At 74.4% G+C, this 57,671-nt stretch carries 39 protein-coding genes and 1 pseudogene (1 of these 40 running past the window's edge); 26 read left to right on the plus strand and 14 right to left on the minus strand.

Annotated elements, in window-relative coordinates; all coding sequences use genetic code 11:
- The 3 genes and pseudogenes from ACGFMM_RS32685 to ACGFMM_RS32695 all read right to left on the minus strand — a co-directional run.
- Positions 1-187, minus strand: a pseudogene (locus ACGFMM_RS32685) (hypothetical protein); the annotation flags it as partial.
- 131 nt (positions 188-318) lie between these two features.
- Positions 319-1,116, minus strand: a complete 798-nt coding sequence (locus tag ACGFMM_RS32690; protein ID WP_393650110.1) for a transglutaminase domain-containing protein — start codon at positions 1,114-1,116, stop codon at positions 319-321.
- Positions 1,117-1,227: 111 nt separating this feature from the next.
- Entirely contained in the window at positions 1,228-1,794 is a 567-nt protein-coding gene (locus tag ACGFMM_RS32695; RefSeq protein WP_393650111.1) for a DUF4188 domain-containing protein, read from the minus strand.
- 126 nt (positions 1,795-1,920) lie between these two features.
- On the opposite strand from ACGFMM_RS32695, the gene ACGFMM_RS32700 reads away from it, so the two are divergent.
- From ACGFMM_RS32700 to ACGFMM_RS32740, 9 genes are all read left to right on the plus strand, one after another.
- Positions 1,921-2,667, plus strand: coding sequence for a MerR family transcriptional regulator (locus ACGFMM_RS32700; protein ID WP_393650112.1), 747 nt, complete (start codon positions 1,921-1,923; stop codon positions 2,665-2,667).
- 68 nt (positions 2,668-2,735) lie between these two features.
- Positions 2,736-3,752 carry an SPFH domain-containing protein gene (locus ACGFMM_RS32705; RefSeq protein WP_393650113.1) on the plus strand — a complete coding sequence of 339 codons (1,017 nt, stop codon included), beginning with the start codon at positions 2,736-2,738 and terminating at the stop codon, positions 3,750-3,752.
- Positions 3,749-4,648 (plus strand): hypothetical protein, encoded by a 900-nt coding sequence (locus ACGFMM_RS32710; protein ID WP_393650114.1) that lies wholly within the window; start codon positions 3,749-3,751, stop codon positions 4,646-4,648. Before ACGFMM_RS32705 ends, ACGFMM_RS32710 begins: the two co-directional genes overlap by 4 nt.
- Positions 4,649-4,741: 93 nt before the next feature.
- Entirely contained in the window at positions 4,742-5,599 is an 858-nt protein-coding gene (locus ACGFMM_RS32715) for a GNAT family N-acetyltransferase (RefSeq protein ID WP_393650115.1), read from the plus strand.
- 463 nt (positions 5,600-6,062) lie between these two features.
- Positions 6,063-7,763 carry a S8 family serine peptidase gene (locus ACGFMM_RS32720; protein ID WP_393650116.1) on the plus strand — a complete coding sequence of 567 codons (1,701 nt, stop codon included), beginning with the start codon at positions 6,063-6,065 and terminating at the stop codon, positions 7,761-7,763.
- A 203-nt stretch (positions 7,764-7,966) separates the two neighbouring features.
- Positions 7,967-10,756 (plus strand): AAA family ATPase, encoded by a 2,790-nt coding sequence (locus ACGFMM_RS32725; protein ID WP_393650117.1) that lies wholly within the window; start codon positions 7,967-7,969, stop codon positions 10,754-10,756.
- Between the two features lie 117 nt (positions 10,757-10,873).
- Positions 10,874-11,731, plus strand: a complete 858-nt coding sequence (locus ACGFMM_RS32730) for a DNA/RNA non-specific endonuclease (protein ID WP_393650118.1) — start codon at positions 10,874-10,876, stop codon at positions 11,729-11,731.
- Between the two features lie 104 nt (positions 11,732-11,835).
- Positions 11,836-16,992 carry a trypsin-like peptidase domain-containing protein gene (locus ACGFMM_RS32735; RefSeq protein WP_393650119.1) on the plus strand — a complete coding sequence of 1,719 codons (5,157 nt, stop codon included), beginning with the start codon at positions 11,836-11,838 and terminating at the stop codon, positions 16,990-16,992.
- Positions 16,993-17,016: 24 nt separating this feature from the next.
- Positions 17,017-18,084: a trypsin-like serine peptidase gene (locus ACGFMM_RS32740; protein ID WP_393650120.1), complete on the plus strand. Its 1,068-nt coding sequence runs from the start codon at positions 17,017-17,019 to the stop codon at positions 18,082-18,084.
- Between the two features lie 12 nt (positions 18,085-18,096).
- Here ACGFMM_RS32740 and ACGFMM_RS32745 read toward each other — a convergent pair whose 3' ends face one another.
- Complete coding sequence (locus ACGFMM_RS32745; protein ID WP_393650121.1) at positions 18,097-20,661, minus strand: SpoIIE family protein phosphatase; 2,565 nt, start codon at positions 20,659-20,661, stop codon at positions 18,097-18,099.
- 107 nt (positions 20,662-20,768) lie between these two features.
- On the opposite strand from ACGFMM_RS32745, the gene ACGFMM_RS32750 reads away from it, so the two are divergent.
- The 13 genes from ACGFMM_RS32750 to ACGFMM_RS32810 all read left to right on the plus strand — a co-directional run bounded on the left by ACGFMM_RS32750 (position 20,769) and on the right by ACGFMM_RS32810 (position 40,265).
- The gene (locus ACGFMM_RS32750) at positions 20,769-21,206 is read left to right on the plus strand and encodes a CU044_2847 family protein (RefSeq protein WP_393650122.1); all 438 of its coding nucleotides are present in this window, start codon (positions 20,769-20,771) and stop codon (positions 21,204-21,206) included.
- A gap of 59 nt (positions 21,207-21,265) precedes the next feature.
- Positions 21,266-23,257, plus strand: coding sequence for a trypsin-like peptidase domain-containing protein (locus ACGFMM_RS32755; protein ID WP_393650123.1), 1,992 nt, complete (start codon positions 21,266-21,268; stop codon positions 23,255-23,257).
- Positions 23,254-24,297: an AAA family ATPase gene (locus tag ACGFMM_RS32760; protein WP_393650124.1), complete on the plus strand. Its 1,044-nt coding sequence runs from the start codon at positions 23,254-23,256 to the stop codon at positions 24,295-24,297. The genes ACGFMM_RS32755 and ACGFMM_RS32760 overlap by 4 nt, the downstream gene beginning before the upstream one ends.
- Complete coding sequence (locus ACGFMM_RS32765; protein ID WP_393650125.1) at positions 24,294-28,784, plus strand: SAV_2336 N-terminal domain-related protein; 4,491 nt, start codon at positions 24,294-24,296, stop codon at positions 28,782-28,784. The genes ACGFMM_RS32760 and ACGFMM_RS32765 overlap by 4 nt, the downstream gene beginning before the upstream one ends.
- Positions 28,785-28,893: 109 nt before the next feature.
- Positions 28,894-29,421, plus strand: coding sequence for a toxin-antitoxin system HicB family antitoxin (locus tag ACGFMM_RS32770; RefSeq protein WP_393650126.1), 528 nt, complete (start codon positions 28,894-28,896; stop codon positions 29,419-29,421).
- A 59-nt stretch (positions 29,422-29,480) separates the two neighbouring features.
- Complete coding sequence (locus tag ACGFMM_RS32775) at positions 29,481-30,317, plus strand: DUF4097 domain-containing protein (protein ID WP_393650127.1); 837 nt, start codon at positions 29,481-29,483, stop codon at positions 30,315-30,317.
- Positions 30,318-30,423: 106 nt separating this feature from the next.
- Complete coding sequence (locus ACGFMM_RS32780; RefSeq protein ID WP_393650128.1) at positions 30,424-31,416, plus strand: ATP-binding cassette domain-containing protein; 993 nt, start codon at positions 30,424-30,426, stop codon at positions 31,414-31,416.
- Positions 31,413-32,210, plus strand: a complete 798-nt coding sequence (locus ACGFMM_RS32785) for an ABC transporter permease (RefSeq protein ID WP_393650129.1) — start codon at positions 31,413-31,415, stop codon at positions 32,208-32,210. Before ACGFMM_RS32780 ends, ACGFMM_RS32785 begins: the two co-directional genes overlap by 4 nt.
- A gap of 89 nt (positions 32,211-32,299) precedes the next feature.
- Positions 32,300-33,499: a cytochrome P450 gene (locus tag ACGFMM_RS32790; protein ID WP_393650130.1), complete on the plus strand. Its 1,200-nt coding sequence runs from the start codon at positions 32,300-32,302 to the stop codon at positions 33,497-33,499.
- Positions 33,500-33,956: 457 nt separating this feature from the next.
- Entirely contained in the window at positions 33,957-34,181 is a 225-nt protein-coding gene (locus ACGFMM_RS32795; RefSeq protein ID WP_393650131.1) for a type A2 lantipeptide, read from the plus strand.
- 72 nt (positions 34,182-34,253) lie between these two features.
- A complete protein-coding gene (locus tag ACGFMM_RS32800; RefSeq protein WP_393650132.1) occupies positions 34,254-35,060 on the plus strand; it encodes an HlyD family efflux transporter periplasmic adaptor subunit in 807 nt (268 codons plus the stop codon).
- A 131-nt stretch (positions 35,061-35,191) separates the two neighbouring features.
- Positions 35,192-37,333, plus strand: coding sequence for an NHLP family bacteriocin export ABC transporter peptidase/permease/ATPase subunit (locus ACGFMM_RS32805; RefSeq protein ID WP_393650182.1), 2,142 nt, complete (start codon positions 35,192-35,194; stop codon positions 37,331-37,333).
- Position 37,334: 1 nt separating this feature from the next.
- Entirely contained in the window at positions 37,335-40,265 is a 2,931-nt protein-coding gene (locus ACGFMM_RS32810; protein WP_393650133.1) for an NHLP bacteriocin export ABC transporter permease/ATPase subunit, read from the plus strand.
- A 26-nt stretch (positions 40,266-40,291) separates the two neighbouring features.
- On the opposite strand, the gene ACGFMM_RS32815 is transcribed toward ACGFMM_RS32810, so the two are convergent.
- Entirely contained in the window at positions 40,292-40,585 is a 294-nt protein-coding gene (locus ACGFMM_RS32815; protein ID WP_393650134.1) for an antibiotic biosynthesis monooxygenase, read from the minus strand.
- Positions 40,586-40,732: 147 nt separating this feature from the next.
- Here ACGFMM_RS32815 and ACGFMM_RS32820 point away from each other — a divergent pair, with 147 nt between their 5' ends.
- Positions 40,733-41,566, plus strand: a complete 834-nt coding sequence (locus ACGFMM_RS32820; protein WP_393650135.1) for a PP2C family protein-serine/threonine phosphatase — start codon at positions 40,733-40,735, stop codon at positions 41,564-41,566.
- An 85-nt stretch (positions 41,567-41,651) separates the two neighbouring features.
- Entirely contained in the window at positions 41,652-42,620 is a 969-nt protein-coding gene (locus ACGFMM_RS32825; RefSeq protein WP_393650183.1) for an MASE1 domain-containing protein, read from the plus strand.
- Here the strand turns inward: ACGFMM_RS32825 and ACGFMM_RS32830 are convergent, their stop codons facing one another.
- The 3 genes from ACGFMM_RS32830 to ACGFMM_RS32840 form a co-directional block, all read right to left on the minus strand.
- Entirely contained in the window at positions 42,621-43,346 is a 726-nt protein-coding gene (locus ACGFMM_RS32830; RefSeq protein WP_393650136.1) for a DUF2470 domain-containing protein, read from the minus strand. It abuts the gene before it with no gap.
- Between the two features lie 41 nt (positions 43,347-43,387).
- A complete protein-coding gene (locus tag ACGFMM_RS32835; RefSeq protein ID WP_393650137.1) occupies positions 43,388-45,214 on the minus strand; it encodes an ABC transporter ATP-binding protein in 1,827 nt (608 codons plus the stop codon).
- An 86-nt stretch (positions 45,215-45,300) separates the two neighbouring features.
- Positions 45,301-47,643, minus strand: a complete 2,343-nt coding sequence (locus tag ACGFMM_RS32840; RefSeq protein ID WP_393650138.1) for an ATP-binding protein — start codon at positions 47,641-47,643, stop codon at positions 45,301-45,303.
- A 91-nt stretch (positions 47,644-47,734) separates the two neighbouring features.
- Between ACGFMM_RS32840 and ACGFMM_RS32845 the strand changes: the two genes are divergently transcribed.
- Complete coding sequence (locus ACGFMM_RS32845) at positions 47,735-50,413, plus strand: SpoIIE family protein phosphatase (protein WP_393650139.1); 2,679 nt, start codon at positions 47,735-47,737, stop codon at positions 50,411-50,413.
- Positions 50,414-50,450: 37 nt separating this feature from the next.
- Here the strand turns inward: ACGFMM_RS32845 and ACGFMM_RS32850 are convergent, their stop codons facing one another.
- Genes ACGFMM_RS32850 through ACGFMM_RS32870 form a run of 5 tightly spaced genes read right to left on the minus strand, consistent with a single transcriptional unit; the run spans position 50,451 to position 55,747 of the window.
- Positions 50,451-51,284, minus strand: a complete 834-nt coding sequence (locus ACGFMM_RS32850; protein WP_393650140.1) for an ABC transporter ATP-binding protein — start codon at positions 51,282-51,284, stop codon at positions 50,451-50,453.
- Positions 51,281-52,288, minus strand: coding sequence for an ABC transporter ATP-binding protein (locus tag ACGFMM_RS32855; protein ID WP_393650141.1), 1,008 nt, complete (start codon positions 52,286-52,288; stop codon positions 51,281-51,283). Before ACGFMM_RS32855 ends, ACGFMM_RS32850 begins: the two co-directional genes overlap by 4 nt.
- A 5-nt stretch (positions 52,289-52,293) precedes the next feature.
- Positions 52,294-53,166: an ABC transporter permease gene (locus ACGFMM_RS32860; RefSeq protein ID WP_393650142.1), complete on the minus strand. Its 873-nt coding sequence runs from the start codon at positions 53,164-53,166 to the stop codon at positions 52,294-52,296.
- The gene (locus ACGFMM_RS32865; RefSeq protein WP_393650143.1) at positions 53,163-54,116 is read right to left on the minus strand and encodes an ABC transporter permease; all 954 of its coding nucleotides are present in this window, start codon (positions 54,114-54,116) and stop codon (positions 53,163-53,165) included. The genes ACGFMM_RS32860 and ACGFMM_RS32865 overlap by 4 nt, the downstream gene beginning before the upstream one ends.
- Positions 54,113-55,747, minus strand: coding sequence for an ABC transporter substrate-binding protein (locus ACGFMM_RS32870; protein ID WP_393650144.1), 1,635 nt, complete (start codon positions 55,745-55,747; stop codon positions 54,113-54,115). The genes ACGFMM_RS32865 and ACGFMM_RS32870 overlap by 4 nt, the downstream gene beginning before the upstream one ends.
- 141 nt (positions 55,748-55,888) lie before the next feature.
- Between ACGFMM_RS32870 and ACGFMM_RS32875 the strand changes: the two genes are divergently transcribed.
- Positions 55,889-56,980 carry a LacI family DNA-binding transcriptional regulator gene (locus ACGFMM_RS32875; RefSeq protein WP_393650145.1) on the plus strand — a complete coding sequence of 364 codons (1,092 nt, stop codon included), beginning with the start codon at positions 55,889-55,891 and terminating at the stop codon, positions 56,978-56,980.
- A 61-nt stretch (positions 56,981-57,041) separates the two neighbouring features.
- Here ACGFMM_RS32875 and ACGFMM_RS32880 read toward each other — a convergent pair whose 3' ends face one another.
- Positions 57,042-57,671, minus strand: the end of a protein-coding gene (locus ACGFMM_RS32880; RefSeq protein ID WP_393650146.1) for an amidohydrolase. It continues 1,005 nt past the right edge of the window; the window shows 630 of its 1,635 coding nt (coding positions 1,006-1,635); its start codon lies beyond the right edge, outside the window — the gene reads right to left on this strand; the stop codon is at positions 57,042-57,044.

The following is a 57,671-nucleotide window of genomic DNA, read 5'->3' on the forward strand; positions in this document are numbered from 1 at the left end:
CGAGCACGTAGAGCATGGCCGCGCCGTACATCACGCGCGAGCCGACGTCGTGCAGCAGCGCGCCGGTGGACGAGGTCAGCAGCGCCCCGGCGGTCGCCGCCTGGAAGAACAGCGAGACGGTCTGCAGGGCCACCGCCACCTTCAGGAAGGTGACGGTGCGGGGCGTCGGCGTCGTCTGTCTGGCCATGGTGGGTCCTCTCGCGGAAGTCCGGAACTCGACTGCGAGAAGTCTGGCCAGGCGGCTCGGGAAGATCGAGTGTCGGAAACGACGCGACCCGCGCACTTTCGGACACCGGGAGTCCTCGGAGGGACCGTTGGTCAGGCACCTGCCGAGCGGCGGCCGAGGATCGGCTCGGCGACCAGGCGGGCGGTCGGGCAGAGCGTCTGCCCGTGCCGGGCGAAGAGCGCGTCGCGGGAGTCGAAGTGGCCGAGGTCGGCGACGACATGGCCGGCCAGGTCACAGGCCGCGTCGGCGCCCCCGCTCGCCGGGCAGGCGGCGACGCCGTCCCAGTCGATGGCGGTACGGGACAGGGCCTCGAACAGCGTCTCGGGGCCCGCGTTGGTGAATCCGCCGCCGGGCCGGGCGCCCAATTCGTCCAGGCCGCCGAAGAGTTCCGACACCGGCAGCCAGGCGTCCGCGACCCGGAACTCGGGCCAGGCGAGGACGACGTGGTCCGGGACGAGCCGGCGCATGCGCGGGAACCGCGGGTACCAGAGCGCGCCGTCGACGAGCAGCCCGCGCACGCGGGTGGCGACGCCGCCCGCCCGGGCCACCGCCTCAAGCACGGCGAGCCGCTGGCTGCACGAGCCGCGGCCGCGCCGCAGCACCTCGGAGACCGGGCGCTCGTCCTGCACGGAGTACACGGGACGCACCGTCGCGGAGATGCGGCGGTGCGCGCGGCGCAGCAGCTCGAGCTGCCGCTCCTCCGGCCAGGGCCGCGCCTCGGCGGCGGGCGCATCGGCGGGCGCGGCGGCCTCGATGCAGCGCACCAGCTCGGCGACGCGCGGGTGTGGCAGGTCGAGGATCGGCGTGGGCTGCGTGCCGCCCGCCACGTCCCCGGCCGACTCCGTCCCGGTGGCCGTCCGGCGGCGCGGCCGGAGTATCGAGCTCGTCATGCCGGCCATTGTCCCTGCCCACCGAAAGGACCCCACAACGGGTCCCCCTGCCCCCCTGCCGGGGACCGGCCCTCGCGGGCCGCTCCCCCGCGGACACCCGCCCGGGGGGCGCTACTCCCCCACCGGCACGGGGTTCCCGTGGCCCGAGTACTCCAGGGACTTCGTGTCGCGGAAGGCGCCCAGGCCGGTGGCGTGCATGTCGCCGTACAGGGCGTGGTAGGCGCCCGCGCGGACCGAGTACATCTCGTGCCAGATCCCGATCGCGCCGTCGCTCTTGGCGTACCGCGCCCAGAACGCCTGCTCGGCGGGGAGGTGGCCCCGGTCGGCGTCGCCGGCGAAGGCGCGGATATCGCCGGTGCGCCGCCAGTACTGGACGATGGTCACCTCGCCCAGGTCCGGGCCCATGAGCAGCCGGTAGCCGAGGAGTCCGCTGTCCGGGTCGTCGGCGAGCTCCTTGAGCATCGCGGGCATCGCCGCCACCACCGGCAGCCAGGACCGGACCTTGCGCAGGCGGTTGATGCGCGCGCCGATCATGAACACCGCCACCGGCTCGCCGCTCTCGGCCATGTGGAGTCCGCGCCGCACGCGGCGGCGCTCGGCCCGTTTCTCCGGGCCGCCGCGGGTCCACGCGGGTGTCGCCGCGAAGCGTACGAACTGCCTGACGCCGGACCATGCCATGGTCTGTCCCCCTTCGGGCGGAGCTGGCCGCTGCCCGCCACACCTCGTAGATAGCTGCACTATCCTTGACGAGGGAGAGTAGAACCGTCCGACAGCCCTGTCGACCCGTGGAACGGAGAATCTTCCTTGCGCCTCTCGGAGTTGAGCCGCCGCAGCGGGGTCTCGGTGGCGACCGTCAAGTACTACCTGCGCGAGGGACTGCTCCCCCCGGGCACCCCCGTCACCGCCCGCCAGGCGGAGTACGGCGAGGAGCACGTGCGACGGCTCCGGCTGATCCGCGCGCTGCTCACGGTCGGCGGCATGACGATCAGCCAGGCGCGCGACGTACTGGCCGTCGCCGAGGACCCGGCCTTCAGCCGGCACGAACAGCTCGGCATCGCCCAGTACATGCTGCCGCCCCAGGTCGCCCCACCGGACGAGGACGACGTCCAGCAGCCGGAATGGGACGCGACGCACCGGGAGCTGCGCGCCCTGCTCGCCGCACTCGACTGGCGGGTGTACGAAGAGGCCCCGGCGATCAACACGCTCACCCGGGCCGTGGTCACGCTCCGCACCCTGGGCTACCCCTTCCCGCTGGAGGACGTGCGCCGGTACGCGGAGGCGCTGCACCCGATGGCGCGGGAGGAGGCCGTCCGGATCGAGGAGCAGTACCCGGTCCTGGAGGAGGCGATCGAGGCGATGGTGGCGTACACGATGCTCAACGAGCCGATCCTGCTCGCCCTGCGGCGACTCGCGCACGAGGACGTCACGGCCCGCCTGTACGGACGCGGCCCGAATCCGGGCCCGGACCCGGACGCCGGCCCCGACCCCGCCCCCGGCCCCGGCCCCGCGGCCGACGACGACCCCACCCCGGATCCGCTTTCGTCATCTTGACGAAAAGACCCCGGGCGCAATATCGTCATGTCGACGACAACTTGACCCGACGAATCCGGGGGGACCCCATGGCCGACATCACCAAGCGGGCCGGCTGGCGGCACCTGCGCTCCGCGCCCACCGCGCACATCCGGCACCACCGGGGCGGGAAGCTGGTGCACGACGGGACCGGGCTCAGCTTCTGGTACCGGTCGTTGTCCGCCGCGCTCTCGGAAGTGCCGGTCAACGACCGGGAGTTGACGATGGCGTTCCACGCCCGTACGGCCGACTTCCAGGACGTGAGCGTGCAGTCGACCGTCACGTACCGGATCAGCGGGCCCGAAGCGGCGGCGACCCGGCTCGACTTCTCGATCGACCCCGACACTGGCGCGTGGCGCGGCGCGCCGCTGGAGCAGATCTCCACACTGCTCACCGAGACCGCGCAGCAGCACGCGCTCGACGTGCTGGCCCGCACCCCGCTGTCCGCCGCGCTGGTCGACGGCGTGGCGGCGGTACGGGACCGGATCGCGGCCGGGCTCACGGAGGAGCCTCGGCTGCCGGCCACCGGCATCGAGGTGGTCGCGGTGCGCGTGGTGGCGATCCGGCCGGAGCCGGAGGTGGAGCGGGCGCTGCGGACGCCGGCCCGAGAGCAGATCCAGCAGGAGGCGGACCGGGCGACGTACGAGCGGCGCGCGGTGGCGGTCGAGCGTGAACGGACCATCGCCGAGAACGAGTTGGCGAGCAAGATCGAGCTGGCCCGGCAGGAGGAGCGGCTCGTCGAGCAGCGCGGTACGAACGCGCGGCGGGAGGCCGAGGAGAGCGCGGCGGCGGACGCGGTACGGGCCGAGGCGGAGGCCGGACGCAAGGTGCGGCTCGCCAAGGCCGAGGCGGAGGCGGCGCGCGAGCTCGGCCAGGCGCGGGCGCAGGCGCAGGCGGCCTGGCTGCGGGTGCACGGCGAGGTGGACGCGGCGACGCTGCATGCCATGGCGGCGACCGCGGCGGCGAAGAACCTGCCCCGGATCGACAGCCTGACGCTGTCGCCCGACGTGCTGACCGGGCTTCTCGCGAAGCTCGGCGGCGGAAGCGGCAACGGGGGCCGGGCGTGAGCCTCGCGCCGCGGGCGGTGATCGTCCACCGGACCACGGAGTACGAGGAGTTGCTGGCCCGGCACGGCACGCACGGGCAGGCCGCGTTCTTCCTGGCCGGCCGGGGGCGGGGCGTCGAGGAGGTGCGGGAGCGGCACGAGCGGACCGTGAAGGCGCTGGCCGCGGTCGCGGCGGCGGTGCCGTTGCAGTGGCGGCAGAGCCGGGTGGAGCGGGCGGATCTGGACAGGTTCCTGTTCGGTCCGGAGGACGTGGTGGTCGTGGTCGGCCAGGACGGTCTGGTGGCGAACGCGGCGAAGTACCTGGACGGCCAGCCGGTGATCGGCATCGACACGGACCCGGGGCGCAACCCCGGGGTGCTGGTCCGGCACCGGGCCGAGGACGCGGCGCGGCTGCTGCCGTCGGCGACCGCGGGGCGGACGGGGGTGGACGAGCTGACGATGGTGGAGGCGGTGACGGACGACGCGCAGCGGCTGCTCGCGCTGAACGAGATCTACGTGGGCCCGCCGGGGCATCAGACGGCGCGGTACCGGCTGGGGCCGGACGACGCGCGGACGGCGCCGGAGGCGCAGGCGTCGTCGGGGGTGCTGGTGGGGACGGGTACGGGCGCGACGGGGTGGCTGCGCTCGCTGTGGCAACAGAGCGGCAGCGGCCTCACCCTTCCGGGGCCGGCGGATCCGCGGCTCGTCTGGTTCGTCCGGGAGGCGTGGCCGTCGCCGGCGACCGGGACCTCGCGGGTCGAGGGGCTCCTGGGCAGGTCGGAGGGGTTGCGGCTGACGGTGGAGTCGGACCGTCTGGTGGCGTTCGGGGACGGGATGGAGACGGACGCGCTGGAGCTGACGTGGGGTCAGTCGGTGCGGGTGGGGGTGGCCGGAACCGCACTGCGGCTGCTGGGGTGAGCGCCGCGACTCGCTAGGATCCGGACACATCCGGCGTACCGCCGCGCGCGCCGAGCAGGCGCACCGCCTTCCCCCCGCCCCGGAGGCCCCACGATGCAGCAGTCCGCCCTGGAGATCACCCGCGCGAGCCTGGCGGACTGGGAGGTGGTGCGGGAGTGGGCGGCGGCGGAGGGCTGGAACCCGGGGCTCGACGACGCGTCGGCGTTCTTCGCGCAGGACCCGGAGGGGTTCTTCCTGGGCCGTCTGGACGGAGACCCGGTCTCGGCGATCTCGGTGGTCAACTACGGCGACGCGTACGCCTTCCTGGGCTTCTATCTGGTCCGCCCGGACCAGCGGGGCAAGGGTCACGGCCTGGCGACCTGGCGCGCCGCGCTGGCGCACGCCGGGGACCGGACGGTGGGGCTCGACGGGGTGCCCGACCAGCAGGACAACTACCGCCGCTCCGGCTTCGCGCTGGCGCACCGCACCGCGCGCTGGGTCGGCGAGGCGCCCGCCCCGGCGGAGCCCGCGCCGGACGTCGTCCCGGCGGCGGTGCTCGGCGCGGCGGCCCTGCGCGCGTACGACAGCGCCTGCTACCCGGCGGAGCGCCCGCGCTTCCTGGAGCGCTGGCTGACCACGCCGGGGCACCGCGCCCTGGCCCGCGTCGTCGACGGCCGCCCGACGGGCTACGGGGTGGTCCGCCCCGCCGAGGACGAGGCCCGCATCGGCCCCCTGTTCGCCGACACTCCGGCCGACGCCGCCGTCCTCCTGGACGCCCTCGCGGCCGAGGCCGCCGCCCTCGGCGCACCCCGCATCGCGATCGACGTCCCGGAGTCCAACGCCCCGGCCACGGCCCTCGCCACGTCCCGCGGCCTCACCCCCACCTTCGAGACCGCCCGCATGTACACGGGCCCCATCCGCCCCATGACCCACGCCCGCATCTACGGCATCACCACCCTCGAACTGGGCTGACCACCCCGCCCCCCTCAGGGCTGCGATCCCCCTTCCCTCCCCCGGGCCCCTCGGGAGGTGACAAGGGTTTTCCCCGTATCGGGTTCATCTGAGATTTCCCTACTGTCTGCCGCACCGGCAGATCCCCACCTCCGACCTGTGCCTGTCAGGTGCATGTAGAGGGCGGAGGTGGGGGTCGTCCGGGGGCGGCCTTGACCCGGGCCGTCTTTGCCGGCGGCGGCGCAGGGCCCCCCAAGCCCAGGGAATCGTGGACCGCGACCCCCACACCCGCACCGCGGTTCCCGCGCCGCCCGCCAAGGCTCCGCAAACGTCGTAGCTGAAAGGGCAACACACCTTGAACGGTTCCAGGCGGAGACTCATATCCGTCGTGGTCGCGAGCGCCGCGGTACTCGGCGCAGCCGCCACTTCCACCGTGGCGCTTGCCGCCGCCCCGGCTCCGAAGCCCGCTCCGGCCTCCCAGGCCATGACCGCGCTTCCCACTGCTCCGGTCGAGAAGGTCATCGTCACCTACAAGACGAAGACCGCCGAGGCCGGCTCCAACGCCGCCGCGAAGAGCGACGCGGCGGCCAAGGGCGCCGCCACCGGCGAGGCGCTCGCCTTCGAGCGCCGGCTCGCCGGCGGCGGTGCCCTCGTCGACCTGGGCGACAGCGCCACGAAGCAGGACGTGAACGAGGTCATGGCCGCCTTCCGGGCCGACCCGTCCGTCGCCTCCGTGGAGCCGGACATCCGCGCCTACGCGATGGCCGTGACCCCGAACGACACCGACTACTCCAAGCAGTGGGACCTCTTCGAGGCCACCGGCGGCATGAACGTTCCGCCGGCCTGGGACAAGACCACCGGCTCGGGCGTCACCGTCGCCGTCATCGACACCGGCTACGCCGCCCACTCGGACCTGGCGTCCAACGTCGTCTCCGGCTACGACTTCATCTCCACCTCCGCCGACGCCCGCGACGGCAACGGCCGTGACGCGGACGCGAAGGACGAGGGCGACTGGAACGCCACCGCCGGCGAGTGCGGCGCGGGCTCCCCGGCGTCCAACTCCTCCTGGCACGGCACCCACGTGGCCGGCACCATCGGTGCGGTCACCCACAACACCAAGGGCATCGCCGGCATCGCGTACAACGCGAAGATCCAGCCGGTCCGCGTCCTCGGCAAGTGCGGCGGTTCCTCCGCGGACATCGCCGACGCCATCACCTGGGCGTCCGGCGGCTCGGTCCCGGGCGTTCCGGCCAACGCCACCCCGGCCCGGGTCATCAACCTGAGCCTCGGCGGCGCCAGCTCCACCTGCCCGAGCGTCTACCAGACCGCGATCAACGGCGCCGTCAGCCGCGGCACCACCGTCGTCGTGGCGGCCGGCAACAGCAACGCCAACACCTCCGGCTTCACCCCGGCCAACTGCGCCAACGTCATCTCCGTGGCGTCCACCAGCCGCGAGGGCAACCGCTCGTACTACTCGAACTACGGCACCGCCGTCGACGTCTCGGCACCCGGCGGCGAGACCCGTCGCGCCACCGACACGCCCGGCACGGTGACCACCCCCGAGAACGGCATCTACTCCACCCTGAACTCGGGCGCGACCACCCAGTCGCTGGAGAACTACAAGCCCTACCAGGGCACTTCGATGGCCGCGCCGCACATCGCCGGTCTCGCCGCGCTGCTCGAGTCGGCCAAGAGCTCGCTCACCCCGGCCGACATCGAGTCCGCGATCAAGGCCAACGCCCGTCCGCTGCCCGGCACCTGCTCGGGCGGCTGCGGCGCCGGCATCGCCGACACCGCGAAGACCGTGGACGCCGTCACCGGCACCACCACCCCGCCGACCGGCACCGTCTTCAGCAACGCGACGAACGTGACGATCTCCGACAACACCACCGTGTCGTCCTCGATCGCCGTCTCCGGTCTGACCGGCAACGCGCCGGCCGCCCTCAAGGTCGCGGTGGACATCAAGCACAGCTACCGCGGCGACCTGGTCATCGACCTGATCGCGCCGGACGGCACCGTCCGCAACCTGAAGGCCTCGTCCTCCTCGGACGGCGCCGACAACGTGCTCACGACCTACACCGTCGACGCCTCCTCCGAGGTCGCCAACGGCAGCTGGAAGCTGCAGGTCCGCGATGTGTACTCGGGTGACACCGGCTACATCGACTCGTGGAGCCTGACCTTCTGATCACCTCCTGACCCACCCCCCACAACCGCAACACCGCTGGTCAGGGGCGCGTCCGTGGTCTACACCATTGGCGCGCCCCCCAGTTGGGAGCGGAGCCCGCTGTCCGAATGACGGACAGCGGGCCTTTACTGTGCCCGTGACCTCCGTATCCTCTGCGCACACACGGGAAACGCACCCGGGTGCGCAAGAGGGGGGTGGGGTACGTGACGACAGCGCCCTTCGGTGCTGCGCCGGTCGGCCGGCAGGAACTGCTCGCCCGGCTCGACCACGTCCTGCACGCCCGTGGCCGCGCCCTGCTCACCGGCCCGGCCGGCGTCGGCAAGACCGAGGTCGCGCTGGCCGCCGCGGCCCGCGCCGAATCCCGCGGCGAGACCGTGATCTGGCTGGCCACGCTGCCGTCCGACCGCGACATCCCCGGCGCCTCCGCCGCCGCGCTCGTCGCCTCCATAGGCCGCCCGGACGTCCTGGACCGGCTTCCCGGCCCGCAGCGCGGCGCCGTCGCCGTCCTGTGCCGCGAGGCTCCCGCCCCCGAGGACGGCTGGGACCCGATCGCGCTCCGCCTCGCCCTCGGCCGGCTGCTGCGCGAGCTGGCCGCCGACGGCCCCGTCCTGCTGGTCCTGGACGGCGTCGAGAGCATCGACCCGGACAGCGCCGACCTGCTCCGCTTCGCGCTGCACCTCGCGCCGCCCGCGCTGCGCGCGATCGCCGTCGAGACCCCCGCCTGCCACGCGCCCGACGCGCCGCAGCTGTGGGTGCCGTCCGAGGCCGACGTGCTGCTCGTGCCGCCGCTGCACGCGGACGAGATCGCCGAGCTGCTGATCCACCACCGGCTGCCGTCCCGGATGGCCGGCCGGATCCACAAGGCCAGCGGCGGCAACCCGCGCCTCGCGCTCGCCGTGGGCCGCTCGCTCGCCGACGCCCGCACCCCCGTGCACCACGCCGAGGCGCTCACCCTCTCCGGCCGGGCCCGCGATCTCGCGCGCCAGCTCCTCGGCGCGGCCCCGCCGCCGGTACGCGAGACCCTGCTGCTCGCCGCGCTGGCCCTGCGGCCCTCGACCGCGCTGATCCGCCGGGCCGGCCGCCCGACGGCCGAGGCCGATCTGATCGCCGCCGAGCGGGCCGCCCTGGTGTCGCTCGGCGAGGACGGCACCGTCGCGTTCACCGCGGGCGTGCTGCCCTCCACCCTGGTCCACGACGCCTGCTGGGCCGCACGCAGCGCCGGGCACGCCGCGCTCGCCGAGGTGGTCGACGACCCCGTCGAGGCGGTACGGCACCGGGCCCTCGCCGCCGACGCCCCGGACGCGGCGCTCGCGGCCGCGATCGGGGTCGCCGCGGACACCGCCCGGCGCCGCGGCAACAGCGCGCTCGCCGCCGAACTCGCCCTGCTGGCCGCCGAGTCGACGCCCGTCGAGCACGGGCCGCGGCGCATCGCCCGCCTGGTCGACGCCGCCGAGGAGGCCGCCCGGGCGGCCCGCGCGGACCTCGCCCTACGGGCCGCCACCGACCTGCTGGCCCGGGACGCCGCGCCGCCGGACCGGGTACGGGCCCGGCTCGCGGTCCTGGACACCGCCGGCCAGGGGCTGACCGGGCTCGACGAGATGTACGTGCACGCCATGGAGGACTCCGACGCCGACCCCGCGCTGCGCTCCGCGGTGCTGCTGCGGCTGGCGGTCAAGTACGTGCTCGCGGACGGCGATCCGGTGCGCTCGCGGACGGCCGCCGTCGAGTCGGCCGCACTCGCCTCGTCGATCGGCGACCCGCGGACCGCCGCCCGCGCCCTGACGGTCCAGGCGCGCATGGACCGGGTGCTCGGCTCGCCCGACGCGGAGACCGTGCTGGCGCAGGCGCGGGCCCTGGAGATGTCCGAGCGGCCGCTCGGGATCCGCAACGCCGCCCAGATTCTGACGATCCGTCACGCCCTGTTCGACGCCCGGCTCTCCGACGCCCGCGACGCGCTCAACGCGCTGCTGCCGCTGGTGCAGCGGCGCGGCCCGGTCGAGGACTGCATCGAGCTGTTCAGCACGCTCGCCGAGATCGAGTCCCGCAACGGCATGTGCGCGGCGTCGCTCGCGCACGCCGGCCAGTCCCTCGCGCTGACCCTGGAGGCCGGGCTGTCCCCCGGCCCCGCGTGGTACGGGCTCGCCCTCGCGGAGACCGCGGGCGGCAGCTTCGCCCGGGCCGCGAGCTACGCCCGGCGCAGTGTGCAGGCCTCGGAGGAGGAGGGCGACCACGTGTTCCTCTCCCGCAGCCTGTACGCCCTGGGCCGGGTGCAGCTGGTGAACGGCGACGTGGCCTCCGCCCTGGAGACGCTGCACCGGGTCCGTACCGAGGAGCGGGCCCAGGCGACCGTGGACCCGTCGATGCTGCGCTGGCACGAGGAGCTGGCGGAGGCGCTGGTCGCCGGCGACCAGCCGGACGCGGCCGGGGAGTTGCTGGCCGAGGTGCGTCCGGTGGCGGAACGTCTCGGCCGTACGGCGGTGCTGCTCGGTCTGGACCGGGCGGAGGGCCTGCGGCTGGCCTCGGTCGGCCGGGCGGACGAGGCGGCGGACCTGCTCGCGGCGACGGCGGAACGCTTCGACGCGGCCGGGCTGCCGCTGGAGCGCGGCCGGGCGCTGGTGGCGCTGGCCCGGGTGGAGCGCCGCCGGCGGCGCAGGTCGGCGGCGCAGAGCGCGCTGCAGACGGCGGCCGCGGTGTTCGAGCGCGCGGGTGCGACGCCGTGGCTGGCTTTGGCCGCGGAGACCCCCTCGGCCCGCACCCCCGCGGAGCCGGCCCCGGCGGGCGAGGTGGCCCTGGCGTCGCTGACGGAGGCGGAGCAGCGCCTCGCCCTGCTGGTCGGCCAGGGCGCCAGCAACCAGGAGGCGGCGGCGAAGCTCTTCCTGAGCGTGAAGACGGTGGAGGCCCGCCTCACCCGCATCTACCAGAAGCTGGACGTCCGCTCCCGCGCCCAACTGGCCACCGCCCTGGGCGCGGCCCGGGGGCACGCGGCGCCCTGAGCGCGGACCGGGGGCGTTCGACGCAGCGCCCCGGCGGGGGGCGAGGTCGCACCGCTGATCGAGTGGCCTGCGGCCCGCCGCCGAGCGGTGGCGGCGGCTGCGCGGTACAGCGTTCGTATGAACAGTTCCGAACCCGACGGTCCGCTCGCCGGTCGCGCCGGCTACGACGAGGGCTTCCTCGGGCCCCTCGTGCCGTTGCCGGCGCCCGCACGGGCCGGCGTCGAGACGGTGGTGCTGCCGTACACGCACTTCAGCGTGGCGCTGCGGCCGGACCGGCGGCTGGCCGCCGCGGCCGCCGTCTGCGTCGACGGGCGGGCCCTCGTCGAGGACGCGGCCGTCGGCGAGGGGTGGGCGTACGACCCCCGGGTGCCCGCGGAAGTACAGGCCGGCGACGAGGTGTACCGGAACAACAGTCTGGAGCGCGGTCATCTCGTGCCGTGGCACGACGCGGCGTGGGGGCCGGCCGAGGCCGCGCACCGGGCCGCCGCGGACGCCTCCCACTACCCCAACGCCGCCCCGCAGGCGGACGTGTTCAACCAGGACATGCGGCTCTGGCAGGGCTTGGAGCACCATCTCCTGGACCACCCGGCCGTGTTCGACCGCAGGCTCGTCGTGCTCACCGGCCCGGTGCTCCAGGACTCCGACCCGCCCTACCGGGGCGTCCAGGTCCCGCTGCGGTTCTGGAAGGTGGCCGCGTTCATGCTGGACGGGGCGCTGGCGGCGACCGGGTTCGTGCTCGACCAGAGCCCCGATCTGGCCCGTGACGCCGACCGCGCGCTGCTCGGCGCGACGGCCGGCGCGCCGCCGCCGCTCGGCGCGTTCCGCCTCTACCAGGCCCCTGTCTCGGACATCGCCGAGATCACGGAGCTGGAGTTCGGTCCGCTCCCGGACGTCGATCTGATGCCGCCGCCCCGCGCGCCCGAGGACCGCTGGCGGCGTCTGGAGTCGTACGAGGACATCGTCATCGAACCCTGAGCCCGGCCGGGCTCGCGCGCGATTCCGGCCGGGCTTCCCGCGCGTTTGCGGTGCGCCGGGCCCGGTGAAAGCATGGAATCGACGGACGTCCGGGCAGGTGCGGTATGGCGCTGACCGATACGGAATGGGACCTCGTCACCTCGTGGGTACGGGACCATCTCCTCGACACCCCCGATCCCCGGGCCCGGCTCGCCACCTTCGGGTTCCCCGCCGGGTTCGTCGGTGCACTCCCCCTCACCCCGGACTGCGGCGGCAACGCGACCGCTCTGGTCCGGGCGGCCCGTCAGGACATCTCCCAGCAGCGCCGGCTGCTGGACGTGCTCGCCGGTCTCGACGCACTGCACGTCCCCGAGCGTGAGGCCGAGGTGCGGGGGCTGCTGGCCGGACTGCGCGAGGACGAGGCCGAACACGACACCGCGCAGGACCCGTTCGAGGCGGTGGTGCTCCGCAACGGCGCGGAGGTCTTCCTGAATCGGGACGGACTGCGGTCCCGGCTGCGGGAGTTCGTGGCCGACCCGGAGAAGACGGTGCTCGTGGTGGACGGTGCGCCGCACAGCGGGCGGTCCTACACGTACAGCTTCATCCGGCACCTCGGCCAGCACCTCGGCTTCCGGCCCGTGCGGGTGACGCTGTCCCGCCACTCCACCGCCCGGAAGGTCCTGGAGCGCCTCGACGAGATCCTCACCGAGCCGGGCGCCCCGCCGGCCCCGCTGTGGGCGCGGGCGGAGTGCAACGACCCGGTCGCGGCGATCGACGACGCGGTCCACACGGTGGTCCACAAGGCGACCTCCGAGCGGCTGCGGTACTGGCTGGTGCTCGACGAGTGCGACAAGCTCGACGCCGACTCCGACGTCTGGGACTGCATCGGCAAACTGGCCCTGGCCGTCTACGAGAACACGCCCGTCCACCCGAGCGCCGTGCCCCGGCTCGTGCTGCTCGGCTATTCGGAGCTGGCCCGCCAACTCCCGTACGAGATACGGAAGAACGAGCTGCGCGACACCGCCGTGCCGGTCGGCGAGGAGGAGGTCCGGGAGTTCTTCGCCACGCTGCTCGGAGCGGAGTCCGCCGCCGTGGACGAACTCACCGCCACGGCCCTCGAAGCGGCCCGCGCACCGGGCGGCGGCACCAGCTACATGCGCCGGCTCTGCACCGCCGCCGAGACCGCCGTACGGCTGCACCGGGCGCTCGGCCCGGTCCCCGAGCTGCCGGCCCTGGTGCGCGCCGAGCTGGCCGCGGCGGGGACGCCGGGCGAGACGCCCGTCCCGGACCTGCGGCTCGAGTACCGCCGGGCGGCGTGTCTGCTGAGCGAGTTCGACCCTGAGAAGCTGCGTCTGCCGGACGGTACGGCGGCCGGGCCCGGCGCCGCGCTGGCGCTGGTGGAGGACTGCACCGCGCAGGCGCTGCCGGGCCGCGAACTGTGGTCCCTCAAGCGGGAGGTGCGCGAGGCGACGCTGCGCGGCCTTGACGGTCCGGAGACCGCGCGGGGTCTGCTCACCGCCAACATCGGCCAGTTCCCGGACTCGGCGGCGCCGGAGCACCGGGCCCTGAACTATCTGTCGGGCGTGCCGCCGCACCTGGACACGCAGAGCGTGGACGAACTCACCGCCACTCTGCAGGCCGTGAGCTGGCTGTCCCTGGTCCGCGGCGTCCGCCGGCTGCCGGACGTCGCCGATCTGCACCGCAGGCTCCAGCGGGCCCGGCTGCTCCAGCCGCTGCACCGGCTGGCGCCCGGGGACGCCTTCCACGGCCGGTCCCGGGAGCTGAAACTGCTGCGGGACTACATCGCGCTGCCTCCGGAGCCGGCCGAGCCGCCGCTCGTCGTGCACGGTATCGGGGGCTCGGGGAAGAGCACCCTGCTGGCGCGGTTCCTGCTCGACGCGCTGGACGAGGCCGTGTTCCCGTTCGCCTTCGTCGACTTCGGCCGGCCCACGCTCTCCGTGCACGAACCGGTCACCCTGATCGGCGAGGTGGCCCGTCAGCTGGGCGTGCAGTATCCGCAGCACCGGCCCGGGTTCGACGAGCTGGCCGCCGCCTGCGAGGCGGAGGCGGCCGAACAGCGCGGTGAGCGCGCCCAGATGGACCAGCTGTACCGGCTCTCGGCGACCCGCGCCTCGTCGGCGCGGCAGTACTCGCGGGAGTTCCACACCCGGGCCGGGGACCACGACGCGCAGCTGGCGGACCGGGTCGCCCGGCTGGTCGCCGAGGCCGCCGCGCCGGCCGACGGCGGGCCGCCCCCGCCGCTGGTCGTGGCCGTGGACTCGTTCGAGGAGGCCCAGTACCGGGGTTCGCCGATCCTCGGCCGGATGTGGGTGATCTGGGGGACGCTGCGCAAGGCGTATCCGCGGCTGCGGTTCGTCGTCTCGGGCCGTGCTCCGGTCGGCCACCCGGCCACCGTGCTCGAACCGATCGCGGCGCCGCTGGGCGACCTGGACCGGCAGGCGTCGATCGACGTGCTGACCTCGCTCGGCGTGGCGGCCGGCGAGGCGGCCGAGCTGTACGAGCTGGTCGGCGGCCATCCGCTCAGCCTGCGCCTGGCCCAGCGCGCGGCCGAACACTACGGTTCCGTCGCCGCGTTGAGCGAGGAGGTCGGCAGCGTGCCGACCCGGCGGCGGCAGCGGGACCGGGCCGTGGAGCAGGAGCTGATCCAGGGCGCGCTGTACGAGCGCGTCCTGCACCATGTCGCCGCGCCCGACCTGCGCCGGCTGGTCCTGGCGGGCCTCGCGCTGAGGAAGATCACCCCGGAACTGCTGCGCGAGGTGCTCGCGGAGCCCGCCGGGGTGCCCGTGGGCTCCGACCGCGAGGCCCGCGAACTGATCGGCCGGCTCGCGCGGCTGGACCTGATGGAGGACGCCGGCCCCGGCGCCGTACAGCACCGGGACGACCTGCGGCGCATCCTGCTGCGGCTGTCGGACAGCGCCCGCACCGACCTGATGCGGGCCGTCGGGCAGCGGGCCGTCGCGTACTACGCCGCCCTGGAGGGCCCCGAGGCGCGGGCGGAGGAGATCTACCACCGGCTGCGCCTCGACGAGGACCCGCGGGAGGTGGAGCGGCGCTGGACGCCCGCGGTGAAGGGGTTCCTCGCGGGCGCGGAGCGCGATCTGACGGGCCGCGCCGCCGCGTTCCTGCTGGGCCTGCACGACGGGCACGCCCCGGACCAGGTCCTCGCCGAGGCCGAGCAGGCGGACTGGGAACGCCTCGTCGCACGCGAGGTGGAGGACCTGCTGGCGCTGAACTACCTGGACGGGGCGCGGGCCCGGCTGACCGAGCGGCAGCCGTGGACGCCGGGCAGCCGGCTGTACCCGCTGCTGGTGGAGACCCTGGCGCGGGCCGGCCGGCCGGCCGACGCGCGGGACACCGCGGAGCGGGCCGTGGACGGGGCGCGGGCCGCCGGACGCCCGGAGACCCAGCTGGAGCTGCTGCGCCTGGCGGCACGGCTGGCGGAGGACGCCGGGGACCCGGTCACGGCCGACACCGATCTGCGGGAGGCGGAGGCCGTGGCCCGCGGCCTCGGCCTGGAGTTCGAGGAGTCGGGTGCGCTGATCGCCCGGATCCGGCTGGCGGCCGCGGCCAAGTGGAACGCCGGGCCGCTCGTCGGCCGACTGGCTCAGTGGCTGCGCGGCCTGTCCGACGAACGGCTGCGCGAGCATCCCGGCCTGGTCCGGCAGGCGGCCGCCGAGGTGGCCGCGCAGGACCCGGCGCTGCTCGGGCGGGTACTGCGCGTGGTGGGCCTGCCCCGGGTCGACGACGCCGCCCTGTACGCGCTCGCGGAGCGCCTGGAGCAGGTGACGGCGGACCGGCCGGAGCTGCACGCGGCGGTACTGCGCGCGCTGGACGCGGCGGGCGTGGCGGCCGCGTCGGCCTCGGGGGCGTACCCGGTGATGCGGGACGCGCTCGGCGACGCCCGGCGCCTGGAGACCCTGGACGAACTGGCCCGGCAGCTCCTGACGTTGCACGACCCCTCGGGTCTGCTGCTGGCCGGGGTGCGGGCGGTGATGGGCACGGGCGCGTCGTTCTACGGGCCCGAGACCGTCTCCGCGTCGGGGTCCTGGGGCCGGCTGCCGAAGGTGCTGTCCGACGCGACCGTCGGTCCCGGCCAGGCCGAGCCGTTCCTTGCCCCGGAGGAGCTGGAGCGGGTCGCCGAGGCCGCCGAGCGGGCGGGGCTCGGCGACGAGCGGCGGCGGGACGCGCTGCTGGCCGGCTTCCACCCCCTGTACGCGCGGGCGCTCGCCGAGATGGGCGGCTCGCCGCTCGCGATGCTGACGAAGATGAACGAGGACGGCCGGCTGGTCAACGGCTCGGTACCGCTGCAGGTCTGGCTGCGCAACGCGGTCTGTGCGACCCGCGACCCCGGTCCTCTGGCCGTCCTGGCCGAGGCCCTGGACGAGGTGGCCCGCACCGCCGGCGGCGAGCCGGACATCATGGCCGATCTGCCGGACCTGGCGGAGGACGTGGAGGCCGGCGAGGTCAAGGAACGGATCATCCTGCGCGACGACACCGTCCCGTTCGGCTTCCTGCACGGCGGTGACCGGGCCGGCGCGGCGGTCGCGCTGGTCAAGGTGCGGCCGTACCGGTCGGGCGAGCCGCTGCCCGCCAACTCGCCGCATGTGGGCACCGGTTGGCTGATCACCCCGGAGCTTCTGGTCACCAATCACCATGTGATCACGGCCAGGGAGCGCCGCCGTGGCGAGCCGCGGCCGGTTGTCACGCCGGAGGACCTGGCGCTGCAGGCCGAACACGCCGTCTGCCACTTCGACTTCGAGGAGGGGCTGGTGGCCGCCGCGGCGGAGATCGCCGCCCTGGCCGCCTGCGACGAGAAGCTGGACTACGCCGTGCTGCGGCTGCGTGAGCCGCAGTCCCGTGCCCCGCTGCGGATCTCCCCGGCGCCGCTGACGGTGCTGCGGACGGATCCGCCGGTGCCGGTCAACATCATCCAGCACCCCGCCGGGGAGCGGAAGCGGGTGGCGCTTCGCAACAACATCGTCTCGGAGGGCGGGGAGCCGGACCTGCGGTACTACACCGACACCCGGGAGGGCTCCTCCGGTTCGCCGGTGCTCACCGACGACTGGCGGGTCGTCGCGCTGCACCGCGGCAGCCACCATGTGAAGGACGTCGAGTTCCAGGGCAAGAGCACCGCCTTCGTGAACGTCGGCACCCAGCTGAGCAGCATCCTCGCCCGGCTGCGGGAACAGGCCCCCGAGGTGCACGCGGAGATCATGCGGTACCAGGCGGGGCTGACCGCCGCACACGGCTCCGGGCCATGACACAGGGAGGAGGTGGCACCGGTCATGCATGACGGCTCACCGGTCGCGACCGCGCCCGAGCAGGTCCTGGGGGACCTGGCCGAGGTGGCCGCGCGGGTACGGAAGAACCTGGAGGCGGAGCTCTCCGAGTCGGCCGAGGCGCCGGCCGGCGACGCCGCACCGGCGGCGGAGATCTCGAACTTCGCCCACGAGGAGCGGGCGCGGGTCCTGGAGGCCGGGGTCACCGGCCTGGAGAAGCTGGCGGCCGGGCGGCCGGACGAGGTCGGTGACGACGAGTACTTCGGGGTGGAGGCGATCGTCCTCCTCGAAGGCCGGCCGGCGGTCCTGGTCCAGGGCGGCGACTTCGCCGCGCAGGAGGGCGAGTGGGCGCTGCTCGACGCGCACCGGGACGGGATCCGTGCCTCGCTCGCCCGGGTCGGCCGCGTCGAGGTGCGCGGCCATCCGCGGCTCGACTGGGTCGGCACGGCGTTCCTGGTCGGCCCCGACACGGTGTTGACGAACCGTCATGTGGCGGTGGAGTTCGCCCGCTCGGACGGCGCGGGCTGGACGTTCCAGCAGGGCATGACGGCCCAGATGGACCCCGGCGAGGAACTGCCGCTCACCCCCGCCGACGCGCGGATCGACCTGCTCACGTACGAGGTCGCGGAGGTCGTCGGGGTGCACGCCGACGTCGACCTGGCGGTGCTGCGGGTCGCCCCGCCGAACGGCGGCGGCCCCCTGCCGAGCCCGCTGGCGGTCGCCGCGGACGCGCCCGCCGACGTACCGGGGCACCTCGTGTACGTGGTCGGCTACCCGGCCTGGGACGGGAGACGCAACGAGCCCGAGTCGATGCGCCGGATCTTCATGGACGTGTACAACGTGAAGCGCCTCCAGCCCGGCCGGGCGACCCGGTTCGCGCCGGGCGAGCTGGTGATGGGACACGACTGCTCGACGCTCGGCGGCAACAGCGGCTCCCCGGTCTTCGGCCTGCCCGACCACCGTGTCCTGGCGCTGCACTTCGGCGGCCGCTACCGCACCGGCAACGTGTCGGTGCCGCTGTGGGAGCTGGTGGACGATCCGCTGCTGGCCCGGGCCGGGATCAACTGGGTCTGAAACGGCTCCCCGTCAGCGGTGGGCGGCGAGCTCGGACCAGCGCGCGGCGAGCAGGAGGGCGATGTCGTCGGGGCGCTCCACGGTCTGGCGGGCCTCGCGGATGAGGTCGTCGGCGGTCTCGGTGAGCGGGGCGAGGCCGTGCTCGGCGAGGGAGGCGCGCAGGCGCTCGATGCCGTCGTCGATGTCGGCGCCGGGCCGCTCGACCAGTCCGTCGGTGAACAGGGCCAGCACCGCACCCGGTTCCAGCCGCAGTTCGGTCACGGGGTACGTGGCGTCGTCGGCGACGCCGAGGACGACCCCGCCGTCGAGGTCGAGTACCTCGGTGGCCCCGTCGGGGTGGCGCAGCAGCGGCGGCGGATGGCCCGCGCGTACGGCGAGGGCGGCGCCGGTCTCCGGGTCGAGGGCGACGTAGCACAGGCTGGCGAACTGGCCGGGGTCGAGGTCGATGAGGAGCTTGTTGGTGCCCTGCACGACGTCCTGCGGCGCGTGCCCGCCGAGCGCGAAGGCCCGTACCGCGCTTCGGAGTTGGCCCATGGTCGCGGCCGCCGCCACGCCGTGGCCCTGGACGTCGCCGATGACCAGGGCGAGCCGGCCGCCGCCGGTCTCGATGACGTCGTACCAGTCGCCGCCGACCTCCATGCCCTGGGTGCCGGCGAGGTACCGGCCCACGGTGTCGACCTTGTCGCGGACCGGCAGCCGGTTGGGGAGCAGGGCGTCCTGCAGTCCGCGGGCGAGGGCGGCCTCGGAGTCGTACCGCCGGGCCCGCTCCAGGGCCTGCGCGATCAGCCCGGCGAGCGCGGTCAGCACGGTGCGCTCCTCGGGGCTGAAGCCGCGCGGCCGGTCGAAGCCCAGGATGCAGGAGCCGACGGGCCGGCCGGAGGCGATCAGCGGCAGGAAGGCGCGGGCGCCGACATGGGCGTCGAGGGGGATGTCCGGGTAGGAGCCGGCGAGTTGCTCCATCGACTCGAAGAACATCGGCCGGCCGGTGGTGAGCGTCTCCACCCCCGGCAGCCGCACGTCGAGGGAGACCCCGTCGAAGCGTTCAAGGAACCCCTGCGGGAATCCGGTCTCGTGGGCGAGATAGAGATGCCGGTCGCTGAGCAGGTAGATCGCGAGCTGCCGGCCGCCGAAGGCGGGCAGCAACTCCTCGGTGACGACCGCCGACACCTGGCGCGCCGTCACGGCCTCGGTGAGCGCGATCGCGAGCGCGACCGGCCGGTACAGCGAGGCGGCCCGGTCGGCGGGCGAGCCGATGCCGGGTGCGGGATGGGAGACCGAGCCGGGCCGGTAGTCCGGCTGCTCGCCCTCGACCAGCACGATCGTCACGCCGTCGTGGCCGGGGTACAGCGACACCGACAGCCATTCGTCGGGGTCCGGACTGGCCAGGAAGTGCGCGGAGTCGTCGGAGATCAGCGCGGCCCGCAGGTACTCCTCGTACGAGGGGTGCCCGAACCAGGGCACCGCGTCCCGCAGCAGCCGCCCGACCAGCCGGGCGCGGGGCAGCCGCAGCAGGTCCTCGCTGTGCCGGTTGACGTACATGATCCGGCCGAGCCGGTCGATGGCGACGACGGCCCGGGGCACGCGTTCGGTGGCGTCGGAGCCGATGGGGACGGTCCCGAGGTCCACCAGGAAGCCGGTCATGCGGGTGCCGACGCCGTCCGGCGGGTCGGCCCGCGCGGACACCTCCAGCAGGTGCGAGCGGCCGCCGGGCCCGATGAGCCGCATCCGGCGGGCGGCGATGCCGCCGGACTCGGCGGCCTGCCGGGCCAGCGCCCACAATCCGTACGCGTCCTCCGGCGCGAGCCGCTCGGCCAGCGACTCCACGGTGCCCGGGAACGTGCCGGGAGCGATGCCGAGGATCGAGCAGAGCCCTTCGTCGGCGGCCACGGTCCCCTGGGTGAGGTCCCAGTCGAACGTGCCCACCCGGATCGGCGGGGTGGTCACGGACGGCAGCTGCACGCACACCGGTTCGGTGTCCCAGAGCGTCTGGCGCCCCTCGGCGGCGCGTTGGGCGAGCACTTCGCCGAGCTGCTTCCCGGCCTCCGCCGCCCGCTTCCGGTCGACGGCGTCGACGGGCTTGCCGGGGGTGGCCGGGCGCAGCACCACGAGTACGCCGAACGCCTCGCGGTCGTGGACCACGGGCGCGTACAGCGAGCCGAACGGGAAGGGGAGGCTGGCCATGAGCTGCGGGAAGCGCTGCATGGCCTCCTCGGCGTCGCCGAGATAGACCGGCTGACCGGAGCGGTGCACCTCGGCGACCGGGAAGGGCCGGTTCACGTGCATCCGCCACCAGGGCCGGAACAGAGCGCCCGGCAGCCCGGCGAGGAGCGCGAGCCGCAGCAGGCCAGGAGTGCCGGAGCGCAGGTAGACACAGCCCGCGGAGCCGCCGACGGACTCGACGGCCTGCACCGTCGCCCCCGCGAGCGCCATGGGCAGCCCGCCCAGGAGCCCGTCGGCATGCGCGTTACCTGGGACCGTCCCGGATCGGTCCGACGGGCGTTCGGCCGACGGGGCGGGCCCGGCCGCGCCGGACCAGGTCACACAGTCAGGATGCGCCAGTGCGGTACGGCGGCGCATCTCGTGCCGGGCGGGCGCCGTGCACGGGTTGGCGTGATCTTGCCCGTGGGCGCGGGCCGTGTCCTTACGATGGGGCCGTCGTACCGGGCAGTCGAGGGGGATGAGTCATGTCGTCGCAGCTCGTGCAGCTGGAGATGCCGGACGGGCAGGTCATCTGGGCCACCGTCGCCGAGGAGGACGGGCCGAGCGACTCCGGGATCGGCGACCGGCTCGCGGAGAAGCTGCACGGCTTCCACGAGTCCCTGCAGGTCGTGGCGACGAACGTGCGCGACGCGGTGGCGGCGGCCCGGCCGGACGAGGTGAGCGTCGAGTTCGGCCTGGAGCTGGCGGCCGGCGAGAGCGGGGTCGTGGCGGCGCTGGTGGGCGGCAGCGGCAAGGCGGCGTTCAAGGTCACGCTGACGTGGAACGGGTCCTCGGCGGGGATGACCGGGCCGGGGGCCGGCCAGGCGGCGACGGCCGGGATGGCCACGACGGCCGCACCGGCCACGGACGCCGCGACCGTGGCCGCCGCGACCGTGCCGGCGCCTGCGCCGGCCCGGGACTGAGCGCGCCCCGTCGCCGGAGGTCACCGTGAGCGACCCTTCGTCGTGAGGCTGCCGCAGCCGTGAGCAGACACAGCCCGCTGGCCCGGCTCCAGGAGCTCCTGGAGGAGTGCCGCGTCCTCGTCACCGGTGTCACCCAGGGCACCGGCTTCTTCGTCGCGCCCGGGTACGTGGTGACCTCCGCGCACGTCTCGGGCGCCGAGCCGGGGGCGCGGGTGGCGGTGGCCTGGGGCGGCATCGAGTACGAGGGCGTGATCCGGGCGGCCTCGGAGGCGGGCCGGAGCCAGGGGCTGTGGCCCTTCCCGGACCTGGCGATCGTGGAGCTGCCCGCGCCGCCGGAGGGGCACGCCTGCGTCTGGCTCGACCCGGTGGCGCCGTCCTCGGGCACGGAGCTGACCGCCACCGGCCACTCCAGCGTGTACGAGCGCCGTACCGCGGCCGGGCGGACGACGCTGCTGAGGGCCGCGGGCCGGCACGGGTTCCACGGCGGCCGCATGGTCGAGCTGACCGGCGGCGAGGTGAACCACGGCCTGTCCGGCGGGCCGCTACTGAGCCACCGCACCGGCGGCGTCTGCGCCGTCGTCAAGCTGACCCGCAAGGCGGACACCGCCATGGGCGGCCTCGGCGCGCCGGTCGGCGCGCTGCGGCTGCTCGACCCGGAGGTCTGCCGGACGGTGATGCGGGCGCACGACCGCTTCCACGCGGCGGACACGCAGTGGACGGCGCTCGCCGACCGGTTGGCGCGGGACTCCGGGACGGACGACGACGGTCCGCAGCTCACGCCCGCCTCGGCGCGGCGGCTCCTCGGGGCGCTCGCCGAGCTTCCGGTACGAACGGAGGCCGCAGCGCACCTCGCGGCCTTCGTCGCCGTGTCGCCCGAGGGCCGGCCGCCGCGCGCCGAGCTGCCGCTGCTCGACCACCGCGACGTGTTCACGGAGCTGGCGGCGCTGATGCCGCCGCAGCCCGGCGCGCTGCCCTACGAGCTGGCCTTCGCCGCGGACCGGGCGCGCGAGGCGGCCCGGGACGGGGCGCGCGGAAGCTGGTCCGGTGCGGCGCTGCTGCTGCGCGACCGGGTGCTCACCGCCGCGGGCGACCGGCTCGGGGAGGCGGCGCGGCGGCGGCTCGGCGACGGGGTGGTGCCCGGCGACGGGACCGCGCCCGCCGGCGGTGACGGGGAGCCGCCGGCCGACGGCGTGCGGCCGTCGGTGATCGGGCGGATCCGGCACTCGATGCGGGACCGGCGGCTGTACCACGTGATGGTGTGGCGGTTCCGCTCGCCGAAGGACATCACGCCCGCCGGACCCGAGTCCGAGGCGCTCCCGCTGGACCGGGCGGTCGCCCTGCTGGCCGGGTTGCTGCCCGAACAGGTCGAGATCATGGGCGGGTTGGCGGAGACCGGCCTGATCGAGCTGATCCTGCCGAGGGAGGCGCTCGACGAGGACTTCCCGCAGCTGCGGCTGCCAGAGCCGTTCGAGTGGACCCGGCTCGGGGCGAAGCAGCAGGTGGTGGTGCGTCCACTGGAGCGGCACGAGGCGCCGTCGCTGCACGGTGCTCTGGAGCGTCGCTGGCGGCAGCTGGACGGCCGGACGATGGACGAGGCGCTGGTGTGCGTGTGCGGGCGGGACGCCCAGCACAAGGCGGCCCTGGGCGCGTCCTTCGACCTGGACCCGACGCTGGCCGCGCTGGCCCTGGCGGGCTCGCCGCGGTCGGGGCCGGTGGAGGACGCGTACCGGGTGGCGGTGGCGTCGGGCGTCCCGATGATGACCTGGCACCGGGGCAGCGACGCCTGCGAGCGCGCCGACGGCGCGACGTGCGGGCTGCCGGGGCGGCAGGCCTGCCGGGGCGGTGCGTTCTACGCGGCGGCCCGCAAGGAGCTCGGCGACGTCGTCTGCGAGGAACTCCCCCAGCGGGTATGGAAGTTGCGGGCCGAGGCGTTGCTGCAGGCGCGGCCCGGCGAACACATCGGCGGCGACATCGTGCTGCTCTGGGACGACCCCGGGCGGCAGCTCCCGCGCGTGCCATTGGCTCCGGCCGAGGAAGGAAGTCCCAGATGAGCGAGTGGCGGATCTACCGCGGCGCGAGCGAGCCGCACGACGGCATCGACGGCCTGCCGGCCCCACCCCCGTGGCGGGACTTCCGGCACGACGGGCCGCCGACCCCGTTCGACCGGACCGCGGACGACGGCGGCGCGGGCCGGCGGCTGCCCGCCGCCGACGCGTACCGGGCCGACGAGCGCACCGTCGAGGCCGTCAACACGGCGCTGTACCTGCGCCGTCCGCTGCTGGTGACCGGCGATCCCGGGGTCGGCAAGTCGACTTTGGCACACGCGGTCGCCCGGGAACTGAAGCTGGGTCAGGTGCTGCGCTGGCCGGTGAACAGCAAGACCGGGCTGCGCGACGGGCTGTACCGGTACGACTCGCTGGGGCGCCTCGAGGAGGCGGGAGTCGCGCGGGAGCCGAGGGGCGAGGGCCAGGGCGAGGGCGAGGGCGAGCGGAGGAGCGTCGCCGACCTCGGCCGGTACGTGCGGCTCGGCCCCCTCGGCACCGCGCTCGCACCGTACGCGCTGCCGCGGGTGCTGCTGATCGACGAGATCGACAAGAGCGACATCGACCTGCCGAACGACCTGCTCGACGTGTTCGAGGAGGGTTCCTTCGAGATCCCGGAGCTGTCACGCGTCGCGGACATCCAGCCGGAGGTCCGGGTAAGGCCGGCGGACGACGGCGCGCCGGTGACGGTCGCACGGGGCGAAGTCCGGTGCCTGACCTTCCCGTTCACGATCCTGACCAGCAACGGGGAGCGCGAGTTCCCGCCGGCGTTCCTGCGCCGCTGCGTCCGGCTGCATCTGCCGGCCGTCGACGACGAGGCAAGGCTGCGCGCCATCGTCCGCGCGCATCTGCCGTCCACCGAGGGCGACGCGGAGGCGGTCGTGGAGCGGTTCCTGCAGCACGCCGCCTCGGGCGAACTGGCCACCGACCAGCTGCTGAACGCGGTCTATCTGGTCAGCCGGACCAGCGGCGCGGGCGCGCCGGACCTGGACCGGCTGAGCGAGCTGGTGTTCCAGCACCTCAACGTGACGGTGCCGGCCGAGTCGTGATCGAGCGGCTGGCCTCGCTGCTGCGCGCCCTCGACCCGGACGGGAGGGACGCGCCTCCGCCGGACGCCCGGACCGTCGCCGAACTGCTGTGGCTGGCAGGGGCGTTGCCAGGGCCGACGGGACGCACGGACGCCACGCCCGGGCCGCAGGCCGGGGCGGCGGCGGGCGTGGACATGGGGCCGGAGCCGGTCGACGCACCCCTCGTCGCACCGCCGGAGGCGGACGCCGAGGTGGCGCCCGAAGCTGCCGAACGCACCCGGATGTTCCTGCCGGAGGAGGCGCCGGAGGCCGCGGCGGGCGAGGCCGCGACCGAGCGGGCGACACCGGTGCGGGTCGCCGGTCCGGCGACGTCGCTGCCCCGGACCCGCGAACTGGCCCGAGCCCTGCGCCCGTTGAAGCGGCGCGTCCCCTCGGCGGTCCGCACGGTGCTCGACGAGGAGGCCACCGCCACGCGGATCGCCGAGCGGCGGCACTGGCTGCCGGTCCTGGTCCCGGCCGCGGACCGCTGGCTCGACGCCTCACTCGTCCTGGACGCGTACGACGGCGGGGCGGCGTTCTGGGAACCGCTGGGCCGGGAACTGCGGCTGCTGCTGGAACAGTCGGGGGCGTTCCGCGACGTCCGGCTGCACCACCTGCTGGCGCGCGAGGACGGCACGGCCGGCCTGGGCGCGGCCACGACGACACCCGGGCCCCGGCTGCGGACGCCGGCGTCGCCCCTGGACCCGACGGGCCGGACGCTGACGCTGGTCCTCACCGACGGAGTGTCCCCCGCCTGGCGGACCGAGACGCTGCTCGGGCCGCTGCGCGCCTGGGCCGCGAGCGGCCCGACGGCGATCCTGCAGACGCTGCCGGAGCGGGTGTGGGACGGCACCCCGCTGGCCCCCGAGCCGGGCCGCTTCCGCAGCACGGAGGCCGGCGCGCCGAACACCCGCCTGGTGTACGAGGGTTACCGCCTGGACGCGGCGGCGCTCGCGGCGGGCGCGGTGGCAGTGCCCGTACTCGGCCTCACGCCGGAGTGGCTCGCGCCATGGGCGCGGGCGGTGGCGGGGCCCGGGGCCTTCGACAGCGCGGCGGTGGTGATCCCGGAGGCGGCGGCCCCGACCGGCCCTGCGGGGACGCCCGAACCCCGGGCGGGATTCGAGGAGTTCCGGGCTCAGGCCCATCCGGAGGTGTTCCGGCTCGCCGCGTACCTGGCGGCGGCGCCGCTGAACCTGGCCGTGATGCGCACGGTCCAGTCGGCGCTGCTGCCGGACAGCCCGCCGTCGGACCTCGCGGAGATCGTCTACAGCGGCCTGCTCCATCGCGTGGGCGCGGGCGCGCGGACGGACGGCCCGCTGGACCGCGCGTACGACTTCGCGCCCGGCGTGCGCGAGCGCCTCCTGACGACGCTCCGCAAGGACGAGGCCGACGAGGTCATCGAGGCGGTCACGGCGTACTACGAACGCCACTCCCCCGGTTTCGCCGCCCGCTTCACCGCCGCCGTCACCGACCCCGACGGCCCCCTCACCCTTCCGGTCGGCGCCCGCCACTGGGCGGAGGTCCACAACCTGGTCCGGCGGAAGCAGGGGCGGGCCGTGGCGGTGCGGATCGCGCCGCCGCGGGAGGCGCGGGTCGCGGAGGAGGCGCGGGTCGCGGAGGAGGAGGTGCCGGCTCGGGCGGGCCGGCGGTTCCTGATCACGATCGGTGTGTCCGACTACCGGCCGGAGCCGCTGAAGGGGGTCTCGTCGGACCTGCTCCGCATCCGCGAGGCGTTCGAGCCGCTCGGCTACGAGCCGGCGCTGAATCTGCTGAATCCGCCGGCCGCCGGGATCCGCGAGGCGATCACGGAATGGGCCCGGTCGGGCGAGCTGCGTTCGGACGACTCCGTGGTCCTGTACTACACCGGCTACCTCGGCAAGGAGGACGGCCGGACAGTCCTGGTCACGGCGGACGGTCCGCAGCAGGGAGGGATTCCGCCGGAGCTCGCGTTCGAAGGGCTGCTCGACAGCGGGGTCGGCGAAGTGCTGCTGCTGCTCGACGCCTCGCTCGACGACGATCCCCCGCAGCGGCTGGAGCATCTGTTCGCGGCGGTGCCCGACGGAACGAACTTCTGGGCCGTCACGGTGCCGGTCAGTCTCGGCAACGCGGGCGGCAGCTACTTCTCCCGCGCCGTGCACCGGGTGCTCGGCGCGCCGCTGTCCGCGGCCCCGTCGGCTCCCTGGGTGTCCGTCGAGGACTTCCTGCACCTGCTGCGGGAGACGCTGCTGCGCGCCGAATCGCCCGGGGCGGTCAATCTGACCGCCGGCACCCCGTTCGACGAGCCGGCCTCCTTCTTCCCGAATCCGCGGTTCGAGACCGATCAGCTCGGCGGCCCGAACGTCGCGGCCCTGACGGCGATCTCGTCATGGCTGCGCAGCGGCGCCGGCAGCATCTGTCTGGTCGTCGGCTCCCCCGGCTCCGGGAAGACGATGCTGCTGGCCACGCTGATGGCCCTGGGCGATCCGAGCAACCCGCTGCGCAACGGGCTCCCCCGCGAGGCGCTGCCCCCGACGGACACCCGGTACGTGACGGCGGCCGAGGCCAGGGACGCGGTGCGCAGCACGAGGCAGATGGTCGTGGTCGTCGCCGACGACGTGGCCGCGGACCTCGACGGCCTGCTCGACTCGGCGTCCCTGAGCCATGTCCTCGTCGTGGGTGCGGACCGGCCCGGGGCACTCCCCGCCGTCGACGGCGACGTGCTCGTCGTGGACCTCGACAGCGAGGAGTACCGGCTGCCGCTGGAGCCCCTGGTCCGGGGTCTGCTCGTCGGGGCACCGCTCGGACGGGCCGAGGCCGAGGTGCACGTCGAGCAGATCTCGCTCCTGTCCGGGGGCTCCCGCAAGCTCGCGCGGCTGCTGGCCGAGCAGGTCAGGGCACGGCCCGGTCCCATGCCGCAGCGTCACGGCGGCATCGTGCTGCCGGAGGTACGCAGAGCCCTCTCCGCGTTCCTCGCGGAGTTCGGCGACGACACCCCTCGGGCCCGGCGGCTGCTGCACTCCCTGGCGTACGCGCAGGGAGACGGCGTGCCGCTCGCGGTGTGGCAGGCCATGACGACCGCACTGGACGGCGAGCCGTGCGACGTGGAGGACGTCGAGTGGTTCGCCACGCGCTCCGAGGGGCTGACGGAGATGTCGGCGCACCCCGGCAGGGTCTCGTTCCGGCTCTCGCATCCGGCACTCGGCCAGGCGCTGCGGCTCGACGACGACCAGGTCGCGCACGAGGAGGCGATCACACGGGCGCTGACCGCGACGGTGCCGGCGCGTGCGGACGGCGCCGGCCTCGACTGGGGCCGCGCCGGCCTGTACGTACGGCAGCACCTGGCCACGCACGCGGTGGCGGGCGGGCAGGCCGGGCTCCTGGGCGATCCCGGCTTCCTCGCCGCCGCGGAGCCCTCCCGGGCGTTCCTGGACGCCCTGGCCTCCGCGGCCGTCTCGCCCGTGGTCGAGGTGTACCGGTCGGCGTACGACCGGCTCCGGGAGGCCCCGACGCCGGAGGCGCGCCGTGACGTGCTGGCGCTCACGGCCTTCGCCCTCCGGCACGAGCCACTCGCACACCGCCTCGCGGAGGGCCTGTTCTGGGACCCCGAGTGGCGCGGCGAGTCGGACGTCACCGCAGTGGCCTCCGCCCGCTCCTACACCGGGCCCGTCATCGTGTCCGGCCACGGAAGCGGAAAGGCCGTGGTGTGGAACGCGAGAAGCGGCCAGAGGCTGTCGCGGGTGCGCCAGGGCGAGGACAGCGTGATCTCGGTGACGTGTCTCGCCATGGAGGGCCGACCGTACGCGCTCGTCGGGGACGCCGCAGGGCGTCGATGGCTGCAGCAGCTCAACGACGGCGTCATCGTGTCGTCGCAGGCGGGGACGCCGGCAGCACGCCTCACGGTGGCGGTCACCGACCTCGACGGGCGCCCTCACTCTGTGGAGTCGGACTGGAGCGGGACGCTCAGGGTGGCGAGCGTCACGACGGCGGCCCGTCGGCAGGAGCTGTCGCTCCCGCACGGCCCCGCCAGGGCCCTGGCCATCGCGTACCCGACCGGCCGGCCCCATGTCGTGGCCGCCTCAGGGACGTACCTGGTCGTGATGCCGCTGGAGAGCGAGGGCGTACGGTTCACGCTCCCACTGCACACGGAGGTCACCGCCGTCGCCGCGGGCGGGCTCCTGGGCCGCCAACTGGTCGTGGCGGGGACGGCGGACGGGGCGGTCGTGACCTGGAGCCTGGAGACGCGTGAGCGGCTGCACTCCCTCGACCGCGGTTCGACCGTCACCGCGATCGTCACCGGTCTCATCGACGGGCGGCCGCACGCCGTGGCCGCCACCGCCGACGGGGTCGTCTCCGTCTGGGACCTGTCCCAGAGGGAACCCCATCTACGGAACATCCACCTGCCCGCCCCCGCCTCGGCGCTCGCCCTCACCGCGCCGTATCTGACCGTCGTCGTCGACGGCGCTCTGCAGGTCCTCCGGCTCGACCTCTGAGCCGCCCCCACACCACCACGACGCCACCGCGGCACCATCTGGTGCCACCTGACGCCATACGGTGCCATCGACACTTGCATTGGCACCACGATGGTGCCACTATGACGTCATGGACTTGACCCCCTACGTCGACCACCTCCGCCACGAGCTCGCCGTCGCCGCGAACGCCGGCGGGGACGAGGCCCGGGCCCTGGCCGAGCGGCTGACCGCGCCTCTCGAGTCGGCCGCGCGGCTGACCATCCTCAACGCGCTGTCGGCCGCCTCGGACGAGATCACCCGGGAGCTCGCGCCCGGCTCGGTGGACGTCCGGCTGCGGGGGCTCGACCCCGAGTTCGTCGTGACGCCCGCCCCGGTGCCGGAGCCCGAGACCGGCCTGCCGGCCGCCCCGGCGGCGTCGGCCCCCGTGGTGCCGCTCGGCGGCGACGGCGACGAGGGCGCCACCGCCCGTATCAACCTCCGTCTGCCCGCCCATCTGAAGGCCCGCGCCGAGGAGGCGGCCGGCCAGGAGGGCCTGTCCGTCAACGCCTGGCTCGTACGGGCCGTGTCCCGCGCCCTGGAGTCGGGCGAGCCGGCCCGGCCGACCACCCCCGCCCGCGGCGTCAAGCACGGGCAGAGCTACACCGGCTGGGTCCGGTAGCACCGCACCACGCCCCGCACCCGCGGAACCACCACCCGAGTCATCAGGACGGGACAGCCATGCCTTCTTACGACACCCCCGAACCCATCACCGCGGTCCTGGAGTTCGACGCCGGCACCGTCCGGGTCCTCGCGGGCAAGCGCACCACCACGGTCGTCGAGGTCCTGCCGCGCGACGCCGCCGAGGAGGCGGACGTCAAGGCCGTCCAGCAGACCAAGGTCACGTACGCCGACGGCACCTTCACTCTCAAGGGCCCGAAGAAGCGCTCCCTGTTCGGCCGGACCGGGTCGATGGACGTGACGGTCGAACTGCCCGCCGGGTCGAACCTCCAGGGGTCCTTCCCGATGGCGGACATCCTCTGCTCCGGCCTGCTCGGCGACTGCCGGGTCAAGACCTCGATGGGCGACATCCGGCTCGCCGAGGCGGGCACCGTCGATCTGCGCACCTCGCACGGCGACGTCAGCGTCGAGCGCGCCTCGGGCGACGCCAGGATCCAGGCGTTCGGCCGGGTCGAGGTCGGCACCGTCGGCGGCGCCGCGAACATCAGGAACGGCAACGGCGACACCGAGATCGGCGAGGTCTCCGGTCCGCTGAAGCTCGACGCGTCCAACGGCCGGATCAGCGTCGGCGCGGCGCACTCCGGCGTGGAGGCCAAGTCGGCCAACGGCGCCATCCGCGTCGGGGAGGCGCCCCGCGGCCGCGTCGAACTGCGGACCTCGGTCGGCGACATCGAGATCGGCATCCCCGAGGCCACCGCCGCCTGGCTCGACGTGCACACCGGCTTCGGCCGGGTGGAGAACTCCCTCGGCGCGTCCGAGGGGCCCGGCGGGGCGAACGACACCGTCGAGGTGCAGGCCCGCACCGCCGTCGGCGACATCCTCGTCCGCCGGGCCTGACCCGCGCTCCGGTAGGCAACTCGGCCCCGGGAGGGGATCACCTCCTTCCGGGCCGCCAACCTCGCTCCTCGCTCGCTCACCACCCCCGCACGGAGGTTGATTCGTCATGCCCATGACAACCACCACTACTGCCCTCGGCTCCCGCACCGAGACCCCGCCCGCCATCTCCGCCGTGAACCTCCGCAAGGCGTACGGCGACAAGGTCGTCCTCAACGGCGTCGACCTCCGTATCCCCGAGGGCACGGTCTTCGCCCTGCTCGGCCCCAACGGCGCCGGCAAGACGACCACCGTGGAGATCCTGTCCACGCTCGTCCCCGCCGACGGCGGCGAGGCGCAGGTGGCCGGCTGCGATCTGGTGCGCGAGGCCGCGGGCGTACGCGACGCGATCGGCGTCACCGGGCAGTTCGCCGCCGTCGACGGTCTGCTCACCGCCGAGGAGAACCTTCTCCTGATGGCGGACCTGGAGCACCTGCCGCGCGCCGAGGGCCGCCGCCGGGCCGCCGCGCTGCTCGAACGGTTCGAACTGACCGAGGCCGCCCGCAAGCCCGTGTCCACCTTCTCCGGCGGCATGCGGCGCAAGCTCGATCTGGCGATGACGCTGGTCGGCGATCCGCGGATCATCTTCCTCGACGAGCCGACCACCGGTCTCGACCCGCGCAGCCGGCGCACCATGTGGGAGATCATCCGCGCGCTCGTCGACGAGCAGGGCGTCACCGTCTTCCTCACCACGCAGTACCTGGAGGAGGCCGACCGGCTCGCCGACCGGATCGCCGTCCTCGACCGCGGCCGGATCGTCGCCGAGGGCACCGCCGACGAGCTCAAGCGCCTGATCCCCGGCGGCCACATCCGGCTGACCTTCCCGGACGCCGCCCAACTGGACGCCGCCGCCGTCCGGTTCGCGGGCTCGGTCCGCGACGACGACGCGCTGAGTCTGCGCGTGGCCGGCGATGGCGGCGTCGACACGCTCCGGGCCGTGCTCGACGTCCTGGACGCCGAGCAGCTGCGGGCCGAGTCGCTGACCCTGCACACGCCGGACCTCGACGACGTCTTCCTCACCCTGACCGGCCGCTCCGAATCCCCGAAGGACTCCTCGCGATGAGCACGAACTCCTACGCCCTGCGCGACTCGATGACGATGCTGCGGCGCAACCTCAAGCACGCGCAGCGCTATCCCGCCATGACCGTCTCCACCGTCGTCATGCCCGTGATGATGCTCCTGCTGTTCAACTACGCCTTCGGCGGCGCCCTCGGCGCGGGCATCGCCCCCGGCGCGCAGGGCGGTTCCGGCGGCGCGTACATCGACTACGTCGCCCCCGGCATCATCCTGATGGCCGCCACCGCGGGCGCGGTCGCCACGGCCGTGGGCGTGTGCGTCGACATGACCGAGGGCATCGTCAACCGGTTCAAGACCATGTCCATCTCCCGCGCCTCGTTCCTGACCGGGCATGTCGTCGGCAGCGTGATCCAGACGCTGCTGGCCATCGCGCTGGTCGTCGGCGTGGCGCTCGCCATCGGTTTCCGCCCGAACGCCACGTTCGTGGAGTGGCTGGCCGCGGCCGGACTGCTCGCCGGGCTCACCCTCGCCCTGACCTGGCTGTCGGCCGGCGTCGGTCTGATCGCCAGGACGCCGGAGTCGGCGAGCAACATCCCGCTGCCTGCGACCTTCCTGCCCTTCCTCGGCAGCGCCATCGTGCCGACCGACTCGATGCCGGCGGGGCTGCGCTGGTTCGCCGAGTACCAGCCCTTCACGCCGGTCATCGAGACCCTGCGCGGGCTGCTGATGGGCACCGCGATCGGCACGAGCGGCTGGCTGGCCCTCGCCTGGTGCGTCGGCCTCACGCTCGTCGGCTACTTCTGGGCCCGCCGCGCCTTCACCCGTACCGCCGCACGGTGACGCCCGTGCGACACGACGCCACCGACCCCGTACGCGACCCCGTACCCGTGCACCGCTTACCCGTGCACCGCTTACCCCTGGAGGGAACCATGACCGACCACCCCGTCACCCTGCCCACCGAGCGCGCCGCCGGCTGTCCCTTCGACCCGGCCGCCGGGCTCGGCCGGCTCCGCGAGGAACAGCCGCTGCGCCGGATGACGTACCCCGACGGGCATGTCGGCTGGCTGGCGACCGGGTACCCGGAGGTCCGCGCGATCCTCGCCGACCCGCGGTTCAGCTCCCGCTACGAGCTGCTGCACCTGCCGTTCCCCGGCAGCCCGGAGGGCCCGCTGCCGCCCGCCCCGCCCGGCGACATGACGGGCATGGACGCCCCCGAGCACACCCGCTTCCGCCGGCTGCTGATGGGCCGCTTCACCGTCCGCCGGATGCGGCTGCTCGCCGAGCGGGTCGAGGAGATCACCGCGGAGCGGCTGGACTCGATGGAGCGTCAGGGTCCGGGCGTGGACCTCGTCCCGGTGTTCGCCCAGCCGATCCCGGCGCTGATGATCTGCGAGCTGCTCGGCGTGCCGTACGCCGACCAGGAGACGTTCCAGCGGCAGGCGGCCACGCTCATGTCCATGGACGTCCCGATGGAGGAGCGCGGGGCGGCGATGACGGGCCTGATGGAGTACATGCACGCCCTGGTGCTCGGCAAGCGGGCCGAGCCGACCGACGACCTGCTGAGCGATCTGGCGCAGGACTCGGACCTCACTGTCGAGGAGCTGACCGGCCTCGGCGCCTTCCTGCTCGCCGCGGGCCTGGACACCACGGCCAACATGCTGGCGCACGGCACGTTCGCGCTGCTGAGCAACCCGGCGCAGGCGGCGGCGCTGCGCGCGGAGCCGGAGCCGGCCGGCCAGGCGGTCGAGGAGCTGATGCGGTATCTGAGCATCGCGCACACGACGGTGAAGGCGGCGCTGGAGGACGTGGAGCTGGCCGGGCAGGTGATCGGCGCCGGCGAGTCGGTGACCCTGGCGCTCGACGCGGCCAACCGCGACCCGCGCAGGTTCGACGACCCGGACGCGCTGGACCTGCACCGCGCCGCGACCGGCCATCTGGCCTTCGGCCACGGCATCCACCAGTGCCTGGGCCAGCAGCTGGCCCGGGTGGAGATGACGGTGGCGCTCCCGGCGCTGCTGACCAGGTTCCCGACCCTGCGACTGGCCGTCGACCCGAAGGACGTGCCGCTGCGCACGGACATGAACATCTACGGCGTGCACAGCCTGCCGGTCGCCTGGGACGAGGCCTGACGCTCCTGCTCACCGCCGCCCCCGCCGCGGCCGTCGCCGTCACCGAACGGCACCGAGCGGCGACGCGCCGCGACGACCGCGCGATCTGCACACCGATTGCGCAGAGGTCACACCGCCTCCCGAGGTTCCCCCAGGTCCTGCACGGTCCGCCGGCCGGGCCGGACGGCCTCTGAGCGGAATGTCTAATTCCGTGTCAGTGTCCCTCCGCCCGGCCGGCGGTCGTCTCGGGTGAAGTCGTGAAGAAGGTGCCCCCAAGTGATGGACGCTTGTGCACCCGATCGCAATTCGGCACAGGTGCACGCCCCTTGAGGGCTCCGTTCGATTGGCTGGGCGACGCGTCGGCGTGCTTTGATCCAGGCCACCTCGGAAGCTCCCCCTCCGGATCGATGCCACCGGTCCGGTGCCTGGCATTCCGCGGCTATTTCGGTACGTCCCCATTTGAAGGGAAACACACTTCATGAACCCCCAGATCCAGACCATGGAGATCTCCGACGCCGACCTGGACAACGTGTCCGGCGGTCTCGGTGGCGGCGTCGTCGCCAACGGCACCCTCGCCATCGACGGCATCGCCCCGGCCGTGACCCCGCTCGTCGGCACCCTCGTCGGCACGGTGGAGGGCGCCACCGGCCTGAACACCGCTCCGATCGCCGGCCTGGTCAACGCCACCGTCGCGGGCGTCTGAGCACAGCGTCGCGTCGCATGCCCCGGGGCCGCTGAGGCGACCCCGGGGCATGCCCGCCTCTCCGGAGAGTTCATGCAGTTCCGCCAACAGGCCCTCGCCAAGCTGCAGTCCGGCGACGACATCGATCTGCCGGTGCGCTTCGCCCGTCCCCAGGGCTGGCCCGTCCTCGTCGTCACGGTCCTCGCGATGGCCGCCGCCACGGTCTGGGCCGTCACCGGCACCGTCTCCGCCACGCTGAGCGCCCCCGGGCTGCTCACCCACGGGCAGGGCGGCTACGTCCTGCAGAGCCCGGTCGCCGGTCAGGTCACCGAGGTCCTGGCCAAGGAGGGCGACCGCGTCGACGCCGACGCGCCGCTCCTCGAACTGCGCACCCCCCAGGGCGCCACGACCGTCCGCACCCTCGCCGCGGGCCGGCTGACCGCCCTCGCCGCCGGCATCGGCGCCGTCGTCACCGTCGGCACGGACGTGGCGGCCGTCGAGCGGGTCCAGGGCCCCGACGACCCGCTGAAGGCCGTGGTCTACCTGACCGCGCAGGACGCGACGGGCATCCCCGTCGGCGCGGCCGTGGACCTCACCGTCCAGACCGTCCCGCAGCAGGAGTACGGGGTGCTGCGCGGACGCGTCGAGGCGGTGGCCCGCACCGCCCAGTCCCGCCAGCAGCTCGCCGCCTTCCTCGGCAACGGCCAGCTCGCCGACCAGTTCGTGAAACAGGGCCGGACCCTGCCCGTACTGGTGCGCCTGGAGCGCGCGCCGGAGAACGCCTCCGGGTACGCCTGGTCGTCCGCCGGCGGCCCGCCGCACCAGCTGGGCTCCATGACCCCGCTCACCGCTGTCGTCCGGCTCGCCGAACAGCATCCGATCGACTGGCTGCTGCCGTGACCGCCCAGCGCCGGCTCCCGCCGGCCGACCGCAGGCGCCGCCGCCCCCAGCCGCCCCGGCCGCCCGAGCCCCGGCGGGCCGCCGGCCGGCGGGGGCCCCGCAGGCAGCCCGCGCAGCCGAGGCAGAAGGCCGTGCGCACCCCCACCGTCCTGCAGATGGAGGCCGTGGAGTGCGGGGCCGCCGCGCTGGCGATGGTGCTCGCGCACTTCGGCCGCCATGTGCCGCTGGAGGAGCTGCGGATCGCCTGCGGCGTCTCCCGCGACGGCTCGCGCGCCAGCAACGTCCTGAAGGCGGCTCGCAGTTACGGACTGCAGGCCAAGGGCATGCAGATGGAGCCGACGGCGCTGGCCGGGGTGAAGCCGCCCGCGATCCTGTTCTGGGAGTTCAACCACTACGTCGTGTACGACGGCGCCGGCCGCCGCTTCGGCCGTCGCGGCGTGCACATCAACGACCCGGACAAGGGCCGCCGTTTCGTGCCGGCCGAGGACTTCGACACCAGCTTCACCGGTGTCGCCCTGGTCTTCGAGCCGACCGACGACTTCCGCCCCGGCGGCCGACGGCCCGGCGTGCTCCAGGCGCTGCCGGCCCGGCTGCGCGGCACCACCGGCACCCTGCTCGCGACGCTGCTGGCGAGCCTGCTGCTGGTCGCCGTCGGCGCGGCGCTGCCGGCGCTCAGCCGGACGTACATCGACCTGTTCCTGATCGGCGGTCAGAACTCGCTGCTGGGGCCGCTGTTCGCGTCGATGGCCGCGCTCGTGGCGCTCACGGCCGTGCTCACCGGACTGCAGCAGGCCAATCTGCTGCGCGGCCGGATCATCTCGTCGACGCTCAGCAGCGCCCGCTTCCTGCGCCATCTGATGCGGCTGCCGGTGGGCTTCTTCGCCCAGCGCAGTCCGGCCGACCTGGTCCAGCGCCTGCAGTCCAACGACGCCGTCGCCGAGACCCTGGCACGCGATCTCACGGCCGCCGCCGTCGACGGGATCGTGGTGATCCTGTACGCGCTGCTGCTGTGGACGTACGACCCCCAGCTCACCCTGGTGGGCGTGGGGATCGCGCTGCTGAACGTGGTCGCGATGCGGGTCGTGGTGCGGCTGCGGGCGACCGGCACGCAGAAGCTGCGCGCCGACAGCGCCCGGCTGACCAACACCTCGTACACCGGTCTGCAGCTGATCGAGACGATGAAGGCGACCGGCGGCGAGCAGGGCTTCTTCCGCCGCTGGGCGGGCCAGCACGCCACCACCCTGGACGTGCAGCAGCGGCTCGGGGTGCCGAGCGCGGTCCTCGCGATCGTCGCACCGACGCTGGCGACCGCCAACAGCGCGCTGATCCTGTGGATCGGCGGACTGCGCGCGGTGGAGGGCCATCTGTCGATCGGTCTGCTCGTCGCGTTCCAGGCGCTGGTGGCGCGCTTCAGCGCCCCGATCACCCGGCTCAACGGGGTCGCCGGCCGGATCCAGGACTTCGCCGCGGACCTGGCCCGGCTGAAGGACGTCGAGAACTTCCCGGTGGACCCGGTGTACTGGGGCCCGGACCCCGAGTCCGACACCCGCCGGCTCAAGGGCCACGTCACCCTGGAGAACATCTCCTTCGGCTACAGCCCGCTCGACAAGCCGCTGCTCAGCGGCTTCTCGCTGAGCGTGGGACCGGGGCAGCAGATCGCCCTGGTCGGCGGCTCCGGCAGCGGCAAGTCCACGGTCTCCCGGCTGATCTCGGGGCTCTACAGCCCCTGGGAGGGCGTGATCCGCATCGACGGCCAGCGGCTCGACGACATCCCGCGCGGCACGCTCGCCGCGTCGGTCTCGTTCGTCGACCAGGACGTGTTCCTCTTCGAGGGCACCGTCCGGGACAACGTGGCGCTGTGGGACCCGTCGATCCCGGACGAGGCGGTGACCGCGGCGCTGCGGGACGCCGCGCTCCTGGACGTGATCGCCCGCCGGCCCGACGGCATCCACGGCCGCGTCGAGCAGGACGGCCGCAACTTCTCCGGCGGGCAGCGCCAACGCCTGGAGATCGCCCGGGCGTTGGTGCGCCGGCCGAGCGTCCTGGTCCTGGACGAGGTGACCAGCGCGCTCGACGCGGAGACCGAGCGCACCATCATCGACAACCTGCGGCGGCGCGGCTGCGCCTGCGTGGTCATCGCGCACCGGCTGAGCACCGTCCGCGACAGCGACGAGATCCTGGTGCTCGACCACGGCACGGTGGTGGAGCGCGGCCGGCACGAGGAGCTGGCCGCCGCCGGGGGCGCGTACGCCGAGCTGGTCAAGGAGCACTGACGTGTCGTCCGCGTACCCCCACGACTCCGGGAGGACCATCGCCCCCGACCCGGTCGTGCAGGCCCTCGGCGGGCTCGGCGCTCCGGTCGACTGCGCCGGCCTGCGCACCCTCCCCCTCGAGGGGCCGCATGTGCTGTGGCTCGTGGTGAGCGGCGCGCTCGACCTGTTCGCGGTGGACGCCGTCGAGCAGGGCGCCTGGCACTTCCTCGGCCGGCTCGAGACCGGGACGCTGCTGCTCGGCCCGGTCGAGGGCCCCCGGCACACCCTGCTCGGCCGGCCCTCGCCGGACTGCCTGGTGCGCCGGATCGACCTGCGGGAGCTGCACCGGCCCGGGTACGAGACCTATGAGTCGTACGAGCCGTACGGCGCGTACGACGAGTGGGGCGTCTGGCACACCTACGAGTACCCGCCCCAGCAGGCCCAGGCGTACACCCCCGAGGCCGGCCCCCTGGAGCACGCCTTCGCGCTCGGCGTCGGCCGCGGTCTGGGCGTGCTGTTCGAGGCCCCGCTCGACGGCCGCCCCGGCGCCGACGACGCCGTGGCCGACGACGACGTCCTGTGGATGGACGTCGAGCCGGGCAGCGTTCGGTACGGCGCCTCGGCCGGCGCGGAGGCGGCGGCCGACCTGCTCGTCGACGGCGCGATGTGGCAGCGCATGGTCAACCAGCAGTACCGGCTGCTGTCCGCCGTCGACCGCTGGATCGAACGCCTCGACCGCGCCCACGAGGACCGCGCGGCCGAGGGGATCAGGGCCGGAGAGGCCGTCCGCGCCCGCGCGGACCAGGCCCTCCTCGCCTCGATCGGGCGGCCCGACCGGTCCAGGCGCGGTGACGGGCGCTCGACGGGACCGGACGCGGCCGTCGACCGGGCGGCGGACGACGCGGTGTACGCCGTCTGCCGCCTGGTCGCCTCGGCGAGCGGCATCACGCTCCCCGACGCCCCGCGCGGCGGCGAGCCGGACGACCGGGTCTCCCCGGTCGAGCGGATCGCCACGGCGGCGCGGCTGCGCACCCGCGAGGTGCGGCTCGACGGCGCCTGGTGGCGGCAGGACTGCGGCCCGCTCGTCGGGCACCGCGCCCGGTCGGGCGCGCCGGTGGCGCTGCTGTGGCGGCGCGGCCGGTACGAGGCGGTCAACGCGGCCACCGGGCGGCGGATCCGCGTCGACGCCGACACCGCAGAGGAGTTCGAGCCGCGGGCGGTGATGTTCTACCGGCCGCTGCCGCCGGGGCCGGTGACGCCGTGGCGGCTGCTCCGCTTCAGTCTGCGCGGCGCCCGCGCGGACCTGCGGAACCTGTTCCTCGGCGGGCTCGTGACGGTGGGTCTGGGCGCGCTGGTGCCGGTCGCGACCGGCCGGGTGCTCGGCGAGTTCGTGCCGAACGCCCGCACCGACCTGATCGTCCAGGTGTCCGTCGGCGTGCTGCTCGCGGGCCTGGTCACGGCCGCGTTCATGCTGTTGCAGAACCTGACGGTGCTGCGCATGGAGGGCCGCATCGAGGCGGCGCTGCAGCCCGCGGTGTGGGACCGGCTGCTGCGGCTGCCGACGCGGTTCTTCGCCGGCCGCTCCACCGGCGAGCTGGCGAGTGCGGCGATGGGCGTCAGCGCGGTCCGCCAGGTGCTGTCGGGTCTGGGGCCGGTGGTCCTGCAGGCCTGCACGGTCGGCGCGATGAACGTCGTGCTGCTGTTCGCGTACAGCGGGGCGCTGGCCCTGGTGGCGCTCGGCATGCTGGTGGTGGTCGGCGCGGTGTTCCTCGGCCTGGGGCTGTGGCAGCTGCGCTGGCAGCGCCGCCTCGTGGAGCTCGGCAACAAGCTGAACAACCAGGCGTACCAGACTCTGCGCGGCCTGCCGAAGCTGCGGGTCGCGGCGGCGGAGAGCTTCGCGTACGCGGCCTGGGCGCGGGAGTTCGCGAAGTCGCGGGAGCTGCACCAGCGGGCCGGGCGGATCCGGAACCTGAGCACGGTGCTCGACGCGGTGTGTCTGCCACTGTGCTCGGTGACGATGTTCGTGCTGCTCGCGGGCCCGGCCGAGGGCACGCTGTCCGCATCCGGGTTCCTGACGTTCAGCACCGCCCTGACGATGCTGCTGACCTCCGTCACCCAGGTCACCGGGGCGCTGGTCTCGGCGGCCGCGGCGCTGCCGCTGTTCGAGCAGGTCAGGCCGCTGCTCGACGAGGAGCCCGAGGTGCGCGGCGCGGGCGCCCGGCCGGGTGTGCTGACCGGGGAGATCGAGGCCCGCGGCCTGTCGTTCCGCTACACCGAGGACGGCCCGCTGGTCCTCGACGACGTGTCGCTGCAGGTCCGGCCGGGCGAGTTCGTGGCGGTCGTCGGCCCCAGCGGCTGCGGCAAGTCGACGCTGCTGCGGCTGCTCATCGGCTTCGACCGGCCCGCGTCCGGGAGCGTGCTGTACGACGGTCAGGACCTGGCCGCGCTCGACCAGGCCGCGGTGCGCCGGCAGTGCGGGGTGGTGCTGCAGAACGCGCAGCCGCTGTCCGGCTCGATCCTGGACTGCATCCGCGGCGCCGAGTCGTACTCGCAGGAGGAGGTGTGGGAGGCGGCCGCGATGGCGGGGCTCGCCGAGGACGTGCAGCGGATGCCGATGGGCCTGCACACGATGATCTCCGGCGGCGGGGCGGTCTCCGGCGGGCAGCGTCAGCGGCTGATGATCGCCCAGGCGCTGGTGCGCCGGCCGCGCATCCTGTTCTTCGACGAGGCCACCAGCGCGCTCGACAACGAGACGCAGCGCGTCGTCATGGACAGCACCCGCAAGCTGAGCGCCAGCCGGCTGGTCATCGCGCACCGGCTGTCGACGGTGATGGACGCGGACCGGGTGATCGTGATGGCGGAGGGCCGCATCGTCGAGCAGGGCCCGCCGGCCGCGCTCCTCGCGCACCCGGGCGGCGCCCTGCACGAACTGGTCCGCCGCCAGCTGCGGTGAGCGGGGGGGCTCAGCCGCGGGGGGGCTCAGCGTGGAATGGTGAGCGCGCCGCCGCGGTAGAAGCCCTCCTGCTCGGCCACGACGTACGGGGTCATCGCCTCGCGCCGCTCCCGCTCGGCGTCGGAGGACCGCCAGCCCTCGCAGGCGTCCTGGGAGTCCCAGACGGACACCCCGGTGATCTCCTGGCCGTCCTCGGACCAGTACGCGAACGCGTGCAGCAGCCCGTCCGGATGGATCCCCGGCCGCCAGGCCCGCTCGAACTCGGCCAAGCTGTCCGGCTTGATACGGCGCGTCGTGACCCAGACAAAGTGCTGCTCCATCGCAGCCTCCTCGCATACGGGATTCGGGAAACCGCGGCGGCGACGGCCTGCCGCCGCCCCTTCGACCACCGTAGGCCCGCACCCCCGATCCCGCCCGCGCGGGCTAGGGTGAGGTGGGGGGCCGGCGGGAGAACCCGGAGCCCTGCGATGCGCGGACACCACCGTCCCGAGCCGCCCGAGAACGCGCAGCAGCTCCTGGTCGCGCTCGGGCACCTCGTCGACCAGGCCCTGGACCGGATCAAGTACCAGCGGGCCAGGGTCGAGCTGGCCATGGCGCTGCAGCGCCACATGCTCCCGCCCGGACTGCCCCAACTGCCGGGCCTGCACCTGGCCGCCAAATACACGCCGTCGCGGGACGGCCTGGACGTCGGCGGCGACTGGTACGACGCGTTCGTGATGAACGACGGCTCGCTGGGGCTCGCGATCGGCGACGTGCAGGGCCACGACGTGGAGGCGATCGCCTTCATGGGGCAGGTGCGCACCAGCCTGCGCGCGATCGCACAGACGACCTCCGACACCCGCGAGGTGCTGGCCCGCGCCAACGACCTGCTGATCACCATGGGCTGCGACCTGTTCGCGACCTGCTGCTTCCTGCGCTTCGACCCGGCGACCCGGGACCTGACGGTCTCCCGCGCCGGCCATGTGCCGATGGTGTGGGCGACCGCCGGCGGCGGCTCCAGCGTGGCCCTGGACAGCGGCGGCCCGCCGCTGGGCATCGCCGCGGGCGAGACGTACCCGGTGACCCACCGGCGGCTGACCGAGGCCGGGGTGCTCGTACTGCTGACCGACGGGGTGGTGGAGGGGCCGCACTACCCGATGGAGGCGGGGCTGGCAGAGGTGGCGAAGCTGGTGCGCCGCGGGTTCGACGCCGACCCCGACGTCCTCGCTTCGGCGGTGGTGAAGGTGGCCGACCTGACCGGCCACCGCGACGACGCGGCGGTCCTCGTGGTCCGCTACGACGGTCCGGCCGACGGCGACTGAGGTCGCCGGTCCCCGGGCGGGAGCGCAGACTGGCGTCGTGTGCAGCGCGAAGCAGGGTCGTCGCCGATCCGGCAGCGCACGGCGCATGCTCGCCGGCCACGGGTTCGAGGTCGTGCTCGTGCTCGCCGTCGCCGCCACGTACTACGGATCAGCCCGGGTCGGGCTGGTCCAGCAGCTCGTGCGCGAGCAGGTCACGCCACTGTGGCCGCCGACCGGACTCGCGCTGGCGGCGCTGCTCGTGTTCGGGGTGCGGGTCTGGCCTGGCGTCGCGCTCGGCGCGTTCCTGGTGAACGTGACCCTCGGCCCGTCGGTGCTCGCGGTCCTCGCCATCACGGCGGGCAACACACTGGCCCCGCTGGCCGCGCTGCTGTTGCTGCGCCGGGCCGGTTTCAGACCAGAACTGGACCGGCTGCGGGACGTGCTGGCGCTGATCTTCCTGGGCGCCCTGGCCGGCATGCTGATCAGCTCGACGATCGGCTCGAGCGCCCTGGTGCTGTCCGGCGCCGTGGACGCCGGCGACTTCTGGTCGACCTGGTCGGTGTGGTGGACGGGCGACGCAATGGGGATCCTCGTCGTCACCCCGTTCCTGCTGGTGCTGCGCAGGCTCCGGTGGCCGGTACGGGCGTCACCGGCCCGCTGGCTGGAGGCGGGGGCGCTGGCGGTCGGGACGGTGCTCGTCACGCTGATCGCCACTCGCACGGAGCACTCCAGCCTGCTCTTCCTCGTCTCCCCGTTCCTGATCTGGGCCGCCTTCCGGTTCCGGCTCGCGGGGGCGGCGCCGTGCGCGCTGGTGGTCTCGCTCCTGGCGATCGTGGCCGCCACGAGCGGTGCGGGGCCGTTCGACGACGAGGACCTGTTCGCCACGATGGTCACGCTGCAGGCGTTCAACGGGACGACGGCACTGACCGCACTCCTGCTGGCGGCCTTGATCACCGAGCGCAACAAGACGCACGACGAGCTCAGCCGGCTCTGCAACCGGTTCGCCGTGATGCTGACCCAGCTGGATCCGGGCACGGACCCGTACGAGACGCCGCCCGAGAAGCCGCCGCCCTGATCAGACGCCGGCGTCCGCGTCGTGCCGGTGCGGGCAGCGGCGGCCGGTGAGCAGGCGCCGGATCTGCTCGCCGGCCTCGGCCCCGTCGCGGACCGGGGCGGCGAACAGGAACCGCAGGTCGCAGTGGCCGAGCTCGTACTCGCAGCGCAGGGTGAGGCCGTGCCGGTCGACGGCGAGCGGGGCGACCCGCAGGACGCCGGGCGGGACCTGCGGACCGGCGAGCAGGAGCAGTTCGGCGACCAGGTCCTCGTGCGCGTCGGCGAGGTGCGTGAGCATCGCGGCCTCCTCGACGGCAAGGGCGTCGGGCCGGGCGAGCGCGAACGCGTCGAGGGCGACGTCCAGCGCCCCGGCCGCGGTGCGCAGGGTCACCCGGGCGATCTCGAGCCGGATGGGCCCGCCGGGGGCGTCCGGCTCGGCCGGGGTCAGCCGGCCGGCGAGCGTCACCCGGCTGCGGACGCGGTCGCGCATCGCGGTCGGCGCGATGTCGGTGAAGTCCAGCAGGGCGGCCGGACCGCCGAAGGGAGCGGTGGCGATCCGGGCCGCCAGCGGGCTGTCGGCCGGCGGGTGGAGGTGGATCCGGCCCTGGGGGCCGACGGAGAGCATCCCGATCAGGTCGTAGCTCTGGCCCTCCGTGGTGAGGGACAGGGACTCCGCCTGGGCCAGCACGGAGCGGACCCGCTCGGCGGCGGTCTGCTCGGACGGCGCGGGTTCGGGGGCAGCACTCACGGCGACTCCTCACGGGACGATTGGACTTAGGTAAGGCTAACCTAATGCCCCTGCTCCGCTCCAGTGCGTCCCGCCGTGTCGTCGAAGAAACCGCCCGACTGGTGCTGCCAGAGCTTCGCGTACGCGCCCTCCACGGCGAGCAGTTCCTTGTGCGTGCCCTGCTCGACGATCCGTCCCCGGTCGAGGACGACGAGCCGGTCCATGGTGGCCACCGTGCTCAGCCGGTGCGCCACCACGAGCGCGGTGCGCCCGTCCATCAGCCGCCACAGCGCGTCCTGGACGAGGAGTTCGCTCTCCGAGTCCAGTGCGCTGGTGGCCTCGTCGAGCAGCAGGATCGGCGCGTCCCGCAGGATCGCCCGGGCCAGCGCGACCCGCTGGCGCTGGCCGCCGGACAGCTTCACGCCCCGCTCGCCGACCATGGTGTCGAAGCCCTGGGGCAGCGCGTCGACGAACTCCGTGACGTGCGCCGCCTCCGCCGCGAGCCTGATCTCCGCGTCCGTCGCGCCCGGCCGGGCGAACGCGATGTTCTCCTTCAGGGTGCGGTGGAACATCGCCGGGTCCTGCGGCACATACGCGATCAGGCTGCGCAGTTCCGCCTGGCGCAGCCTGCTGATGTCCTGACCGCCGATCAGGATCCGGCCCCCGTCGACGTCCGTCATCCGCAGCAGCAGCCGGGTGAGCGTGGTCTTCCCGCCGCCGGAGCGGCCGACCAGGCCGAGCTTCGACCCGCCGGGCACGTCCAGGAGGAGTTTGTCGAAGAGCGGCTTCGCCGCGCCCCCGTGCGTGAAGACCACGTCCTCGAACCGCACGTCGGCCGACCGGACCGTGAGCGGCTCGGGCGCCGGCGGGTCGACGACGGTCGGCGGGTCCGCGAGCAGTTCGGTGAACTGCGCGGCCTCCGTCATCGAGCTCTCGAGGCGCCGGTAGATCTGGTTGAACTCGAACATGATGCGGGTGGCGTTGGCGTAGTACGTGAAGGCCACGATGACCGCCTCCACGCCGTGCTGCCCCGCGCCGAGGGACAGCGCGAGCACCAGACCCAGCACATTGGTGAGCACGGACATCGGCGCGACGACGGTGTCGATGCGCAGATTGCCGTAGTCCCACGACCGCAGGGTGAGCCGGCGCGACTCGGCCACGCGGGAGCGGTGTTCGGCCGCCTCGCGGTCCTCGGCGGCGAACGAGCGGACCGTGTCCATGTTCGTGAGGCTGTCGGCGACATGCCCCGACACCCGCGCGATCGCCTGCTCCCGCTCGGCGACCAGCGCCTGCCGGCGGCGGATCAGCGGGGCCACGCACACGCCCGTGACGGCGATGAGCAGCAGCAGGCCGAGGACGAGGAGCGGGTCGTACTGCCACAGCACGACCGAGGCGAAGGCCAGCGGGACGAGGCTTCCCATCAGGGAGAACGTCAGGGTGTCGACGAACTCCTCGAAGCGGGAGGCGAAGCTGAGGACCCGCTTGGTCAGCGAGCCCGCGAAGTTGTCGTGGAAGAACGCCGCGTCCTTGGCGAACAGTTCGTCCATGCCGATGATGTAAAGGTGCTCGATGCCCCGGGCGTCGACGCGGTTCAGACAGTGCAGCCCCAAGCGCCACAGCGTCTCGCCGGCGAGCAGCACGCCCGCGAAGCCGAGGACGTACGGCAGCGCCTCGTCGATCCCGGTGCCCTCGCCGTCGGCGATCCCGCCGACGAGCTTGGCGACGACGAGCGGGGCGACGTAGGCGATGCAGACGTTCCCGAGCGCGGGCAGCAGCAGGGCCGGAAGCGCGAGCCGGCGCATGCGGAGCAGTTCGCGCCCGTAGAAGCGGAGGGCGAGGAGCACCGAGCCGCTGCTCGGCAGCCCTTCGCGCGATACAGATAATCCCATCTCAACCCTCTGTTGTGGTACCAGCAGTGAGAAACCGGACTGTCCCGCAGAGAGCTCCCCGCCGTCCAAGCGTTTTTCCGGGCCGCTCAGCCTTCGGCGGGCGGGGTGAGGTCGTGGGCGGCGGCCCAGGCCGCGACCTGGGCGCGGGAGGTGAAGCCGAGCTTGCTCAGGATGTGGTCCACATGGGTTTCAGCCGTTCGGGTGGCCACGACGAGGCGGCCGGCGATCTCCTTGTTGGAGAGCCCCTCGGCCAGCAGGGCCGCGACCTGACGCTCCCGCGGCGTCAGCGGGGTCTCGTCGGCGGTGTCCCGCGGCGCCCGGCGCTCCGGCTTCTCGCGGTCCTCCAGGGCGAACTCGACCGCGCTGCGCGCCGACATCCCGTTGCCGTGCCCGAAGGCGGACTCGTACCGCTCGTCGCCGAGGGCGGCGCGGACCCTGGCCACGTGGTCGTCCTGGACCGCGGCCATGGGGGCGATGCCGTCGAGGGTGGTGGTGCCCATCGGGTGCCAGACCGCGGCGGCCGCGCCGAAGAGAGTGGCGGCGCGGACATGGCGGCCCTGCCGCACGCTCACCCAGCCGAGCAGGTCGACGAGGAAGGCGGTGCCGAGCCGGCTCTCCATGCTGCCGTGGACGCTCAGCGCCTCCTTGGCCGCCGCCTCCGAGCGGCCCAGGTCGTGGTCGAGCTCCAGGAACGCGAGGGACCACAGCGCCCAGGAGCGCCAGTACGTCTCTCCGCGCTCCTGCGCCAGCGCGAGGCACTCCTCGATACGGGCCAGGCCCCGCGCCCGTTCGCCGCTCAGCCCCTCGGCGAGGCCCAGCATGGACAGAGCGAACAGTTCGCCGCGGGGTCGTCCGGCGCGGAAGCCTTCCAGCGCCCGGTCGAGCAGTTCCGCCGCCCGGCCCATGTCGCCGGCGAACAGGGCCGCCATGCCCCGGACGTGCGCGACGAAGGCGGCCTGGCCGGGGCCGCCGGAGGATTCGACCAGCGCCTCCGCCTCGTCGAGCAGCGGCAGCGCGGACGCGGCGTCGCTCTGCAGCAGCGCGTACCAGGCGTTGAGGCAGAGGGCGGAGATCCGTTCCCGGCCGGGTTCCGGGGCGGCCGCGAGCGCCTGGTCGAGCCAGTAGCGGGCCTCGGTGTTGAGCCCGCGGATGCTCCAGTACTCGTCGACGGCGGTGGCCATGCGCAGGGCGACGACGGCCTCGCCGGGCTGGTTCAGGCAGTGGGCGAGCGCGGCGCGGAGGTTGGCGTGCTCGTGGTCCAGGCGGTCCAGCCAGGCCTCCTGCCCCGGGCCGATCCACTCCGCCTCGAACCGCTCGATCAGCGCGGCGTACCAGTCGCGGTGCCTGCGCCGCGCCGCCGTCTCCTCGCCGGCCGCCGCGAGCCGTTCGAGTCCGTACTCGCGGAGCGTCTCCAGCATCCGGTAGCGGACGTCCGCGCGGTGGTCCTCCCGGATCAGGACCGACTTGTCGACGAGGGAGTGCAGCAGGTCCGGAAGCTCCTCGGGGGTCACCCCGTCGCCTGCGCCCACGAACTCCACGGCGGCGAGGTCGAAGCCCCCGGCGAAGACCGAGGCCCGGGCCCACAGCAGCTGCTCGGGGCGGGAGCACAGCTCGTGGCTCCAGTCGATCAGCGCGCGCAGCGTCCGCTGACGCGTCGGCGCGCTGCGCGGGCCCGTGGTGAGCAGCCGGTAGCGCTCGGAGAGCCGTTCCTCCAGCCGCCCCAGGGACAGCGTGCGCAGCCAGACGGCCGCAAGCTCGATCGCCAGCGGGATGCCGTCGAGATCGCGGCAGAGCCGGGCCAGGACCTCGGGCGAGGTGCCGTCCGCCGCGTCGAAGCCGGGCAGGACGGCCTGTGCGCGGTCGACGAACAGCGCCACCGAGTCGTACCGGGCCAGCTCCGCGGCCGAGAGCTCGTGGTCGGGGTCGGGCACCGGCAGCGGCGGCACGAGCAGGGTGCTCTCGCCGTAGACGCCGAGTGACTGCCGGCTGGTCGCGAGGACGGTGAGCCGGGGGCAGGCGGGCAGCAGGGCGGCGACGAACGCCGCGCACTGGTCGACCAGGTGCTCGCAGTTGTCCAGGACGAGCAGCGTCTCGCGGGGCGCGAGGTGGTCGATCACGAGCTCGACGCGGTCGCGGGAGGGCTCGGCCCGCAGGCCCAGCCGCTCGGCGGTGGTGTGGGCGAGCAGGGACGGGTCGTTGAGGTCGGCCAGTTCGACCAGCCAGACGCCGTCGCGGAAGGTCCGGCGCGCCCGGTCGGCCACCCGGAGCGCCAGGCGCGTCTTGCCGACGCCGCCGGAGCCGGTGAGGGTCAGCAGCCGGGAGGAGGAGAGCAGGCGCAGTCCTTCGGTGATCTCGCGCCGCCGGCCGACGAAACTGGTGACGTCGGCCGGGAGGTTCCCGGTCTTTGCCCGCCCGCTCGCTGCAGTCACCCGGCGTCCCGCCTCCCGATCGACATGGAATCGGACTGTTCCCGACATTTCGAGAATACGTAGTCGAATACGTAGTTTCTCCGTCCCCATCATGACGCGCTACCTGCACGGTGGATACGTGTTCGAGCGTCTACGGGTGCGGTCACGTACCCACACCAGCCCGCGGGCCCGCAGCCGGCCCGGCATCCGGGCGCTGCTGGATCCGCGCAGCGTGGCCGGCCGGGCACTCGTGGTCGAGCTGGTCATCGTGCTGCTGCTGGTGGCCGCCGGTGTGACGGCACTGGTGCTCCAGGCCCGGTCCAGCACCGTGAACGACGCCCGGCGGGTGACCCGGGGCGTCGCCGAGTCCTTCGCCCACGCTCCCGGCCTGGTCGCGGCGCTGGACGGCCCGAACCCGTCCGCGACGCTGCAGCCGCGGGCCGAAGCCGTGCGCAAGGCGACCGGCGTGGACTCCGTAGTGGTCCTGACCCCCGACTCCGTGCAGCTCACCTCGCCGTACCCCGAGTACCTGGGCCGCCCGTACGCCCAGCCGCGGTACGTGGCCGAGGAGGTGGTACCGCAGCTGCGGAAGGGGCGGACGGTCACCTTCGAGCTGGAGGAGGCCCACTACCACTCGATCGCGACGACCGTGCCCGTGTTCGGGGCGGACGGCACTCCCAAGGGCGTGGTCGCCGTCAACATCACCGTCGAGACGGTCGACTCCGTCGTGGGCGCCGACCTGCCGGTGCTGCTGGGCGGCGCGGCGGCCGCCGTGGCGCTGGCCCTAGTGGCGACCGTGCTGGCCGGCCGGCGGCTGCGACGCCAGACGCGGGGCCTGTGCCCCGCCGAGCTGGCCCGGATGTACGAGCACCACGACGCCGTCCTGCACGCGGTCCGCGAAGGGGTGGTGATCACCGGCGGCGACGGCCGGATCATGCTCGCCAACGACGAGGCCCGCCGGCTCCTCGCCCTGCCGGCCGACGCCGAGCGGCGGCCCTTGGCCGAGCTGGACCTCGCCCCGGCCACGGCCGACCTGCTGTCGTCCGCCGACGAGGTCACCGACGGCATCCACCGGGCCGGCGACCGCACCCTGGCCGTGAACAAACGGCCCACCGCGCCCTTCGGCGGCCTGCCCGGCAACGTGGTCACCCTGCGCGACTCGACCGAGCTGCACGAGCTGGCCGGCCGGGTCGAGGCCGAAGGACAGCGCCGGCGGCTGCTGTACGAGGCGGGCATGCGGATCGGCGACACCCTGGACATGACCCATACCTGCGACGAGCTCGCCGACGTGGCGCTCGGCCGGTTCGCCGACGCGGTCACGGTCGACCTGGTCGACGCCGTCACGCGCGGCGAGGAGCCGGCCGCGCCCGACCGCCTGCTGCGGCGCACGGCGCTGCGCGGAACGCCCGGCGCGGCCGGGCCCGACGCCGCCGGCGGCGTGGTCGCGGTGGCCGACGGCTCGCCGCAGGCCCGCAGCCTGGACGGCGGCCGTGCGGTCCTGGCGGCCGACGGGCCGCACTCGGTGATCGTGGCACCGCTGCGGGTACGGGACGGTGTGCTCGGGCTCGTCGAGTTCCGGCGGTCGCCGGACGGCACGCCGTACGAGCACGACGACCTGCTGCTCGCCGAGGAGCTGGCCGCGCGCGCCGCGGTGTCGGTCGACAACGCGCGCCGCTTCACCCGCGAGCACGGCACCGCCGAAGCCCTGCAGCACAGCCTGCTGCCGCGGTTCGCACCCCGGCGGACCGCGCTGGAGGTGGCGCACCGCTACCTGCCGGCCCGTGCCGGGGTCGGCGGCGACTGGTACGACGTGATCCCCCTGCCGGGCTTCCGCACCGCCCTGGTGGTCGGGGACGTCGTCGGACACGGCATCCACGCGGCCGTCGCCATGGGCCGGCTGCGCATCGCCATCCGCACGTTCGCGGCGCTCGACCTGCCGCCGGAGGAGATGATGGGCCGGCTCGACGAGCTGGTCGCACAGACCGACGAGGAGTGCGGCGAGTACCAGATCACCGGCTCCACCTGCGCGTACGCGGTGTACGACCCGGTCTCCGGGATCTGCACCCTGGCCCGCGCCGGGCACCTCGGGCCCGCCCTGGTGACCCCGGACGGCGCGGTCGAGTACCCCGAGACGGCGCTGGCGCCGCCGCTCGGCGTGGGCGGCCGGCCGTTCGAGAGCACCGAGCTCAAACTCGACGAGGGCGCGCATCTGGTGCTGTTCACCGACGGACTGGTCGAGACCCGCGAGCGGGACGTCGACCAGGGCCTGGAGCGGCTGCGCTCCGCGCTGGCCGGCGACGGGCGGCGCAGCCCGGAGGAGACCTGCCGGGCCGCCGCCCGGGCCCTGCCCGCCCCGCACCCGTCGGACGACGTGGCCCTGCTGGTCGCCCGGACCGGCCGCCTCGCACCGGACCAGGTGGCGGAGTGGGACGTCCCGATGGACCCGTCCGCGGTGGGGAAGATCCGGAACGCCTGCGCCCGACGGCTGTCCGAGTGGGGGCTCGACGAGCTGGGCTTCACCGCCGAGCTGATCCTGAGCGAGCTGATCACCAACGCGCTGCGCTACGGCACGGCGCCGGTCCGGGTCCGGCTGCTCCGCGACACCAGCCTGTACTGCGAGGTCTCCGACGGCAGCAGCACGGCGCCGCACCTGCGCTGGGCGGCGACGACGGACGAGGGCGGCCGCGGCATCTTCCTGGTCGCCCAGCTCGCCCACCGCTGGGGCACGCGCTGCACGCCGGAGGGCAAGGTCATCTGGTGCGAACTGCCGCTGCCGGACGGGACCGAGTGAGCGGGCGGGCTCGGAGGACAGCGCGGCCCGAGCGCCGTCACGGTATCGACGGGTTCCAGCCGCGCCTGGGGACCGAGTCCAACAGCAGCCGGGTGTACGGGTGTTCCGGCGCGTCGAGCACCCGGTCCACCGGGCCGTGCTCCATCACCGCGCCCGACCTGAGCACGAGCACCTCGTCCGCGATGTGCCGGACGACCGCCAGGTCGTGGGTGACGAACAGGTAGCCGATCCCCGCCTCGCGGCGGATCTCGCGCAGCAGGTCCAGGATCTGCGCCTGGATCGACACGTCGAGCGCGGCGACCGCCTCGTCCAGGACCAGCACCCGCGGCTCCACCGCGAGCGCGCGGGCGATCGCCACCCGCTGGCGCTGCCCGCCGGACAGGCCGCGCGGCAGCGCCGCCGCCTCGCGGGCGCCGAGGCCGACCTGGTCGAGGAGTTCGGCGACCCGGGCCCGCCGCCCGGCCGCGTCCCGACCGGAGTGCAGGCGCAGCACCTCGTCGAGGCAGCCGCTCACCGTCACCCGGGGGTCGAGGGACAGGTACGGGTCCTGGAAGACCATCTGGATCTCCCGGGCCCGCGCGAGCCGTTCGGTCCGGCCGCGGGCGCGGGCCGAGCGGTCCCGGCCGTCGAGGCGGACCGTGCCGCCGTCCGCGCGCTCCAAACCGACGAGCATGCGCACCGTCGTCGTCTTGCCGCTGCCGGACTCCCCCACGATCGCCAGCGAGCCGCCCGGCGGGAGCGCGAACGACACCCCGTCGACGGCCGTGTGGGCCCCGTACCGCTTGCGCAGTCCCTCGACCAGCAGTCCCTCGTCGGCGGGCTTTCCTCCGTCGGCCGTCAGTGTTCCGTCCGCCGGCTTTCCCTTCGTCACAGCGTGATTCCTTCCTCGGCGCGGAGGCAGGCGGCCAAGCCCTCGCCGTGCGGGGCCAGTTCGGGCTTCTCCTGGGTGCAGCGCGCCACCGCGTGGGCGCAGCGGGGGGCGAAGGCGCAGCCGGGCGGGGCCTCGGCCAGGGAGACCGGCCGGCCCGGGATCGGCCGGGGCGCGGACGCTCCCGCCTCGATCCGCGGGGTGCAGGCGAGCAGGCCCGCCGTGTACGGGTGGCGGGGCCGGTCGAAGAGCTCGTCCGTGGACCGGGTCTCGACGATCCGGCCCGCGTACATCACGTACACCCGGTCGCAGACGGCCGCGGCGAGTTCGAGGTCGTGGGTCACGAACAGCATGCCGGTGCCGTGTTCGGCCCGCAGCCGGGCCAGGATCGCGAGGACCTCGGCCTGGGTCGTGACGTCGAGGGCGGTGGTCGGCTCGTCGGCGACGAGCAGCGCCGGTTCGGCGGCGAGGGCGGCGGCGATGACGACGCGCTGGAGCATGCCGCCGGAGAACTGGTGCGGGTGACGCTTCAGGGCTCCGCGCGGATCGCGGATGCCGACCGCGTCGAGGAGTTCCGCGGCGCGGGCGGCGGCCCGGTCGGCGGGCGTACCGGAGGCACGCAGCCCCTCGGTGAGGAAGTCGCCAACGCGGCGCAGCGGGTTGAGGGAGGCGCGCGGGTCCTGGAAGACCATGGCGACCTCGCGGGCCCGCAGCGCGGCGCGTTCGGCGCGGTTCATGGCGAGCACGTCCCGGCCGGAGACCCGGACCGCTCCGCTAGTGCGGGCGCCGGCGGGGAGGAGGCCGAGGATGCTGCGGCAGGCGACGGACTTGCCGGAGCCGGACTCGCCGACGAGACCCACGGTCTCCCCGGCGTGCACGGTCAGGCTCACCCCGTCCAGGATGGGCCGGGCGGCCCGGTCGTCGGGCAGCCGCACGCCGAGTCCGTCGATCTCAAGGACGGGCGTGGCCCGCGTCGTCGAGGCGCGCGTGGTCGGAGCCTGGCTCATGGCGTTCACCGTTCCCGCTTCGCGATCCGGTCGGCGAGGCCCTCGCCGACGATGCCGAACGCCACCACGGCGAGCACGATGCACGCCGAGGGCGCGAGGGCCGGCAGCATCGCGCCCTGGAGCACGGCGGCCTGGCCTTCGTTGATCATGGCTCCCCAGTCGGCGGTGGGCGGCTGCACCCCGAAGCCGAGGAAGGACAGCGCCGCCAGGTCCATCAGGGCGTAGCCGAAGTTCATCGCGGACTGCGCGAGCACGGTGGGCGCGATGTTCGGCAGCAGGTGGCGCACGCACACGGTCCAGCCGGACCAGCCCTGCACCACGTACGCCTCGATGTAGGGCCGGGCCTTCTCCTGCCGGGCGATGCCGCGGACGAGCCGGCCCACGTACGGGGTGTAGGCGACGGCCATCGCGATCACGGGCGCGGTCATGCCGGTGCCGACGACCGACACCAGCAGGATCGCCAGCATCAGGCCGGGGATCGCGAAGACGAGGTCCATCGAGCGGGACAGGAACGCGTCCGCCCAGCCGCCGCGCCAGGCCGCGACCACCCCGAGGAGCGTGCCGAGCAGGGTGGAGACGGCGACGACGAGCAGCGGGCCGAGGAGGCCGGTGCGGGCGCCGTGGATGAGCCGGGACAGGATGTCCCGTCCGGACTGGTCGGTGCCGAGGAGGTGGTCGCCGGTGGTGCCGACGAGGCTCGCGGACAGGTCCAGCGCCTCGGGGTCGTACGGGGCGAGGACGGGCGCGAGCACGGCGACGAGGACGAGCGCGGCGAGCACGGCGACCGAGACCGCGAACAGCGGCCCCTGGCCGAACAGTCGCAGCGTGCGCAGCCCCGGTCGCCGGCGGTACGGCGCCGTGGTGAGCGTGGTGGTCATGACGCACCCTCCCCGGGGGCGAGACGGGGGTCGATCAGCGGGGCGAGCAGGTCGACCGCGAGGTTGACGAGGACGAAGGCCGCCACGCTGAGCAGGGTGACCGCCTGGACCACGGCGAAGTCCTGCGCGGTGACGGACTGCACGAGCAGGGAGCCGAGGCCGGGCACGTCGAAGGCGGTCTCCACGATCGCGGTGCTGATGAGCAGTCCGGCGAGCATGGTGCCGCCGACGGTGACGACCGGGCCGAGGGCGTTGCGCAGCACGTGCCGGCGGACCACGGCCGCTTCGGCGACGCCGCGGGCGCGGGCCACCTCGACGTGCTCGCGGCCGAGTTCGTCCAGCATCGCGGAGCGGGTGACCCGGGCGAGCAGTCCGGCGAAGGTGAGCGCGAGGGCGAGGGCCGGCAGTGTCAGCTGGTGCAGCCGGGCGCCGAGCCCTTCGGCGGCTCCGCCGCCGGGCCCGGGGAACCAGCCGAGCTGGACCGAGAACAGCGAGACGAGTGCGATGGCGGTGACGAAGGAGGGGGTTGCGGTGGCGACGCCGGTGCCGATGAGCACGGTGCGGTCGAGGAGGCCGGGGCGCAGCGCGGCGAGGATGCCGGCGCTGACCCCGAGGACGGCGACGAGCAGGGCCGCGTAGCCGACGAGCAGGGCGGTGCCGGGCAGCCGTGAGCCGAGGAGCGCGGTGACGTCCTGGTGGTACTGGGCGGAGCGGCCGAGGTCGCCGCCGAGGACGCCACCGAGCCACTTGCCGTACTGCACGACCAGCGGGTCGTCGAGGTGGTGCTCGGCGCGCAGCGCGGCCACCGTCTCGGGGGTGGCGGGCCGGCCGTGCAGCAGGAACGTCACGGGGTCGCCGGGGGCGAGGTGGACGGTGCCGAAGACGACGACCGAGGTCACGAACAGCACGGTCACCAGGCCGAGGAGCCGTCCGGCGAGTTGGCGGGTCATGACTGTGCGGCCCCGATCGTCGCGGCCCAGGGGTAGTAGAGCTGGGCGATGCCGGTGGGGGCGCCGGTGATCCGCTTGCCGAGGAAGACCGAGTAGGGCGCCTCGTACACCGGGATGACCGGCAGTTCGTCGAGGGCGAGCCGCTGGAGCGTCGCGGTGAGGACGGCGCGCCTGCCCGCGTCGGGTTCGGCGTTGGCGCGGTCGAAGGCGGCGTCGAAGTCGGGGTTCGACCAGTTGCCGTAGTTCCCGAAGTCGCCGGTGCGCAGGTACTGGTAGAACTCCAGCGGGTCGGGCGTGTTGTCGTAGCCGTTGGTGATGACCAGGTCGAGGCCCTTGCGGGCGGCCGGGTCGACGAAGATGCTGCTGTACGCGTCGGGCGAGACGGGCTTCAGCTTCACGTCGAGCCCGATCTGGCGGCCCGCGGCCTGGACCGCGTTGGCGACCACGCTGATCTCGGGGGCGAGCGAGCTGGTCGCGAGGGTGACCGTGCGGCCGGTGGCGCCCGCCTCCTCGACGAGCTTCTTGGCCTGCGCGAGGTCGTAGGCGGGCTCCGGCAGCGTGTCGTACAGGGCGGCGGTCTTCTCCGGGGCGAGCGCCCACGCGCCACGGGCGGCGGGGGCCTTGGCGGGGGTGCCGACGCCGCCGGCGGCGGCCTTGACGATGTTCTTCCGGTCGAGCGCCAGGGACAGGGCCTTGCGGACCCTGAGGTCGGCGAGCGTGCCGTGGAAGTCGAGGACGGCGAGGTTCGCGGCGGCGGTGTTGGGGCCGAACCAGACCGTGCCCTTGCCGCTGGCGCGCAGTTGCGCGAGGGACGAGGACGGCACCATGTAGCCGCCGTCGGCGGTGCCGGACAGGAAGGCGTTCGAGCGGGCGGCCGCGTCCTCGACGAAGGTGAACTTCACGCGGTTCGACTTGGCGGCGAGCTTCTTGTCCCAGTACGCGGTGTGCTTCTTCAGCGTGATGCTGTCGCCCTGCGCCCAGGTGTCCAGGGCGAAGGGGCCGGTGCAGTTCAGCTTGCCCTTGGGGGTGCCGTAGTCCTTGCCGGCCTTGGCGAGGGAGGCGGCGCCGACGACGGTGCCGGGGGACGCGGCGAGCAGCTCGTGGAAGAGGACGTCGGGCTTGCCGAGCCTGATCGTGACCTCCAGCGGGCCGGTCCTGTCGATGGCGGTGACGTTCTTGAACGCCGAGCCCCAGGGGGATCCGGTGGCGGGGTCGCGCTGCCGCTCCAGGGAGGCGACGACGTCGTCGGCGGTCATCGTGCCGCCGTCGTGGAAGGTCACGCCGGGCCGCAGGGTGTACACGAGGGTGCGGGGGTCGGGCTGCGCCCACTTCACGGCGAGGCCGGGCTCGATCCTCAGGTCGGGGGTGACCCGCAGCAGCTGCTCGCAGACGTTGGCGAGCACGGTGTTGGGCGGGTAGTCGTACGCGAGGGCGTAGTCGAGCGTGTACGGCTCGGCGTACAGGGACCAGGTGAAGGAGTCCAGGGGGCCCTTCGCGGCGGGCGAGGTCGGGACGACGTCGTCGCCGGCGCCGGCGGCGGCGGCCTGGGGCTTGGTGGCGCCGGAGCAGGCGGTGAGGGAGACCGCGAGCGCGGCGGCACAGGCGACTGCGCCGACTCTGGGCATATGCATGCAGACCCACCCCTTTACGGGTGTAGTGACGGGTGCTGGAGGATGGAGCGAGTATTGATGCGGGAACGTTCCCGCACAAGACTTCGCGGAGTTTTGCGGGAACGGTTTTGCGCAGGTCGCGAGGGTGGCAGCATCGGTGCCATGACGGCTTCAGAGCAGGACGCAGCGCCCTCCGTGCCGGACGGCCCCGAGCGCGCCGCACGCCACGGACAGCCCTCGCCGCCCGCCCCGCGCGTACGTCTCGTCGACGTGGCCCGTGAGGCCGGTCTGTCCAAGACCACCGTGTCGGCCGCACTCAACGGCACCGGCCGGCTCTCCCCCGAGGTACGGGAACGGGCCCGCGAGACGGCACGCCGCATGGGGTACCGGCCCAACGCCACCGCGCGCCAGCTGCGCGCCGGACGCGCCCGGCTGATCGGCTACGTGGTCGGCGAACTGGCCGACGCCCCCTGGGCCTTCCTGGAGTCGCCGTACTTCGCCCGGCTCACCGGGGCCACCGCCGCCACCGCACTCGCCCGCGGCTACGCGGTGGTGCTGCTGCCCGCCGGCTCGCTGCAGGACGAGTGGGGCGCGCTGCCCCTCGACGCGGTCGTCGTCGCCGACCCCGTCGCCGACGACCGGATCGTCGAGGACGTGATCGCCGCCCGCATCCCGCTCTTCAGCGACCGGTCCGTGGAGGACCGGCCGGGGGCGCACTGGGTGGACGTCGACGCGGCCGCCGCAGTCCGCCTGGCCCTGGACCACTTCCTGGCCCAGGGCGCCCGGCGGCCCGCGCTGGTCGTGCCGGACAGCACCACCCGCTTCCACCGCGAGGTGTTCGCCGCGCACCGCGACTGGTGCGCGGAGCACGGGCTGCCCGAACGGGCCGTACGCGCCGCCGAGATCGGCAACGGACCGGTGATCCGGGCCGTCGAGACCGCCCTGGCCGGCGGGCCGGAGCGGCCCGACGCCCTGCTTGTGGTCGCCGAGGCCAGCCCGCCGCTCGTCCTGGACGCGGCCCGCCGGCACGGCTACGACGTGCCCGGCGACCTGCTCCTCGCCTGTGTCAGCGAGGACGAGACCGCCGTGCACACCGACCCGCCGGTGACGACCCTGAGCCTGCGCCCGGACGCGGTCGCCGAGGCCGGGATCGACCTGCTGGTGTCCGTCCTTGAGCAGGGGCGTCAGGAGACCGGCGGCGTGCTCGTACCGGTCCGCCTGGACGTCCGCGCCTCGTCGCGACGCGCGGGGTAGTACGGGGCGGCCGGGCACGGCGCGGCCTGGCACGACGCGGCCGGGCTGCGGCGGCGCGCCGTCAGGCCGCGTGCACGAGTCGGCCGCCCACATACGTGCGCTCCACCCTCGCCTCGGCGATCTCCTCCGGCGGCGCGGCGAGGATGTCGCGGTCCAGCACCACCAGGTCGGCCAGGTTCCCCGGCAGCAGGCTGCCGGCGTCGTCGTGGCCGTTCACATGCGCCGCGCCGGCGGTGTAGGCGGCGAGGGCCGACAGAAGGTCGATGCGCTGTTCCGGCAGGAACACCCGCTCGTCCACGGCCCCCGGCTCCCGGCGGTTCACGGCGACGTGGACGCCGGCGAGCGGGTCGGGGCTGGAGACGGGCCAGTCGCTGCCGGCCGCGAGGGTGGCCCCGGCGCGCAGCAGGGCGCCGAACGGGTACTGCCAGCCGGCGCGTTCGGGCCCGAGGAACGGGATGGTCAGCTCGTCCATCTGCGGCTCGTGCGCCGCCCACAGCGGCTGGATGTTCGCGATCGCGCCGAGGGCCGCGAAACGCCTCAGGTCGTCGGGGTGGACCACCTGGAGGTGGGCCAGGTGGTGGCGGTTGCCGCGCCGCCCGTTGGCGGCCACGGCGGCCTCGACCGCGTCCAGGGCCTCGCGTACGGCGCGGTCGCCGAGGGCGTGGAAGTGGACCTGGAAGTCGCGCGCGTC

This window comes from Streptomyces sp. NPDC048604 (genome assembly GCF_043199435.1).
In the GTDB taxonomy this organism is placed as follows: Bacteria; Actinomycetota; Actinomycetes; order Streptomycetales; family Streptomycetaceae; genus Streptomyces.

Bases quoted from the DNA above. Each gene is read 5' to 3' on its own strand.
- ACGFMM_RS32855 (WP_393650141.1), bottom strand. From the start codon at position 52,288: ATGAGCCAGGCTCCGACCACGCGCGCCTCGACGACGCGGGCCACGCCC.
- ACGFMM_RS32865 (WP_393650143.1), bottom strand. From the start codon at position 54,116: ATGACCCGCCAACTCGCCGGACGGCTCCTCGGCCTGGTGACCGTGCTG.
- ACGFMM_RS32735 (WP_393650119.1), top strand. From the start codon at position 11,836: ATGGCGCTGACCGATACGGAATGGGACCTCGTCACCTCGTGGGTACGG.
- ACGFMM_RS32720 (WP_393650116.1), top strand. From the start codon at position 6,063: ATGACCGCGCTTCCCACTGCTCCGGTCGAGAAGGTCATCGTCACCTAC.
- ACGFMM_RS32825 (WP_393650183.1), top strand. From the start codon at position 41,652: ATGCTCGCCGGCCACGGGTTCGAGGTCGTGCTCGTGCTCGCCGTCGCC.
- ACGFMM_RS32730 (WP_393650118.1), top strand. From the start codon at position 10,874: ATGAACAGTTCCGAACCCGACGGTCCGCTCGCCGGTCGCGCCGGCTAC.
- ACGFMM_RS32790 (WP_393650130.1), top strand. From the start codon at position 32,300: ATGACCGACCACCCCGTCACCCTGCCCACCGAGCGCGCCGCCGGCTGT.
- ACGFMM_RS32815 (WP_393650134.1), bottom strand. From the start codon at position 40,585: ATGGAGCAGCACTTTGTCTGGGTCACGACGCGCCGTATCAAGCCGGAC.
- ACGFMM_RS32770 (WP_393650126.1), top strand. From the start codon at position 28,894: ATGGACTTGACCCCCTACGTCGACCACCTCCGCCACGAGCTCGCCGTC.
- ACGFMM_RS32875 (WP_393650145.1), top strand. From the start codon at position 55,889: ATGACGGCTTCAGAGCAGGACGCAGCGCCCTCCGTGCCGGACGGCCCC.
- ACGFMM_RS32860 (WP_393650142.1), bottom strand. From the start codon at position 53,166: ATGACCACCACGCTCACCACGGCGCCGTACCGCCGGCGACCGGGGCTG.
- ACGFMM_RS32795 (WP_393650131.1), top strand. From the start codon at position 33,957: ATGAACCCCCAGATCCAGACCATGGAGATCTCCGACGCCGACCTGGAC.
- ACGFMM_RS32780 (WP_393650128.1), top strand. From the start codon at position 30,424: ATGCCCATGACAACCACCACTACTGCCCTCGGCTCCCGCACCGAGACC.
- ACGFMM_RS32870 (WP_393650144.1), bottom strand. From the start codon at position 55,747: ATGCATATGCCCAGAGTCGGCGCAGTCGCCTGTGCCGCCGCGCTCGCG.
- ACGFMM_RS32775 (WP_393650127.1), top strand. From the start codon at position 29,481: ATGCCTTCTTACGACACCCCCGAACCCATCACCGCGGTCCTGGAGTTC.
- ACGFMM_RS32820 (WP_393650135.1), top strand. From the start codon at position 40,733: ATGCGCGGACACCACCGTCCCGAGCCGCCCGAGAACGCGCAGCAGCTC.
- ACGFMM_RS32740 (WP_393650120.1), top strand. From the start codon at position 17,017: ATGCATGACGGCTCACCGGTCGCGACCGCGCCCGAGCAGGTCCTGGGG.
- ACGFMM_RS32750 (WP_393650122.1), top strand. From the start codon at position 20,769: ATGTCGTCGCAGCTCGTGCAGCTGGAGATGCCGGACGGGCAGGTCATC.
- ACGFMM_RS32835 (WP_393650137.1), bottom strand. From the start codon at position 45,214: ATGGGATTATCTGTATCGCGCGAAGGGCTGCCGAGCAGCGGCTCGGTG.
- ACGFMM_RS32745 (WP_393650121.1), bottom strand. From the start codon at position 20,661: ATGCGCCGCCGTACCGCACTGGCGCATCCTGACTGTGTGACCTGGTCC.
- ACGFMM_RS32760 (WP_393650124.1), top strand. From the start codon at position 23,254: ATGAGCGAGTGGCGGATCTACCGCGGCGCGAGCGAGCCGCACGACGGC.
- ACGFMM_RS32715 (WP_393650115.1), top strand. From the start codon at position 4,742: ATGCAGCAGTCCGCCCTGGAGATCACCCGCGCGAGCCTGGCGGACTGG.
- ACGFMM_RS32690 (WP_393650110.1), bottom strand. From the start codon at position 1,116: ATGACGAGCTCGATACTCCGGCCGCGCCGCCGGACGGCCACCGGGACG.
- ACGFMM_RS32705 (WP_393650113.1), top strand. From the start codon at position 2,736: ATGGCCGACATCACCAAGCGGGCCGGCTGGCGGCACCTGCGCTCCGCG.
- ACGFMM_RS32800 (WP_393650132.1), top strand. From the start codon at position 34,254: ATGCAGTTCCGCCAACAGGCCCTCGCCAAGCTGCAGTCCGGCGACGAC.
- ACGFMM_RS32845 (WP_393650139.1), top strand. From the start codon at position 47,735: ATGACGCGCTACCTGCACGGTGGATACGTGTTCGAGCGTCTACGGGTG.
- ACGFMM_RS32785 (WP_393650129.1), top strand. From the start codon at position 31,413: ATGAGCACGAACTCCTACGCCCTGCGCGACTCGATGACGATGCTGCGG.
- ACGFMM_RS32695 (WP_393650111.1), bottom strand. From the start codon at position 1,794: ATGGCATGGTCCGGCGTCAGGCAGTTCGTACGCTTCGCGGCGACACCC.